The following is a 56,737-nucleotide window of genomic DNA, read 5'->3' on the forward strand; positions in this document are numbered from 1 at the left end:
CGGGGGAGCAATGATGCGGCAAACGATGCCTGGCTCGGTCAGACAGCCGACCCGGCCATGCCCCCGGACCGACCCGCCTTGGAGTTTGTCCGGAGGGGTATGTAATTCCGCTGTGTTTGTACCCACCGCAAAAATGTTGCAAAGGAACCCGAGTGTCATTCCCGCGAAGGCGGGAATCCAGTTTTTAAGTGCGGATTCCCGTCTTCAGGAAGCGGGTTGTTTGCCGTGACGCCTACGTGTCGTAGATATTCTCGAAGCGCGCCTTGTAGGCCTGGAACGTGCCTTCCTCGATGGCCTTTCTGGCACCTGTGACCACAGTCAGGAAAAATGCCAGGTTGTGGATGGTGTTGAGGCGATATGACAAAATCTCCTGGGCCTGATAAAGGTGACGCAGATAGGCCTTGCTGAAGTTCCGGCAGGTGTAGCAGGAGCATTCCGGGTCAAGGGGGCTGTCGTCTTCGGTGTACTGGGCCCGCTTGATGTTGACCTTGCCCTGGGATGTGAACAGGGTTCCGTTGCGGGCGTTGCGGGTGGGCATGACGCAATCGAACATGTCGATGCCGGCGTCGATGCCGCGCACTATGTCCAGCGGAGTGCCCACACCCATGAGGTAGCGGGGCTTGTCTGCCGGCAGGAGCGGGGCGCTGTGGTAGAGGATGTCCATCATCTCGGCCTTGGATTCCCCGACGCTCAGGCCCCCGAGCGCGTAGCCATCGAAGGGGATGTCCAGGAGCTGGCGGATGCTCTCTTCCCGCAGGTCCTTGAAGAATCCGCCCTGGCCGATGCCGAAGAGAAGCTGGTCGCCGCTTCCTTGGGGATAGGCGGCGCGGCAGCGCGCGGCCCAGCGGGTGGTCAGGGCCAATGATTTTTTGGTGTATTCGTGATCCGCGCCGTAGGGCACGCATTCATCGAGCACCATCATGATGTCCGACCCCAGGTTTTTCTGGATGGAGACGACCTTCTCGGGAGTGAAGACGTGCTTGGAACCGTCAATGTGCGAGGAGAAGGTCACCCCGTCCTCGCTCAGCTTGCGCAGCCCCGAGAGGCTGAAGACCTGGAATCCGCCGGAGTCGGTCAGGATGGGGCGGTCCCAGTTCATGAATTTGTGCAGTCCGCCCCGGCGGGCGATCATCTCGTCATTGGGCCGCAGGTACAGATGATAGGTGTTGCCAAGGATGATGCGCGCTCCGAGGTCTTTCAAATCCTGGGGACAGACCGCCTTGACCGTGCCCTGGGTGCCCACGGGCATGAAGATGGGAGTGGGGATGACGCCGTGGGCGGTGTGCAGTTCCCCCGCGCGGGCCTTGCCGTCCGTATTGTGTATGCTGAATTTTCCGATGTGCATGTTCACGCTTTGTGTTTCGTTGTGGGTGAAGCGGAGCTGGAGGTGACTCCGGTCCGCGGGCAAATGTCGTCCAGTTCGCAGGCTTCGCAGTTTGGCTTGTGGGCGGTGCAGACCTCCCGGCCGAACAGGACGAGATAATGGTTTACCGCGCCCCAGCTGTCCTGCGGGAAAAGTTTGAGCAAATCCTGTTCGACCTTGTCCGGGTTGGTTTGTCGGGTCAACCCGAGGCGAAAGCTGATCCGTTTGACATGGGTGTCCACGGCGATGCCCGCGTGCACGCCGAAGGCGTTGGACAGGACGACGTTGGCCGTCTTGCGGGCGACACCGGCCAGGGTCAGCATCTCTTCCATGGTGCGCGGCACCTGGCCGCCGAATTCCGTCACGATGCGCATTGCCGAAGCGTGCAGGTTCTTGGCCTTGTTGCGGAAAAAGCCGGTGGAGCGGATGATGCCCTCGATCTGCGCGGGGTCGGCCTTGGCCATCTGTTCCACGGTTTTCCAAGTGGCGAAGAGACCGGGCGTGACCATGTTGACCCGCGCGTCCGTGCACTGGGCCGACAGGATCGTGGCCACGAGCAGCTCCCATGGGGTGGACCACGAAAGCTCGGTCCGGGGCGCGGGATAACGCTGGGCCAGCCGCTCGCGAACGGCCCTGGCGCGTGCGGTGATGGATGAAACTCTCATGCGATGCTCCCGGATGCGGACGGGTCTGAAGACGCCGAGCCTTGCCTGACAGTTTTTTTTCGCAACCTCAAGTTTTTTGCATGGAGGCAAGAATGGAACAGATCCTGGTTTACATGACCTTCCCGGAGGAGAAGACGGCCACGCGGATAGGCCGCGCCCTGCTCGAACAGCGTCTGGTCGCCTGCGTCAACATCCTGCCGCGTGTGGAATCCATGTACTGGTGGGAAGGCGAAATTCAGCACGAGACCGAGGTGGCTGCGCTGGCCAAAACCACCTCGACCCTGTTCGAACCGCTCAAGGCTTGCGTTCTGGGCCTGCATCCTTATGAAGTACCTTGTATCGTGGCGGTGGCCCTGGACCAAGGACACACGCCCTTTTTGCAATGGATCGACGAGCAGACCCGTGACCGTTCGCAGAAATGACCCCAAAATCAGTTGACTGGGTTAAAAAAACGTTCATAGCAATGCGCAACGCATAATTGAGGAGGCTACCCTTTTTCGTGAGGTTTCACATACTGACTTTCGGTTGCCAGATGAATGTGGCTGATGCCGACTGGTTGACCCAATCCCTGGTCTCCAGAGGCTGGACAGAGGCGTCTGAAGCAGACGCTCAAATTTTCGTGGTCACCACGTGCAGCGTACGGGAAAAGCCCGAGCAGAAAGTATACTCCCTGCTCGGCCGCCTGAAGAGCTACACTGACCGGAACCCGGAGGCTTTCGTGGCCGTTGGCGGCTGCGTGGCCCAGCAGATCGGCGAGGAATTCTGGAATCGCTTTCCATTCGTCCGTCTGGTTTTCGGAACCGACGGAACCGCCATGGTGCCCCAGGCCCTGGAGCGGCTGGTCGCGGACCCGGCGCTGCGCATAAGCCTGCTGGATTTTCTGGACCATTATCCCGAGCGCGAACAGCCCGAAGGCGGCACGGTACAGGCTCAGGCCTTCGTGAACATCATGCAGGGGTGCGACAATTTCTGCACCTACTGCATCGTGCCCTTCACCAGAGGACGGCAGAAATCGCGCGGCTCGGACGCCGTCGTGGCCGAGTGCGAAGCCCTGGTGCGGCGCGGCGCCCGCGAGCTGACCCTGTTGGGGCAGAACGTGAATAGCTACGGCCAGGACAAGCATGGCGATGGAACATCCTTTGCGTCCCTGCTGGAGCGGATTTCCGCCATTCCGGGCCTCATGCGCCTGAAATTCACGACATCGCACCCCAAGGACATCGCCCCCGAGGTCGTAACCGCTTTCGGCAAGCTGCCCAATCTTTGTCCGCAGCTGCATCTGCCCGTGCAATCGGGGTCCGACGCGGTTCTAAAAGCCATGGGACGCAAATACACAAAGGCGCGCTATCTGGATACGATCCGTGAGCTGCGCCGGGTTTGTCCGCAGATTACCCTGACCACCGACATCATTGTCGGCTTCCCGGGGGAGACTCTTCAGGATTTTGAAGATACCCTGGAACTCATGCGTGAAGTGCGGTATGAGTCGAGCTTCTCCTTCAAGTACTCCGACCGGCCCGGGGTGCGGGCCGAGAAGATGGACTTCAAGGTCCCCGAAGAGGAGAAGTCGCGGCGCCTCGCGGTATTGCAGGAAATGCAGGACCGCATCACCGTCGAGGAGTTGGCCGCGCAGGTGGGGGCGGAGGCCGAGGTGCTGGTCGAAGGACCGAGCAAGATGCAGGACGCGGAACATATTTTTTGGAGAGGCCGTGACGGGGGCGGACGGATTGTCAATTTCTCATCGCCCATACCTTGCCTGACAGGCAGAATGGTTCGCGTGCGCATCGTGGACGCGAAGAAACACTCCCTCGTGGGAGAGATTCGAGGTGAACCGTGGTAGACATGATAGTTTTCGGACTGGCATTGGACGAGGATTCGCAGATGCCGATCCTCATTTTAAAGGATACTTCGGAAGATATCATTTTTCCCATCTGGATAGGCGCCATGGAGGCCATGTCCATTTCCATGGCCCTGAACAAGGTCGCCGTGCCGAGGCCCATGACGCATGATCTGATCCTGGGCATACTGGAAAAGATGGAATCGCGGCTTGTCGCGGTGGAGATCATCTCCATCCACGAAGGCACGTATTACGCTGAACTTGTGCTGCAAGGCGAGACCGGCGAGCGTCGCGTCGATTGCCGCCCCTCGGACTCCATCGCCTTGGCTTTACGGGCCCAGGTGCCCATCCGTGTCTCGGAGGAAGTCATCGCTCTCAATAAGACCCTGCAGAAGGGCGCTTTTCAGGAGGTTGTCACGGGCGAGGACAGCGACAAGTGGACGGATATCCTTTCCAAGTACAGCCTGGACGATCTCAAGTACAAGATGTGACGCGCCCGTGATCGATCTGCACACCCATTCGAGCTTCAGCGACGGGGAGCTGATCCCGGCCGAGCTGGCTCGCCGGGCCAAGGTGGCCGGGTATCGGGCCATCGCCATCACCGATCATGCCGACGCCTCCAACATGGACTTCGTGCTGCCGCGTGTGGCCGCCATGGCGAAGGAGTATTCCATCTATATGGATATTGTCGTCGTGGCCGGGGTCGAACTGACGCACGTGCCGCCCGGCCTCATGGAGCAGGAGGTGCGGCGCGCCCGCGCCCTGGGCGCGGGAATTGTCGTGGTGCATGGAGAGACCATCGTCGAGCCGGTGGAGACGGGCACGAATCTCGCGGCCATCGAGGCCGGAGTTGACGTGCTGGCCCATCCCGGACTGATCACGGCGGAAGAGGTCCGGCTGGCGGCGGAAAAGGGCGTGCTGCTCGAAATCACGACCCGGGCCGGACACGGATACACCAACGGACATGTCCTGGCCCTTGCCCGTGCGCATGGCGCCAAAATGGTGGTCAACAACGATGCCCACGCTCCGCGCGATCTGGTCAGCGCGGAGCTGCGCCGCAAGATCGCCCTTGGGTGCGGCATGACCCCCGAAGAGTATCGGCAGGCGGACGTGGACGCCTGGGCTCTTGTGTCCCGGAGTCTTTACCTGTAGTGAACCAAGAATTTGTTGTGCCCTGTTAAATCTCGTAGTGTAAAAGGTGACAGATATGGACGCAGTAGCTCAGACGGGCGTTGTTGAGCAGATGAATGTTACGCAGCCGATTGATTCCATTCAATCCCTGGGAGCCGCCACTCAGCTTGGCGGCATGTCGCAGATGGGTTTCTGGGACATGATTTCCAATGCGACCGTGGTTGTGCAGGGCGTCATGGGGCTGCTGGCCATCATGTCGCTCATCAGTTGGTCGATCATTTTCTTCAAGATAATTCAGATCAATGTCGGGCGGCGCAAGGCTCTGCGTGAGCGTGCGCTGTTCCAGAACGCCACCAACCTGGCCGACGGCGTGCAGACCCTACGTGAGCAGGGCAACTCGGCCCTGTACCCCATCGCCAAGCGGGGCCTGCAGGAATTTCGTCGTCTGGAGCAATCCGTCATTCATCCCAACCTGAAGTTCCGCGTCGCCGGGGACAATCTGCGCCGGGTGCTCGAACAGGGGGTGAGCGAGGGGCTTGGGGAAATGTCCAGGTCCTTGTCGTTTCTGGCGACATGCGCCAATGCGGCCCCGTTCATCGGGCTTTTTGGCACTGTCTGGGGCATCATGAACTCATTTCACGCCATCGGCCAGATGAAGACGGCGGCGCTGGCTGCGGTCGCGCCCGGCATTTCCGAGGCTCTGGTGGCCACCGCCATCGGTCTGGCCGTGGCCATCCCGGCGACCATCGCCTACAACACCTTTCTGGGCATGATCACCACCGTGCATACGGAGATGGAGTGCTTCGCCAGCGAATTTCTGAATCGCGCCCAGCTTGAACTCCCATGGATGAACAAGCGGAGTGAATAAATCATGCAGGTAAATTCGGGAAAAGGCTTTCTGGCGGAGATCAACGTCACGCCCTTTGTGGACGTCATGCTGGTGCTGCTCATCATTTTCATGGTGACGGCGCCCATGCTGACACAGGGCGTCGAAGTCGACCTGCCCGAGACAAAAGCGGTCGAGACCCTGCCCGAGGACAGCGACACCGTGGTGTTGCACGTACTCAAGGACGGGACCATCAAGCTCGACAAGTATGAGGTCAAGGTCGACGAACTCGGTAATTATCTCAAGAGAATGGAATTTGAGAAAGGAAAACTGCTCTATCTGCAGGCCGACAAGGATGTCGCATACGGCGTGGTCGTCAAGGTGATGGCGGAAGTCAGGGCTGCAGGCGTGCAAAAGCTTGGAGTCGTCGCGGAACCTGAGGAAGAGAACCCCTAGGATAAGGCGTTTAAGTGTTTAATTCGCTGCGTCATTTGAGTTGGGTTTTCTCCATTGTGCTGCATTTGATCGTGCTGCTCGGCGGAGCCTATGTGTCCACGGACACCCACATAAAACTTAATCTGAACAAAAGAATGTACGAGGTCGACCTGGTCGGTCCTCCGAACAAAGGCAAGCCCGGCGCCAAGAGCGCGCCCAAAAAGGCTGCCGAGAAGGAAGCGAGTCCTCAAAAGTCCGTTCCCAAGGATGCCAAGCCGGTCAAGGCTCCGGATGAACCGAAGAAACCGGACAAGAAGGCTGCGCCGAGCGAAACGGCCAAGGCGATTCCTTCGGACTCGGTGAACGCCACCAAGGTGGCCGAGGCCAAGCCCGAGGAACCGAAGAAGCCTGAGCCCAAGAAGGAAGCTCCCAAAAAGGAAGAGCCCAAGAAGGAAGAGCCCAAGAAGACCGCCAAGGAAGAGCCGAAAAGCGAACCCAAGGTCGAAAAGAAGCCTACCAAGGAAGAAATTCTGGCACAGGCTTTGGGCGAGGCGACCAAGGTCGCCAAGTCTTCCTCTTCTGGCGGAACGGAAGGCGCGGCCAAGGGCAACAAGAGCGGGTCCAAGGACGCCCTGGCCGACGCCCTGGCTGATCTTGGACGGGAAGTCTCGGGTCGCGGCACGCGCGGGGACGGGACGGCCGAGGATGGGGACGGCGAAGGGGTTTCTTCCGGCAGTCTGGACCAATACTACGCCACGCAGGTCGTGCGGGCCATCCGTCAAAATTGGAGATTCCCCAGGTTGTCGAATGTTGTGCTGGCCACGACGGTGGAGCTCAAAGTGAACAAGGGCGGAGAAATTCTTGGCGCGCGCATGTTGAACGGCTCCGGACGATCCGATTTTGACGCGTCGGTCATGCGCGCCATCGAGGACACCAAGACGCTGCCTCCTTTGCCGGAAACTCTGGATGCGACTCTGGTCATAACTTTTTATAATACGGAAAATTGAGCAGGAGCCTGCCTTGATCAAAAAAATCCTTCTCATTCTGCTTGCGCTGTTCGTCTTCTCCGGGCCCGTTCTGGCCGCCGGAGTGCTGAACATCGACATCTACGGGCCGGGTCAGTCCCGGGTGAATCTTTTCGTGGCCGAGGCCCTGTCCAAGGACGGCTCGGGTCCGGTGGGGGGCATTCCCGAAAACGCTCCGGCGGAATTGCAGCAGCGCATCCATGCCAACTGCGCCTTCCTGCCTTTTTTCAACATGCTTTCCGGCAAGGATATCGTCGGTGGCCCCAATCCGGGTGGCTATGTCGCGCAGAGCATTGACTTCAACAAGTTTCAGCTCTCGCGTACGGACGTGCTGGTCACTGCCGCCTGGGCCCCTCGTCCCGGCGGAGTCGGAGAAGTGGAGCTGCGTGCATACGAGGTCTATACCGGCCGCCTGATTGTGGGCAAAGGCTACGGCGTGGCCAACAAGCAGCAGGTTCCCGAAGTGGCCGCCCGCTTTTGCGCGGACCTCATGGAAGCGCTGACCGGGCAGGGAGATTTTTTCCGCTCGAACATCGCCTTCATCAAGAAAGAAGGGCAGCGCAAACAGGTCTACATGGCCACGGCCCAGGGCCTCAATCTACAAAAAATCACCAACCTCGATGGCATTGCCGTCAGCCCGGCCTGGTCTCACGACGGGCAAAAGCTGGTTTTTGTCTTTCTGGACAAGAAATATCACAATCTGTGCGTCTGGGATCGGCAAACCAGATCCCTGGAAAAAAAGAGGCTTCCCGGAAACACGCTGATAGCGCCGGCCTTCACCAAGGCTGGAAACGTGGCGATCAGTCTTGATATGCGTGGTAACCCGGATATTTACGAGCTCAATTCCGAGTACAAGGTCGTGCGCGCTCTGGAAGAAAACTGGGGCATAGACATCGGGCCGGATTTTGATCGATCCGGCGAAAAAATGGTTTTTGTTTCCAATAGGTTGGGAAATCCGCACGTGTTCTTGAAAAATCTGGTGAATGGTACTAGCAAGCGCATCTCCCTGACCGGAAAATACAACACCGGCCCAAGTATCAGTCCCGATGGCTCCCAGGTTGTTTTTGCCCAGATGGTGAACGGTAAACATAAGTTATTTTTGGTGGATTTGGCTTCCGGGCGCGAGCGCCAGTTGACATTTGGCCCCGGTAGTGATGAAGATCCCACTTGGTCTCCCGATGGTTATTTCATAGCTTTTGCTTCAACCAGATCCGGTCCGAGCAAGATCTATCTGACCACCAAGCATGGAGACGAACCAATCTTGATTCCAACCGGACCAGGGGAAGCCACTTCTCCGGCCTGGGGGAAATTATAATGGCAGAGGCGTGTTTTTTTTTCGTCAATGGAGGAAGTTATGAAGAAGTTAGGCGTTTTTGGATTGATCGTTTTGGTTTTTTGTTTGGCCATGGCTGGCGGTTGCTCCAAAAAAGTGAGCTCCACCCCTACCGGCGCGACCGCTGCTGGTGCTGGAGATGGCTCCGGTGCTCAGGGTGGTTTGACGGCAGAGCAGCTCGAAGCGCAGCGCCTTGCTGAACTGCAGCGTCAGGCTATCGAAAAGATCGGTGCAGACAAGATTTATTTTGCTTTTGATTCCAATGAGTTGACTCAGGAATCCCGCCAGGTTTTGACGGAGAAGGCCGAGCTGTTGAAGGCCAATCCTGCATTGTCCCTGCTGATCGAAGGACATTGCGACGAACGCGGTACCAACGAGTACAACTTGGCTCTTGGCGAACGCAGAGCCCGTACAGCCTATGAGTTTCTCGTTCTGTTGGGAATTGATTCGTCCAAGCTGCAGATTATCAGCTACGGCGAAGAATATCCCGCTGTTCAGGGTTCCAACGAGGAAGCCTGGTCCAAGAACAGACGCGACGAATTCAAGGCCAGCGCCAACTAGTTTAAAAATGATTCCAAAAGGAGGGAGCAATCCCATCCTTTTTTCAAGCCCCGCTCACCCGGGGCTTTTTTTGGTCCTCATGACGACCAGGGCAGGATGGGGCGCAAGCCTGAAGAACTTGCCGGGCGCAGAGTTAGGCGCCATGGCAAAAGAATAGGTCCTATAGGACTTATGGGACCTATAGGACCTATGAAATAGCGTGGTCAGCTTTTCAAACCCCGCTCACCCGGATTTTTTTTTGGTCCTCATGACGACCAGGGCAGGGCAGGGCGCAGGACTGAAGAACTTGCCGGGCGCAGAGTTAGGCGCCATGGCAAAAGAATAGGTCCTATAGGACTTATGGGACCTATAGGACCTATGAAATAATGTGGTCAGCTGAAGAGTTGTGGTTCTGTGTTTTCTTGCCTTCGAATCAATCCAGTCTGACTTTCCAGCGTTTTTCCAGCTCGTCCTGAGGCAGTTCCCAGATGTGTTCGTGGAGCCTTCTCATGCGCTGTGCGTCGTACAGCAGTTCCTTTTTTTCCTTTTTGCAGAGGGCCTGAGGCCCGTTGTTCAGCGCTTTTTCAAGGATGGCGTCTCGGCGCTCTTCTATCTCCGGGGCCAGGGTGCGCGGACCGCGCAGCAAGGTGCGATGCAGTGTGTTGACTCCCGGGATCACGGCAGCTCTCAGGAAGCCTTCATCGGCTGGAATGCCGAAGCCGGATCTGTCTTCGGCGATGCTCTGCATATAGCGGTCAATGTCTTCATACTCGCGCGGGAGACGGACTTCTTCCGGCGTCTTGAAGATACGCATGGCGCGGAAAAACCGCCCCAGCTCGGCGCGGCTGGTGAGCATGGACACCGGGATGGAGAGCAAGAGGGAGATGACCAGGGGTGAACTCCACCAGAAAAAGACCCGGTTGATCTGAAACATCGTCACACCCCAGACGAGGCCCAAGAGCGTGCCGCCGCCGTGGAAGCGCAGCGCGTCCCAGAAGCGCGTCCCTTCGTCGTCGCGCTGCTGCGTGCCCCAGCCTATGCCCATGCCCATGAGGGTCAAAAAGACGTACTTGCTGTGAAAGAGCATGCGCACCGGGGCGAGCAGCGTGGACAGTATGACCTCCGTCAGGATGCTGCCGCACAGGGCAAAGAATCCTCCGAACTGTTTGCGACGTCCCTTGATCAGTGCCAGCAGCAGGGCGCAAACCTTGGGCAGGAAAAGGATGACGCCTGTCGCGGCCAGCAGGGTCAGGGCCGGCATCGGGTCCCAGACAGGCCAGACGGGAAAGAGGGACTTGGCCGGGGTGAAATAGTCGGGCTGGATCAGGGCCTCGGAGATTGCTTCGGCAGTGGCCAGGGCCAGAAACAGGAACCAGAGCAGGGCCGAGCCGTAGGCCATGACCCCGTTCAGGAACAGCGCGCGATGGCCGGGGAAGATGCCGCGGGTGAAGACCAGGCGCAGGTGCTGCAGGTTGCCCTGGCACCAGCGGCGGTCACGTTTGAGCTCGGTCAGCAGGTTGGGAGGGACTTCCTCGTAACTGCCTTCCAGATCGTAGGCCAGCCAGACGGAGTATCCCGCGCGACGCATGAGGGCGGATTCCACGAAGTCATGGGACAGGATGTCGCCGCCCAGCGGCGGCTTGCCCGGCAAGCGCGACAGGGCGCAATGCTTGATGAAGGGCTTGACCCTGATGATGGCGTTGTGGCCCCAGAATTGCGCGTCCCCAAGGAACCAGTGATGCAGTCCTGCCGCGTACATGGGCCCGTAGGCACGGTTGGCGAACTGCTGGGCGCGGGCGATGAGGGTCTCGCGCCCCGTGCACGCCGGAGCGGTTTGCAGGATGCCGACGTTCCGCCTGCGTTCCATGATGCGCACCATGCGGATGAGCGTTTCGCCGGACATGACGGAGTCGGCGTCAAAGACGATCATGTAGGTGTAATGGGCGCCGTGGCGACGGCAAAAATCGGCGACGTTGCCGCTTTTGCGCTTCAGGTTGATGCGGCGGCGGCGGTAGAAAATGTGCCCATGCGCACCAAGGTCTTCGCACAGTCTGTTCCAGGCCGCCTCTTCCTGCACCCAGCGGTCGGGATCGTTGGAGTCGCTCAGGATGTGAATGTCGAACCTGTCCGCCGCGCCGAGTCTGACCAGGGAACGCCACACGGCCTGGATGCCGGCCATGATCCGCTCCGGGTCTTCGTTGCAGACAGGGAAAAGGATGGCGGTTTTGACGTGCGCGCGGATGGGCGCGTCGAGTTCCCCGCGCGAGCGTGTCACGGCGAAGCGGTCGTCTTTCTTGAGCAGGGTCCAGAATCCGGCCAGGGCGGTCCAGAATCCGAGCGAGATCCAGATGAAGAGAACGCAGTAGACGAAAATGATGCTCGCTTCGAGGTAGGTGGTGCCACGATGCGGAAGCAGCGATCCCATGACGCTGGCGGCAACCAGGGCCGGAGTCAGGACCAGAATGAGGAGCAGGAGTCTGCGGCGGCTGGCGATCTTGCGCCAGGGTTCGTTCAAGAATTCTCGTTTCATGAATTTCCTTGATGAGGCGGCCGAACCATGGGGACAAGCATGGTCGGCAATATGAAAGTCCGGGCAATCCGTCAGGCGCGTTTTTTCAAAGGTCCTGTATGCCTGTCCCGGCGTTACGGCAGGCTTGCGTCGAGAACATGGATTCCCGCGATCAGGAGCGCGTACGTCAGCATATCGATCAGACGCGAGTTGAAAAAGTACGCGGTCATGTTCCAAAGAGGCCGGCCAAGGCGCAGGAACACGCGCACCCAGGGCCGTCTGTCCATCTCTTCGGGTTTCATGTGCATGCGTTGCACGGGAGGCCCTGGCACCACGAAAAGAGGGACCGGCTGCTCGGCAAGGAGCTCCCGCAGGATGGTCATGGCTCTGGCTTCAGCCTGCGACGGGTTGTTGCCGGGATCTTCGGCCAGCGTTGTCAGCGTTTTCAGGGCCAGCTCGTGACGGCTTCTCTCCGGCAGTGGCAGGTGCCTCAGATAGGCCGCAACCCGTCTTCCGGCTGCTTCCAGCCGGGCTTCGAGAATCGTGGCCGCCGTCTCCACTGGAGGGCTGTACAGGCCTGGGATGCAGGCATCGTGCGGCAAGGGGGGCTCCGGTTTGTTGTTTTTCATCAGAGCTTTATGGCGTAGGTCCATGTTTCGGTTAGCGGAGTTACGCCGTGTTGCAGGATTGCCCGCATTTCGATGCTTGGCCTCTTGTCCGGCAGGACCATGGAGAGCGCCGAAGCCGAGTCGGGTTCGATTTCAAATACCAGACGCCAGCTGTCGGTGACAGGATTTTTGTAAACGCGTTTTTCCAGGAGCTTGCCGCCCATGCCGACCCAGACGTTGGCGTCAAGGGCCGCGTCATCCGGGAGGTCCTCAAGCTTGCCTCCCTGGAATTCAAGCACGAACAGTCTGGAATTGGGCCTCTTGCCCTTTCCGGTGCGCGTGAAGATGACCTGCCCCTCCGGAGATGCCACGCGTTTGGGCGGCGCCCAGCGCATCCTGTAGTCAAAGGCCAGTGCTTGCCCCGGCTGCGGATTTGTTTCCGGCGTCCAGAAGGTGACGATGTTGTCATGAATCTCTTCTGGAGAAGGAATCTGCACCAGATGCAGCTTCCCGGGGCCCCAGTCGCCCTTGGGTTCGATCCAGGCGCTGGGCCTGGCCTCGTACTTGGCTTCGAGGTCGAGGTAGTTTGCGTACTCCGTGTCGCGCTGCATGAGTCCCATGCCGCGGATGTTGGGCGCGCTGAAGACGTTGACGGACAGGGACTTGGGGTTTTGCAGCGGCCGCCAGATCCATTCTCCGTTTTCAAGGGCAGCCATGAGGCCGTCGGAATCATGCACTTCGGGCCTGAAGTCGTCGCTCACGCGGGGATTGGAGTTTTCTCCGAAGATGAACATGCTGGTCAGGGGCGCGATACCGAGCTTTGTCACGGGCTCACGCAGGAAAAGAATGGACTCGACGTCGAGCACTGTTTCCGCTCCCGTGGTGGTCTCGAAACGATAGGCACCGGTTACGCTGCGTGAATCCAGCAGGGCATAGATGACGAGGGACTTGTCTTTCTTGCCCGGCTTCACGATCCAGAATTCCTTGAAAAACGGAAATTCCTCGCCCGAGGGCTCCGCCGTGTCGATGGCCAGGCCACGGGCGGACAGGCCATAGTTCTGCCCCTTGCCGACGGCCCTGAAATAGCTGGCTCCGAGAAAGACCAGGAATTCATCCAGGTAGTTCTTGGTATTGATGGCGGTGTGGACGCGAAATCCCGCGTAGCCCATTTCCGCCGGAATCTGGGTGGCGAAATCGTTTTTCCCGTAATCGAAGGCTTCGGTGTCGAAGGCCAGACGGGTGGGAACATTCTTTTCCACCACGTTGATGGCCACGGTCCGGTCGTAAAACAGGCCCGGGTGAAAAAATTGCAGTTCAAAGGGCAACTTCTCTTTTCGCCACAGGCTCTTTTCAGGGACAAAGCGGATGTCCCGCCATTGGTCGTACGAAATGGTCCTTAAAACCTGGGGCACCTGGCCTGCGTTGTCTTCATACGGTTTGCCCGCGAGTTCTTGCGCCATGGCCGCGACATCCTGCAGGCCGAAGCCGGGGGCTTGGGGCTGGGTTTGGGCCTGGGCCTGGACGGCGGAAAAGAAGAGGAAGAGTCCGGCCACAAGGCCGCACAATCCGTTATGTCTGAACATGCTTGGTTCTCCTGCTGGGAAATGTTGCCCTCGATTGGATGGGGCAATTTCGGTATTTCCACTTGTGCTTTTCGCCGACGCTCGTCAAGAGCTAAGAAATGTAGCGGCAGCCCTTGGTAACCGGGGCTTGCGCCTTTCGTTTCGCAGGCTCTGGGCCACAATGCGCGGCAATGAACCAGTAGGGAAGAAGGCAGGAGGAGTGGCCCGGCCGGAAATATGTCGGAGGGATTGCTTCCGGCCGGGCCGAGGGGTCTTATGATTGCTGTCTGCGGTGCTCGACTCGCCCCTTGGCGATGAGCTCCTCAAGGTTGAATTTTCGCACCCGGTATCCCATCTGGCGGGGTGTCAGGTTCAGTTCCCGCGCCGCCTTGTACTGAATCCAGGCGTTTCGCTTGAGGGCCGCAAGAACTTCCCTGCGTTCGGTTTCCTTGAGTGGCTGGCAAAGATTGTCTTGCTCCGGGGGAGTGAAAGTTTGGATGGGCTGTCTGGCCGGTCCGGGGCGGTGTGTTTCATGCGTGAGGAAGCTGCGTACCAGTTCGGATTCCACCGGCTTGTCGTCGGTCAGGATGACCAAGCGCTCCACAAGGTTCTCAAGTTCGCGCACGTTCCCGGGCCAGTCGTAGGCCAAAAGCAGGTCCAGGGCACCCGTGGTCAGGGTCAGGCCGCGCCCGTATTCGCGTTCCATTTCCTTTTGGAAGTGATTGAGGAGGCGCGGGATGTCTTCCTTGCGCTCTCGCACCGCCGGCACATGCACCGGAAAGACATTCAATCGGTAGTAGAGGTCTTCCCGGAAGAGGCCCTGGCCGACAAGAAGCTCCAGTTCCCGGTTGGTGGCGCTGATGATGCGCACATCCACCTTGCGCGTCTTGTTGCTGCCGATGCGTTCGAATTCGCGCTCCTGGAGCACGCGCAGCAGTTTCGATTGCAGCGTGAGGGGCAGCTCCCCGATTTCATCCAAGAATATCGTGCCCAGGTGCGCATCTTCGAAACGTCCCGGCTTGGTGCTGTTGGCCCCGGTGAAAGCTCCTCTCTCATAGCCGAAGAGTTCCGCTTCCAGCAGGTTTTCGGGGATGGCGGCGCAGTTGACCTTGATGAATGGGTGTGACTTGCGGTCGGACAGTTCATGGATGATGCGTCCGATGAGGGTCTTGCCCGTCCCCGATTCCCCGAGGAGCAGCACCGTGGCCTTGGTGATGGCGACCTTGGCCACGTATTGCTCCACCTCAAGCATGGCCTGGCTCTTGCCCACGATGTAGGGGCCGTGATTTTCCCTGGCGATCTGGTACTTGAGCGAGGTGTTTTCCTGCTTGAGCGCGGCCTCCCGTTTTTTTACTTTTTCGTTAAGACTCAGAAACTGGGAGATGAGGGTTGCTACCACGGTCAGGAATTCCGTGTCGGCATCAAGTTGCTCCTGGCCCGTGAAAACGCGGTCCACGTTCATGACCCCGATGGGGCTGCCGTGCAGCAGGATGGGCACGCCCACGAACGAGATGCGTTCGCGGCTGATGCGGCGCGTGCCCGTCTTGTCCAGAAAGAGGGGCTCAAGGGATATGTCCGGAACCACGTAGGGCTTTGCCGTGCGAAAAATGATCCCCGTGATCCCTTCGTCCATGCGATATACGCCGCGCTGTTTTTCAAGGGCCGAGAGGCCGTACGACGTGGATATGGCCAGGCGGCCCGAGAGCGGGTCGTACAGGGTGACCGTGGCCCTGCGCATGCTCATGGTGTCGGAGAGAATCTTCAGGATTGATTCCAGAGCGCTCTCCAGGTCCAGGGCCTGATCAATGACCTTGCTGATGGCCAGCAGGACGCGCAATTCGGTGGAACAGGTTGAGGTGCTCATGGCGGGTATGAAGCAACAAGGATGCCGCTTCAATCCAAGATTGCAAGGAAAATGTCCGATTGTGGACAATCGGTATTCCTGAGATATAAAAATTCAATAACTCATTAGGTTAATTTGTTTTTTAAGACAGCAAGAGAGCAGGAATTCTTCAGCGTGGATTTTTCCTGCGAAACATCGGAAGAGATTTATTTACATTAATGTAATAAGTATTTGTAAAGATGTCCGGATATCGACCTTCTTTATGCAAAATTGGTTATTTTACGAAGGATCGGAGGACGAGTTCTTCGCGTACTTTGCAGGCTCTATGTCGCGTAGCAGTGTATCGGCCATGCTGAGATCCTTTCGGGACTGGAACGCGTCCAGGCAGGCGGAAAGGTTGGCCAGGTTCGGGTGCTGTTCGGTGAAGCGCGGATTTTCACCGATGGAATCGATGGCGGTGACGACATTTTGCACGCTGATGTGGGCACTGTCGCGGGCTGGCAGGAGCAGGGCGGTGCCTTGATCTTCATCCTGAACGCGGCTCAAGAGGCGCGCCCGGATCAGCATGTCGACCATTTCCCGTGTTTCACGCGGGGAGATGGCGAGTCTCTGGGCGATCTCATCTTCGGTCATGGCGGGCTCATCACGGTGAAAGCGTTGCACCACGGCGTGGCAGATTCCAAGCGCCAGGAGCCTGGTCTGGAATGCGCTCCTGGGATGCAGACCCGATTTGGGATCGGCCACTTTCGATTGAGGAAAGGCATGGGCGATCTCGGCTCCGAAGAGGACGATGCTCCAGCTCAGCTGCAACCAGATCAAAAAGAGAGGCAGGGCTGCAAAGCTGCCGTAAATGGCGTTGTAGCTGGTCACGTAGATCTGGAACTTCACGTAGCCGACCTGCAGGAACTGGTATGCCGATCCAGCCAGAATGGCGGCCAGGAAGGCGCTGCCGAGATGGACGCGGGTGTTGGGCATGATCATGTAGACCACGCAGAACAGCAGCCAGAGCAGGATGTAGGGTGCCAGACTGAGGCCCAGGGAGATGGCCGGGGTCGCGACTTCTTCAAGACCGACCTGAGAAGAGAGGGCGGACACCTGTGAGACGATGAAGACGGTGACGCTGCCCGACATGATGAGCAGCACCGGCGCGATGATCATGATGGAGAGGTAGTCGGTGAACTTGCGCACGATGGAGCGTGAGGACACGGACCAGATCTGGTTGAAGTTGTCCTCGATCTTGCCCAGGACCTTGATCACGGACCAGAAGAGCACGATGACGCCGATTCCGGCGATGAGCCCTCCCTTGGTGTTGTCGAGCATGTTGCGGGCGAATTCGATGACCTGCTGGATCACTTCCTGCTGGGCCGCGAATTGCTTGAGCAGTTCTTTTTCAAGCAATTGCTCGAACCCGAAGCCCTTGGCCACGCCGAAAGCCATGGCCGCCAGGGGAACCAGGGAGAGGAGGGTGTAGAAGGTCAGCGCCGAGGCATGCGAGGAGCCCTGGCGGCGGTTGAAGTTGAGCACCGCAAGGGCGATGGTTCTGCCGAGGCGAACCAGAAACCAGGTGATGGCGGAATTTTCGCTTCGGGTATGCCGGTGGGGTTGAGTCAAAAACTGGACCAGTCGATCCATGAGTGTACCGCTTTCTTCCATGCTGAAATCCTGATGGTTGAGCTTGTCCGAGATTTTTTCAATTCAGTGGCCATGTTCGGGGCAAGGTGTCAACCGGGTGGCGGAAAAAAATGACGGGTAAAGAGGGGATGCGGACAAAAAAAGGCAAGGCCTCGCGCGATGCGGGGCCTTGCCTGTGAGGAAGGGGTTTAGCCGAGGATGGCTTTCAGGTCTTCGTCCGGAGTGGTCAGCGGCTTGATGTCGAAGTTGTCGACCAGCACGCCAAGGACCGTCGGGGTGATGAAGGCCGGAAGCGTGGGCCCGAGGCGGATGCCCTTGATGCCGAGGGACAGAAGGGTCAGCAGGATGGCCACGGCCTTCTGTTCGTACCAGGACAGAACCATGGACAGAGGCAGGTCGTTCACGCCGCAGCCGAAGGCGTTCGCCAGAGCGGAGGCTATCTGGATGGCCGAGTAGGCGTCGTTGCACTGGCCGATGTCCAAGAGGCGCGGAATGCCGCCGATGTCACCGAGCTTTTTGTCGAAGAAGCGGAACTTGCCGCAGGCCAGGGTCAGCACGATGCAGTCGGTGGGGACCTTTTCCACGAACTCCGTGTAGTAGTTGCGGCCGGGCTTGGCGCCGTCGCAACCGGCGACCAGGAAGAAGTGGCGGATGTCGCCGCTCTTGACCGCCGCGATGACCTTGTCGGCAACGCCGAGGACCGCATTGCGTGCAAAGCCGGTCAGCACGCTGCCCTTGTCCTCGTCGGCCGTGAAGCCGGGCATTTCAAGAGCCTTCTCGATGACCTTGGAGAAATCCTTGCCGACGTGGGTCACGCCGGGCCAGCCCACCAGGCCGGTGGTGAAGATGTTGCCCTTGTAGGACTCGACCGGCTTCTGGATGCAGTTGGTGGTCATCAGGATCGAGCCGGGGAATTCGGAGAACTCCTTCTGCTGGTTCTGCCAGGCCGTGCCGTAGTGACCGTGGAAATGCGGGTGCTTTTTGAGCTCCGGGTATCCGTGGCAGGGCAGCATTTCGCCGTGGGTGTAGATGTTGATGCCCTTGCCTGCGGTCTGTTCCAGCAGCATGCCGAGATCCTTCAGGTCGTGGCCGGAGACCAGAATGGCCTTGCCTTGCCTTGCTCCAAGCGGGACTTCGGTCGGGACCGGGTGGCCGTAGGAGCCGGTGTTGGCGGCGTCGAGAAGTTCCATGGCCTTCAGGTTGATCTGGCCGCATTCCAGGCACAGTCCGACCAGCTCGTCCACGCCCAGGCTTTCCAGGCTCTTGACCAGGGCGCGCTGCACGAATTCGTACACGCTCTCGTCTTCCTGTCCGAGAATGGCGGCATGATCCGCGTAGGCGGCCACGCCCTTGAGGCCGTAGATGAGGATCTGCTTGAGGGAGCGCAGGTCTTCGTGTGCTTCCAGTGCTTCGGAGATGCCATGCTGTTCACCCTGCGCGACCAGGCCTTCCAGGGTCGCGGCCGGGGTGAAGGTGGCGGCGGGGCTGTCCACGGTCACGCCGGTCCTGGCCTTGATGGCTTCACGGTGGGCGACGGCTTCATTTATGAGGACCTGGAAACGGGCCGGATCGAAGTCCACGTTGGTCAGGGTCGAGAAGACGCCTTCGTTGATGAAGCGGTTCACGGCCGCATCGGATACGCCCTTGGCCCTGGCCTGTTCGGTAATCTGGGAGAGTCCCTGAAGAGCGAAAATGAGAAGATCCTGCAAGGCCGCGACTTCGGGCTGCTTGCCGCAAACGCCGACCTTGGTGCATCCGGTTCCTTTGGCGGTCTGTTCACACTGGTTGCAAAACATGAGGGGTAGCCTCCATTGTTGGGTGTTGTTGTCGTTTCCGTTGAGAAGGGGTTTAAAGGGAAGCGGGCGTGCGAGCTTTGATTCAGATCAAAAAAACGAGACTTTTACCGGGCGTGACGACCGCCGCCTTTGTGAACGATTGCTCTATCTTGACAAAGGCGTCACGCCGGAGGAGACGATGCGGATACGGTCATAAACGATAATGGAGTGCCCATGGACCCGATGAATTTCAATTTTCTGTGTTCCGAACCGGCCGCGCCCGTTGGTCGCAGCGTCGGAATCATCGGCGCGGGCCCCTCCGGTCTGGCCGCCACGGGCTACCTGTCCTGCCTGGGCTACCAGGTCGAGGTTTACGACAAACTGCCAAAGCCCGGCGGGCTCATGCTTTTCGGCATCCCCGGCCACCGCATCCCCAAGGAGCGCATTGATCTCGGAGCGCGCAACCTTGAGAGAAAGGCCGGCGTCATCTTCCATACCCACACCAAGATCTGCTGCAGCGGACCTCTGCATGACGAGGAGGGGGATCATTTCTGCCGCGAGATCCTGGGTTTCGGGGACATGGTCAAAAAGCACGACGCCATCATGATCTGCACCGGCTCCTGGCGCTCGCGCAAACTGGGCATCCCCGGCGAGACCTTGCCCGGAGTCTTTTCGGGCCTTGAATTTCTGTTTCCCATCCGCGCCGTCAAATACAGTGCGCCCAATGTGAAGCTGCCGGACGTGGCGGGCAAGACCGTGGCCGTCATCGGTGCCGGGCATTCGGCCGTTGATGTGGCGCACAGTGCGGTTCATCTTGGCGCGGCCAAGGTGTACCACATCTACCGGCGCACGAGTCGTGAAGCGCCGTGCGGAGCTTTCGAGATTGAGCAGCTGCGCAAGATGGGCGTGGAGTGGCTGGACCGCACCACGCCGCTTCGGGTCCTGGGCGGTGGCAAGGTCGAGGGCTTGGAAATTTCCCGGCCCGGAGCGGGCGAGGCGGAGGTCTCGGTCCTGCCCGTGGATCTGGTGGTCGCCGCCATCGGCGAGACGGCCACGCCGCCTTTTGCCAAGGAGCTGGGCCTTGAAAACGTGCGCAAGGGCGAGGTGCGCTGGCTGCACATGACCGCCATCGAGAACGTGTTCGTGGCCGGCGACGCCCTGAGCGGTCCGAGCAAGATCGGCAAGGCGGTTTACAGCGGACTGCGCGCGGCCCGCTCCCTGGCCAACTGGCTGGACCTCAAGGCCCAGGACAGGCTCGACGCCTACGACTACAACGACCTCGTGACCAACGAAGCGGGATTCAGGAGCTGACATGAGCGGGCAGAAGACACTTTATATCGACTACAGCCTGTGCATCGGCTGCGAAACCTGCGAATATGTATGCCGCTTCACCAACGACACCTCGCGCATTCACATGACCCGCACCATCGACGGGGTCATGGTGCCGCTTTACTGCCAGCATTGCGAAAACCCCAAGTGCGCCAATGCCTGTCCGCGCGGGGCGCTGAAGCGGGACAAGGACGGCGCGATCATCCTGCAATCCATGCTTTGCCGGGGCTGTCAGACCAAGAACTGTATCCTGGCCTGTCCGCACAGCGCCATGTTCGAGACCGATCGCGGGGTCATGGTCGCCAAGTGCGACATGTGCGCCCAGCGCCGTCAGGTCGGCATGGGCCCGGCCTGCGTCGAGATGTGCCCGTGCGCGGCCATCCGCTACGTGGATCGCGACGAGATACCGGCCCTGGAGACGGAGAAGTCCAAACTGGCGCACCAGAAGGTCCTTGATCATTTGAAGCTGCCGGGAAAAGAATGAAACAAGCCCCCTGCTCGGCGCGGGGCCTGGAAGAGACAGAGGCTGGAAGAGATTCCGGCCTTTGTCGTTTTTATGAGTGTTCCCGTGATGACATCACGTGGCCGTGTCGTGGGGAGGCGTTGTTTTGAATGAGGCATTCATTTTGCTAAAGCCCGCCGTTGATCAATCTATTCCATGACTTCCAGAACTATTCGGCAATTTTTTGCACAGCCGTTTCTGCACAATTGTCCAAGTGCAATGCACTTGACCATGCGGCCTTTTCGGGATTCAGGACCGGGTCGCAACATTTCATGATTTTTACGAGGTATCCCGTGCGTTTCTCCCTGCCGTCACCCGCGTTGTTCCAACGCCTGATCCAATCGGCATTTCTGATTTTTTGTCTCTACTCAGGCTGGAGATTTCATGGCTTCGTGCTGTGGATGACAGGGCAGAGTGAAATTCAGGTGCCCAGGCCGCCGTCTGTCGAAGCCTTCTTGCCCATCGCGGCGCTGATGGGGCTGCGCCGTTTGATCGAAAGCGGGTTGTGGGACGTGGTCCATCCGGCGGGACTGGCCATTTTTCTTGCGGCCCTGGGCATGGCACTGCTCCTGCGCAAGGGCTTTTGTGGCTACATCTGCCCGGTGGGACTTGTGTCCGGCCTGCTCAACCGTCTGGGCAGGGCGCTGAAATTGTCCAGGGTGCCCGGCCGAGGGATCGACATCCTGCTGTCCGCGCCCAAATATGTGCTGTTGGCTTTCTTTCTGTACACGGTTTTCGTGGGCATGGATTTGCGGGCCGTGGAGCAGTTCGCGTCGAGCCCGTACAACTTTGTGGTCGATGCGCGCATGCTGGGCTTTTTTCTGGAGCCGTCGGCGCTGACCCTCATGATCCTGGCCGGACTGGCCGCGCTTGGAGTATTTCTGCGCAGCGCATGGTGCCGCTATCTCTGCCCCTATGGCGCACTGCTCGGCCTGCTGAGCTGGATCGGTCCCGTGCGCATCCGCCGCGACAAGGACGCCTGTGTCCAGTGCGGCCGGTGCAGCGCCTCATGTCCCGGCGGCATTGCGGTGCATCTGAAGGCGGACGTGCGCAGTCCGGAATGCGTGGGCTGCATGCGTTGCCAATCCGTATGTCCGGTGCCAGGATGCGTGACGCTGCGAGCCGGGGGCAGGGAAGTGCCGTTCTGGAGCATTGGATTTGGATGTGTGCTTCTGCTGCTTGCGGCCTGGCTCCTGGCCGACTCCCAGGACCTTTGGCATCAGAATCTGCCCGAAGACATGCTGCGCATGCTGTATCGCCAGGCGTTCTGAAAAAATGCCGTTTAGCCCTTCATCCCTTTTTTCACCGATTTTACGAGTTTTCCAAAGGACTTGTCTTTCTTTCGCTTGTCCAGCGAAGACATCTCAAAGTATTCCGCTTCCTTTTTGAGCTTGAGGTAATTGGCATAGCGCTCTTCCTGCAAGTCTCCGCGCTGAATGGCAGCGCGGACGGCGCAGCCGGGCTCGTGCCGGTGCGTACAGTCCGCGTACCGGCAGGCAGAGGTCAGGGCAGCCATCTCCCCGAATCCCGCGTCGATGCCGTCTCCGGTCCCGAGGACGCCCAGTTCGCGCATGCCGGGCGTGTCGATCAGCATGGCCCCGCTGTCGAGCAGGATTAGCTGGCGGCGGGTGGTGGTATGGACGCCCTCGCCCGAGTCGCTGACGGTCCGGGTCACGAAGGCGTCCCGGCCCAGGAGGCGGTTGACGATCGTCGTCTTGCCCACGCCGGAGGAGCCGAGCAGGCAGCAGGTTTTTCCCGGCTCCATGGCCGCGCGCAGTTCCTCGTACCCGGCGCCGGTCACGCTGCTGACCTCCATGACCCGGGCTGTGGTCACGTCGGCCACGAGGGCGCGCTTGCGCTGCAGTTCCTCCGGGCCGGGCAGGTCCGTCTTGGTCAGCAGGACGACCGGTTTGACCCCGCCGTCGGCGGCCATGACCAGGTAGCGTTCCAGGCGGTTGGCGTTGAAGTCGAAATGGCAGGCCTGGATGATGAAGGCAGTATCCACGTTGGCCGCGATCATCTGCTCCGCGGCGCCCTCGCCCGCAGCCCTGCGCCGCAGGAAGGTCCTGCGCGGCAGAACTTGGTGGATGATGGCCGCCCGGCCGTGGTCGTAACACTGCACCGCCACCCAGTCCCCGACGCAGGGCAGGTCCACCGCCCGTTCGGTATGGAACGAGAGCTTTCCGCTCAGCTCCGCCGGAATCTCGTCCGACGCGTGGCGGACGCGGCAGGAGCCACGGTCAACGGCGCAGACGCGGGCCAGGGTGAGGCCATCCACGTCGTTGGCCCGGGCCGCGAACCAGGGGTCGAAACCAAGTTGGCTCAGGTTCATGTCCGGTCTCACCAGGCTAACTTTTCGCCGATAAGCCCGTGGGTGGCGAAATACCTGCCGCCCTCCATGTCCATCATGACCACGTCGGTCTTGGCGTGTTCATTGTCGCTCTCAAGCCATTCGTTCCAGGCCTGCTCGTGGCACCGCATGTCGAAGGCGTGCCGGACGGTCAGACCCGTGCATTGCAGCCACAGCTCCCTCCACCATGACAGGGTGCAGAAGTTCATGCCGTCCACCCAGTAGGGGCGCAGGTCGTCCGGGATGCGCTCGAAGGGCCGCCGCAAGCCGGGGATGCCGACCACGAGAAATCCGCCGGGTCTGAGCAGCGGGAGCAGGTGCGCGCTCAGATAGGCCGAGTCCGCAGCGAAGTAGTGCCAGGCGTCGATGCTGACCACGGCGTCGAAGGACTCCGGCTCGAAGGGCAGGGCGCGGGCCTCGCAGTGCACGGCCGTGACGCGGTCCGCCAGACCCGCCTCGGCGAAGCGCCGGGCGTTGTCCTCGGCTGGGATCCACAGGTCGGCGGCGGTCACGGTGCAGCCGTAGCCCTTGGCCAGGGCCATGGAGGTCAGCCCCATGCCGCAGCCCAGGTCGAGCACGCGGGCCCCGGGCGGTAGATCGACGCGGGCGAGCAACTCGTCCAGGATGCGCAGGCAGCTCGGCCCCATCATGGTCTGGAGCTGATATTCGCGGGTAAAGAGTGTGGTCGAGTCAAGGGTCATGTCTGTTTCTCCGTGTTTGTTTCGTGAGCCAGTACACGGATTCGAGGTGTCCGTCCCGCCCCGGGACGGCTGTGAAACGAAAAAGCGCCACGGGACTGGCCCATGGCGCTGTGTTCACCTTCCGGCGGTTGGTGCGCGGAGTATTTTGGCGATGGTCTTGGGCGAGAGGTAGAACTGCTCGGCCAGTTCCCGCACGCCCATGCCCCGGTCGTGCCGGGCGTGGATCTCGCGGTTTCTGGCTCTGATGTTCGCGCGCGTCTGCGTGCGCTCCCCCCAGGCCTGCCTGCGGTCATCCCGGCGCGGGATGTACACGCACTGGCCATCGATATACTTCTGCACTGCCTCCAGAACGGTTCTCGGCAAGACTTCCGTGGCGTTGGTGTAGCCCATGATGCTCCTCCTCGTGATGTATCAATTGAGGACGGGGCAGGGGCCACGGACCCGGTCAGATCACCGGGCGTCGCCCCTGCGGAGCGTGCCGACAAAATCCAGTACTGCGCTGAACATCCAGACTCCGGGGTTGAGGGTTGTTGATGGGGTCTTGTGCTTGAGGCCGGACTTGGCATAGCTCGGGAAGGGAAAGTTGTCACCTCTTGGCGGTGAGGCTCCGTGGTGGGTTGATAAGAGACAAAATAGAGTCTCTTTTTTTCAGAAAATGCCTCGAAAAGACATTATTTTATCTCATGAATGATGTCCTTGTTTTTTAATCGAGACAACCTGTCTCTTGAAAACGTTCGAATTTCGCCATGACTGTATCATGTTCAAGGGGCGCGGCCGAAGATTCGGCCGCGCCCCTTGATGTGGTGTGGAGGACGGGCGGGCGCCAGCTATTTGCCCAGCGTGCCCATGATGCCGCGTACGGCCGCGGGCAGATCGGCAGGGAGGACGACGACCTTGGAGTTGTTGTTCTCGGCCATCTTGCGCATGGCGTCCACGTAGCGTTGGCCAAGCAGGAAGACCAGCGGCAGTTCGCCGCCCTTTGTCGCTTCGGCGACCTTGGCGATGGCTTCCCGGTCGGCTTCGGCCAGCACGACCTTGGCTTCGGCGTCGCGGCGTGATGCTTCCAGGCGGCCGTCGGCCTGCAGAATGGCCGCCGATTTGTCGCCCTCGGCCCTGGTCACGGTGGCGCGTCTGGCGCGCTCGGCGGCGGCCTGTTCTTCCATGGCATGCTGCATGGTGTCCGACGGGTTGATATCCTGAATTTCCACGGTCTTGAGCATGATGCCCCAGTCCGAGATGTCATCGGAGATGGTTTCCTTGAGTCTGGCCTTGATCCTGTCCCGGGAGGACAGGGCGTCGTCCAGGTCCATCTCGCCGACGATGGATCTGAGCGAGGTCTGGACCAGGGTCTGGATGGCCATGCGGTAGTCTTCGACGCCGTACACGGCCTTTTCCGGGGACACGATGTTGATGTAGGCCACGGCGTTGGTGATGATGACCGCGTTGTCGCGGGTGATGACCTCCTGGGAGGGGATGTCCATGACGATATCTTTGGTGGTCACCTTGTAGGCCACTGTGTCCATGTAAGGAATGATGATGTTCAGGCCCGGGGCCAGGGTGCTGTGGTACTTGCCCAGGCGCTGGATCACGAACTTGAAGCCCTGGGGCACGATGCGCACCCCCATGCTGATGGTGATGATGACCAAGAGAAGCAGGAATGCGACGACGATAAGTCCTGGACTGAACATGGGGATCTCCTAGAGGGATTGTTTGTTGGTTTTCGGGGCGACCACAAGCGTGTTGCCCGATACGTCGCGGATCTGGACACGGTCTCCCAGCTGCACGGGTTCGTCACAGATGAAAGACCACTCGTCGTCCCCGAGCAGGGGTTTGGAGAAGCGCACGACACCGCGTCTGTCGCCCTCGGGTGTGCGGATGACCTGGCCGGTTTCGCCCAGGAGCGCCTCCCGGGACATGCCGGCGCGGGTCTTGTCGACCATGCGCGGTTTCATGACCAGAAACCAGAACGCGGTCAGAAGCGCTGAGAATACGGTCCAGAGCAAAAGCTGTAAGGTCAGGCTCAGGGCCGGGACAAGCCAGATCAGACCGCCCACTGCCAGTGCGCCCAGCCCGAACCAGAAAATGGTGAAGCTTGGGATGAACAGTTCCGCGATGATCAGGATCATCCCGAATACAAGCCAGTGCCAATATTGAAGTTCCATGAATGCTCCTGAAAAAAGTGATTCGTTTTGGCGCTGCACATTGCTAGCAGGGTCCTGTTCGTAAAGCCAGCGCCGGGTTCAGGCGGATGGCGGCGCGAGACGGCGGATAGGCGGATTTTTTCGAGGCTCGATTCCTCGCGCGCCTTTCTCGGGGGCAGGTTTGGCTGTTCGCCGGTTGGGGCGGGTCCAGCGCTGACCTGAGAAATCAGTATTTTTCGGTGAGCATTGTCCCTGGAAATACCTATCTTCCGTTAGATCATTATAAACTTCTCAGTGTATTTAATGATCTGATTCCTTCTCATATGCTGAAAGTTCAAATCAGGCTTGAGGAGGAAGTAGTGATGATAGATTTCACGACGCGTATTCTCAATTGCATCCCATCCCGAAATACCGAGTCCGACTGGACCTTTGAAGACGCGGAGGACGCGGCCCTGCTCGATATGGCACCCACGGTTCCAACTGCCAAGGATCTGCGTGAAGACTGGTGGGAAGTGGATGATCAGGGAGAGACGGGTTCTTGCGTGGGATGGGCCACGGCCAATTCGGTGCTGCGCTGGCACTATGTGAAGTCGGGCTTGCTGCCAGCGTTCGAAAGGCTGTCTGCACGGTATGTCTGGATGGCATCCAAGGAGACGGACATGTACACGTCATATCCCACGACCTTCATCGAGAACGCCGGGAGCAGTATCAAGGTGGCTCTTGATATCGCCAGGAAATTCGGCGTTGTGCCTGAGTCCGTGTTGCCGTTCCGGCACGGTAGTCTCTATTCCGGCAGGCCGAATTCCTTTTACGCCCTGGCCGCCCGGTTCAAGATCTCCGGCTATTTTTCCCTGGGAGTGGATCTGGCCCGGTGGCGTGAATGGCTGGCCTTCAACGGTCCCATTCTCACGCGGCTCGACGTCGATGACACGTGGTATGGGGCCTCGGCCAGCTCAGGCGTGCTTGAATCCTACAAAAAGGAGAGCGCCAGAGGGGGGCACGCGGTGGCCGTGGTTGGGTACGACAGTGACGGTTTCATTGTGCGCAACAGCTGGGGAGAGAAGTGGGGTGACGCCGGATTCGCCCATGCCCGTGACGCCTACGCCGTGGCCGCTTTTACCGAAGCCTATGGCGTGGTGATGTGATGCATGTTTTGGCCAGGAGGGGAAAAACATGATCCCGGGTCCCGACGCCGCCTATGATCGCCTGCTGGATGTCCTGGGGGCCCTGTTTCTGCTGGTCGTGTTGGCCATGCTGCTGGAGCGGGCCCTGGCTCTGGTCTTCGAGTATCACTGGTTTCGAAGACTTTCCGCCCGGGTTCCCGGGCTCAAGACTCCCATCGCGCTGCTGGTGTGCTGGTTCACCTGCCAACATATCCGGTTTGACATTCTGGCCCAACTGTTTTCGAACGCGCCGGGAGATTCCCCCGCAACCGAAATCGGGGTGCTGATCACTTCGGCCGTGGTTGCGGGGGGCAGCGCCGCAGCGATTACCCTGTTCCAGGGGGTGCTGCATTTTGGCCGGGATGCACGCCTGGGCCTGATGGAGGCCAACAGGGCCGCCATAGAGGCGAAGACGGCGGAGGCCAGACTGCGTGTGAACAGGGCTGAAGCGGCCAGTTTCAGGGACTCGACGACCGGCTTCCGCGCCCAAGGCGCGGACGATGCCTGAACTCTGATGCCCGCAAGACATCGCGCGATGCCTCGACAAGTATGTTCCCAACATCCTGACGATTCTGCTTCGAGGAACTGCCCTTGAAGAGATTGCCGCGTCCATTTTGCCAGGTTCGATTATTCCGTGACATTCCAGCCGGTTTTGATTTCCCATGGCGCTTGTTTGTGAAATGGCGCTCAAGTAGGTCTTCACCATATTGACAATCGATGGTCTTTTCGCATAGCCGTTTCGCAGCTTCACGAATAGGTTCTCTCAGCGGAACGAGTTGTTCATTATTTCGGTATTCCCAATCGTTCAGCGAATTTTCATCGTCAACCGGAATCATCCATGGCAGGCAAGGACAACAGTTCCGAAACATTGGCCAAAGGCCTCTGGATTCTTGATATTTTCGGCGATGACGACGTCGGTTACACTCTCGCCCAGATTTCCCGCCGCACAGGCATCAACAAGACCTCCATATACAGATACGTGAACACCTTTTGCGACCTCGGCTTCCTGAAGCGCGATGGCCGCACCGGCCTTTACAGGTTGGGGGTGCGCATGCTGGCCCTGGCCCACGCCATGCTCGAAAAAAGCGAGCTGGAGCGTGCCGTCAAGACCCAGGTCGATGCCGCCCATGAGCGCCACGGCGTGCATATTGACGTCGGTCTTTTGTCCGGGGACTCCATCTACTTGATCTATCGCCGCGAATCCCAGGACACCAAGGCCTTCCGGTCGTTCAGCTATGGCTCCGAGCCCTACTATCTGGCCGCCGGCAAGGCGGCCATGGCCTTCATGAGCGATGAAGAGCTTGAAGCCTTTGTATCGCGTCTGGATCTGACTCCCAAAACCGACAAGACGATCACTTCCGCGCCCGAACTGCTGGCGGATCTGCGTCAGTCCGTCGATCGCGGCTACACCCGCAACCGCGAAGAGTTCGTGCCCGGACTCATCGCCATCGGCGCGCCCCTGTATAGCCTGCGCACGGGCAAGGTCGTCGGCGGGGTAAGCTTTGATTCCTCCACGGACCGCTTCTCCATGGAGGAGTTTGAAAGCCGTTTCGCCGGGTATCTGGTGGAGCTGGCCAAGAAAATTTCCGCGGTGGTGTCCTGGTAAATCCGGGAACATCGCTGCCCCGGAGCCCACATGGGCTCCACCCTGGACGAGGATAAAGGGAAGCCGGAAGCGCTGGGTTTCCGGGTTCATGGCAGGCTTCGACGAGTTTTCGCGAAGCCAAACGGCAGCCGGTGATGAGTGGCGCATCGCGTGACGTCATCTATCGGAATTCAACGTTCACCTTGGAGGAGTTTTTGATGAAACGACTAGGAGTCCTGTGCATGGTTTTGGCCATGATTTGCGGCTTCGCCGGCATGTCTGTGGCAGCCGACGACACTGTGAAAATTGGCGTGTTTCTGCCCCTGACCGGCCAGAATGCCTTTGGCGGCCAGCTGGAATTGGAAGGCGTGCAGATGGCCTACAAGGAAATGGGCGAGATTCTCGGCAAGAAGGTCGAGCTGTTCGTGGTTGACAACAAGTCCGATAAGGTCGAGTCCGCCAACGCGGTCAAGCGCCTGATCGAAAAGGAAAAAGTTCAGGCCATCATCGGCACCTACGGTTCTTCCCTGGCCATGGCCGGTGGTGAAGTTTCCGAAAAGGCCGGTATTCCGCAGGTCGGCACCAGCTGCACCAACCCGCTCGTCACCCAGGGCAAGAAGTACATCTTCCGCGTGTGCTTCATCGATCCCTTCCAGGGCGCCGGCGCAGCCACCTATGCCTACCGCGATCTGGGCCTGAAAAAGGCCGCCCTGCTGATCGACGTGGCCAACGACTACTCCGTGGGTCTGGCCAGCTTCTTCAAGAAGTCTTTCTCCAAGCTCGGCGGCGAAGTCGTCGCAACCCTGAACTACCAGTCCGGCGACCAGGATTTCACCGCGCAGTTGCAGGAAATCATGAGCAAGCAGCCTGACGTGCTCTTCATTCCTTCCTACTTTTCCGAAGGCGCCATCATCATGAAGCAGGTCCAGGAACTGGGCGGAACCTTCAGGATCATGGGCGGCGACGCCATGGACAACCCGGAGATCACCGCCATCGGCGGCAGCGCCGTGGAAGGTTTCATGCACACCACCTTCCCTTACGATCCGTCCATGCCCGACATGAACCCCGTGGCCCGCAAGTTCACCGACGAGTGGATCAAGATCAATCCCGACAAGGATCCCAACGTCAACGCCGCCCTGGGCTATGACGCCTACATGATCATCATGGACGCCATCACCCGCGCCGGTTCCGCCGAACCCCAGGCCATCACCGACGCCCTGGCCGCGACCAAGGGCTTTGTCGGCGTGACGGGCACCACGACCATCAACGAGACCCACGACGCTGAAAAGCCCGTTGGCCTGGTCATGATCAAGGACGGCAAGAAGACGTACGTCGGTGCCATCACTCCCGAACTCTAATTCTCTGAATGAGCGCTTTTTTGGCGTGAGCGGCAGGGGGAAACCCCTGCCGCCGTATTCAGACAAGGATCGTCCATGAATCTGGCAACATTCATCCAGCACTTCCTGAACAGCCTGACCCTGGGCAGCCTCTATGCGCTTATCGCCATCGGCTACACCATGGTCTACGGCATTTTGCGTTTGATCAACTTCGCGCACAGCGAAATTTTCATGCTCGGCGCCTACTTCGTTTTCTGGGGCATCACCCTTTTTCACATGCCCTGGGCCGTGGCCATGGTCGCGTCCATCATTTTTGTCGCGGGGATAGGCATCCTGGTCGATCGCATCGCCTACCGCCCCCTGCGCGACGCGCCCCGCATTTCGGCTCTGATCAGCGCCATCGGCGTCTCCTTTTTCCTGCAGAACGTGGCCATCGTCTTTTTTCAGGCCATCCCGCGTCAGGTGTACCGCCCTCTGTGGCTGGAAACGCCCATGCTCTGGGGTGACGTGCGCGTCCTGCCTTTGACCCTTTTCGTGCCGGTGCTGTCGTTCTTACTGATGATGGGCCTAGTCTACATCGTCTACCACACCAAGTCAGGCCTTGGCATGCGGGCCATCAGCAAAGATATCGAGACCAGCTATCTCATGGGCGTGCCCGTGAACAAGGTCATCGCATTGACATTCGGCATCGGGTCGGCCCTGGCCGCAGCCAGCGGCATCATGTGGGCCCTGCGCTATCCCCAGCTCCAGCCCATCATGGGCACGATCCCCGGCTTCAAGGCCTTTATCGCGGCTGTTTTCGGCGGCATCGGTTCTATCCAGGGCGCCGTAATCGGCGGTCTGGCTCTGGGTTTCATTGAAATCATGACCGTGGCATTTTTTCCGGATCTGGCAGGATACCGCGATGCATTCGCTTTCATCCTGTTGATCGGCATCCTGCTGGTCAAACCGACCGGTATCATGGGCGTCAAGACGGAGGACAAGGTCTGATGAACCGCAGTACAACCATTTTTCTCAACTTCGTTCTGGTGGCCTGTCTGGGCCTTTTTCTGTGGTGGGCCGAGGGCAATCTCGACGGCTACAAGATTCAGATCCTGAATCTCATCGCCGTGAACATCATCCTGGCTCTGTCGCTCAACCTCATCTACGGCTTTACCGGCATGTTCAGCCTGGGACACGCGGGCTTCATGGCCATCGGCGCCTATGTCTGCTCCATCCTGATCATGACCCCCGACCAGAAGATCACGCTCTTCATCCTGGAGGAAGCATATCCCTGGGTGCAGAATGCCCATGCGCCATTCTTGGTGGCCGTGATCGCGGGTGGTCTGGTGGCTGCCCTCTTCGGACTCGTCATCGGCACGCCTCTGCTGCGCTTGGGAGACGACTATCTGGGCATCGCCACTCTCGGCTTCGCGGAGATCGTGCGTGTCATCGCCAACAACATCCCCCGCGTGACCAACGGCGCTCTTGGCTTCAAGGGCATCCCGGATCATGCGAACCTGTGGTGGAACTATGGCTGGTGCCTGCTGACCCTGTATTTCGTGATCCGGATTCTCGGCAGCAACACGGGCAATGTCTTCAAGGCCATTCGCGACGACGAGACCGCGGCCAAGGCCATGGGCGTCGATGTCTTTCGCGTCAAGCTCCTGTCCTTTATCTTCGGCGCTTTCTTCGCCGGTGTCGGCGGGGCGCTTCTGGGCAGCCTGCTGACCACCATCGATCCCAAGATGTTTCTTTTCACCCTGACCTTCAACGTGCTCATGATCGTTGTCACCGGCGGACTCGGCTCCATCACCGGTTCCATCATTGCCGGAGTGGGCATCACCGTGGTGCTTGAATGGCTCAGGTTCGTGGAAAATCCCATCACCATTGGCGACTGGAGCATGGCCGGCATTCCGGGCATGCGCATGGTGGTCTTTTCCCTGGTGCTCATCCTGGTCATTCTCTTCAGGCGCGAGGGCATCATGGGCATGCGTGAAATCACCTGGGACGGCGTGGCCAGGTTCATGAAGCGAGGTAAGGCATGAGCATGATTCTTGAGACAAAAAATCTGACCATGCGCTTCGGAGGCCTGGTCGCCGTCTCCGACTTCACCGCGAGCGTGCCCCAGGGCAGCATCACGGGGCTGATCGGTCCCAACGGCGCGGGCAAGACCACCTGCTTCAACATGGTCACGGGTTTTTATCGTCCCTCCGAGGGCCAGGTCTTCTTCGAGGGCAAAGAACTCACCGGCAAGAACCCGCATCAGGTCTGCCGGGCGGGCATTGCCCGCACCTTTCAGAACATCCGTCTTTTCGGCAACGAGACTGCCCTGGAAAACGTCATGATCGGCAGCTTCGTGCGTCAGCGCACAGGCTGGTTCCAATCCGTACTCATGACTCCGGCATCGCTTCGGGAGGAAAAGGAGATCCGCAAGAAATCCATGGAACTTCTCGAAGTCGTCGGGTTGGGGGACATTGCCGCTGAAAAGGCCAACAGCCTGCCCTATGGTGCGCAGCGACGCCTTGAGATCGCCCGCGCCCTGGCCACCGGGCCTCGTTTCCTGCTGCTCGACGAGCCTGCGGCGGGCATGAACCCCCAGGAGTCCATGGAACTCATGGATTTCATCCGCACCATCCGGACCCGCTTCGACCTGACCATCCTGCTCATTGAGCACGACATGAAAGTGGTCATGGGTGTGTGCGAGCACATGTGGGTTCTGGACTACGGTGTGACCATCGCCGAGGGCGGTCCGGAATCCATCCAGTCCAATCCCAAGGTCATTGAAGCCTATCTGGGTGAGGAGTACGTGAAATATGCTTAAGATCAGTGACTTGCATGTATATTACGGGGGTATTCATGCCCTCAAGGGCATCTCTCTCGATGTGCCCACGGGCCAGATCGTGACCCTCATCGGAGCCAATGGCGCGGGCAAGAGCAGTACGCTTCGGGCCATTTCGGGGCTGATCAAGAACAAGAAGGGCACCATCACCTACAACGATCGCGACATCACCACCCTTGATCCGGTGGAGATCGTCAAGGGCGGGATCGTCATGTCTCCGGAAGGGCGGCGTATTTTCCCGCACCTCTCGGTGACCGAGAACCTGTATCTGGGGGCCTACAGCCGCAGCGACAAGGACGGGATCGAGCGGGACAAGGAGTGGGTCTTCGACCTCTTCCCGCGTATGCGTGAGCGCCAGAACCAGAAGGGCGGGACCCTGTCCGGCGGCGAACAGCAGATGCTGGCCGTGGGCAGGGCGCTGATGAGCGCTCCCGACGTGGTCATGCTCGATGAGCCTTCTCTGGGCCTGGCTCCGCTCCTGGTCAAGGATGTCTTCGAGATCATCAAGATCATCAACGCACAGGGCAAGACCGTCGTTCTGGTCGAACAGAACGCTTTCGCGGCCCTCAAGGTGGCCCATTACGCCTATGTGCTCGAAACCGGCGCCATTGTCCTGCAGGGGTCCGGCGAGGAGCTGCTCAATGACGATCGCGTTATCCAGGCCTATCTGGGCGGGTGACATCGATGCCGCGTGCGGCGGCGATGGTCCATAGGGGCGCCCATGAGCGCGCCTTGCCTTCGACGCCAAACCAAACCCTCCCTCTCTTTTGAGTCGGAGGGTTTTCTCATCTTCAGTCGTGTGTCGGTTTGAACCATTCTGGGTCATGTCTATCGAACCAAACCCCGGTGAATCCTGGTTTCCTGCGTGGTCAAATTGGACTTCTCATGACGGGCGCAACCGGGTATGGTGCAACTCTGATGCATTTTCAGGCAAAGGCTTGCCTGCCGGAAGGATGATCCATCCGATGATCGAGGCGACCGCGACACATCCATCGTTCCGGTCCGCATTATCACGAATGTAACGGGAGACAATGGTATGTTTAAAATAGTCAAACGCGAGGAAATGGCCGGGGGCACGGTCATCCTGAATGAGATAGATGCGCCGCGCATTGCCGCCAAGGCTCGACCGGGCCAGTTCCTTATCTTGAAAGCCAACGAGGACGGCGAACGCATTCCGCTGACCATGGCCGAGACCGATCCGGTCAAGGGCACTGTCACGGTCATCTACATGGTGGTCGGCAAGAGCACAGAGCTTTTTTCTCGGCTTCAGGTCGGGGATGCCTTCCAGAACGTCATCGGGCCCCTGGGGCAGCCGACGCACATTGAGGCCGGCAAGAACGTCGTCTGCGTCGGCGGCGGGACAGGGGTGGCGGTGCTGCACCCCATCGCGCGCGGCATGAAGGACGCAGGCTGCAAGGTGACTTCCATCATCGGGGCCCGCAACAAGGATCTATTGATCCTGGAAGACAAGATGCGGCTGGCCTCCCATGACCTGCACGTCTGCACCGACGACGGCAGCCACGGACGCAAGGGCTTCGTGACCGAAGTGTTGCGGGAACTTCTGGAGCAGGGCGGGATCGATCAGGTGGTGGCCATCGGCCCCGTGCCGATGATGAAGTTCGTCTCGCTTCTGACCAAGGAATTCGGGGTCCCGACCATGGTCAGCCTCAACCCGATCATGATCGATGGCACCGGCATGTGCGGCGGGTGCCGGGTTTCCGTCGGTGGGGAGACAAAGTTCGGTTGCGTGGACGGCCCGGAGTTCGATGGCCACAAGGTGGATTTCGATGAGCTGATTTTGCGTCTGCAGGCCTACACGGAACAGGAGAAGCTCAGTCTGCATAAGTGCAAATGCGAAGGAGAGCGGTAGATGGAGGGTACGAACAAGAAATCACGTCTGGCCATGCCGGAGCAGGAGCCCAAGGTTCGGGCCAAAAATTTTGAGGAAGTGCCCCTGGGTTACACCCCGGAAATGGCCATCGCCGAAGCGAGTCGCTGCCTGCAGTGCAAGAACCCGCTCTGCGTTCAGGGATGCCCCGTGGGTGTCGACATTCCCGCTTTCATAAAACACATCGCCGACGGGAAGTTCGATCTGGCCATTGGCAAGATCTGGGAGCGCAACAGCCTCCCGGCAGTCTGCGGCCGGGTCTGCCCGCAGGAGATCCAGTGCGAGGGCAACTGCATCCTGGGCCGCAAGGGTGAGGCCGTGGCCATCGGCAATCTGGAGCGTTTTGCTGCGGACTGGGAGCGTGCGCATCATGTTTGCGAGCTGCCCTCCCGTGAAAAGGCCACAGGCAAGAAGGTGGCCGTGGTCGGCTCCGGCCCCTCGGGCCTGACCGTGGCCGGAGACCTGATCCTCAAGGGACACGAGGTCACCATTTTCGAGGCTTTTCACAAGCCCGGCGGCGTGCTGGTCTACGGCATCCCCGAGTTCCGGCTGCCCAAGGACATCGTCGCCTCCGAGGTGTCATGCCTTCAGGCCCAGGGCGTGAAAATCGAATGCGACGTGGTCGTGGGGCGTACCGAGACGGTGGACGAACTTTTCGAACTGGGCTTTGACGCCGTATATCTGGGTGTGGGCGCGGGCCTGCCCCGGTTCATGAACATTCCCGGAGAAAACCTGGTCGGGGTGCTTTCGGCCAACGAATACCTGACCCGGGCCAACCTGATGAAGGCCTACCTTTTCCCGAAAGTGGACACGCCCATCCCCCAGGGGCGGCACGTAGTGGTGCTGGGCGCCGGCAACGTGGCCATGGACAGCGCCCGCACGGCCATGCGCCTGGGCGCGGAGAAAGTCAGCATCGTCTATCGCCGCTCAAGGGCAGAGATGCCGGCCCGAAGCGCGGAGATTCACCACGCCGAGGAGGAGGGGCTCAATTTTGAGTTACTGTCCAATCCGGTGCGCTATCTGGGGGATGAAAAAGGGCGCCTGACGGGCATCGAATGCGTGCGCATGGAGCTGGGCGAGCCTGATTCGTCGGGGCGCAGGCGTCCGGTGACCGTACCCGGTTCGGAGTTTGTCATCGAGTGCGACCTGGCCATCGTGGCCATCGGCTCCGGGGCAAATCCGCTGCTGACACGCTCGACCCCCGACCTGCCCCTGGGCAAATCCGGGTACATCCTTGCCAATCCGGACACCGGCAAGACCGGCAAGAAGGCCGTCTGGGCCGGAGGCGACATCGTCACCGGAGCGGCAACCGTAATTCTGGCCATGGGCGCGGGCAGAAAGGCTGCGGACTCGATCCACGAATATCTGACCTGGGGCTGGTAGAATCATCCTTTTCAGCTAAGACGCCCTTCACGACCTCGAAAAGCTGCTCCCGGCAGGCGCCACGACGGATGTTTCCGTTTTGTGTCCGTCTGCCTGGAGCAGCTTTGTTTCATCAGTCCGCCATCCCCCTTGGAATATCACATCTGCCGGACTCAGTCAGACAGCCGACGCACCTCAAGACCATGACGCCCTCGGACCTTGAGGTTTTGGTGGGCTGTTTTGTCTCGGTTGGTTGAGGGAAGATTGTTTTGAGCTGGTTTGGGGAGGCGTGGGGAACTGGAGCGTTACGCGGTCTGGGGGGAAGTTGGTGTGTCCATTGAAGTGAAGACAGATCAGTGGATGAAGTGGGCGCCTTGCATCGGTGGTGGCACATGAAGCGCAGTGTGTCTGAATTATTTTCATTTTTACGAGGGAAGTGCAGTGTTTTGGTGATCAATATTCAGTTGAGAGGGGAAAATTTATTTTGAGAGTGGAATTTGTCTGAAAAATCGGACACAATTCTGGGGTAATAAAGGTTGTTTTTTTATGTATTGCTATTTTTTTTGCAAATATTACGTTCTCAAAATTTATCTATAATGGTAATATTATGCTTTTTTTTTAAACATTTTTTGATTTTTGTTCTTGATTAAATTGTAATCAAAATAATTATGCGTTTTGATAAATTTATCACGAATAAAATTGGTTGTGCGAACAGTTTGGAAAGCGATTTTTTTTTGTTCATTTATGAAAAAAAAGGATGAATTATTCATAAATTCTTGCAGTAAAACGTCTCGAAGAGTAATCCCGTCCAAACTAATTTAACTGTTGGAGGGTATCTGGAATGTTGAAACTGAAGACCATTCTTGCGTTTGCGGTGGGTGCGGTTTTTCTTTGTACTGCGTCCGCCATCGCTGCTCCCATCGTCATCAAATTCTCCCACGTTGTTGCCGAAGATACTCCCAAGGGGATCATGGCCAACAAATTTCGCGATCTTGTAACCGAACGCCTTGGCGACAAGGTTGTGGTCGAAGTCTATCCCAACTCCCAACTCTTCGGTGACGGCAAGGAACTCGAAGCCCTTCTTCTGGGTGACGTGCATCTGCTGGCTCCGGCATTGTCCAAATTTCAGAAATACACTCCATTGCTGCAGATCTACGACCTGCCCTTCCTGTTCAAGGACATGGCCGCCATCGACACGTTTCAGCAGGGCCCCCAAGGCCGGGCGCTGCTAACATCCATGAAGGACAAGGGCATCATCGGGCTTGAATACCTGCACAACGGTTTGAAGCAGATTTCCGCCAACGACCCCATTCATGGTCCCGGCGACGCCAAGAACAAGAAATTCAGGATCATGACCTCCGACGTTCTGGCCGCCCAGTTTGAAGCCGTCGGCGCCATGCCGCTCAAGAAGCCCTTCGCCGAAGTCTTCACCCTGCTGCAGACCCGGGCCATCGATGGACAGGAAAATTCCTGGTCGAACATCTATTCCCAGAAATTTTACGAAGTGCAGCCCTACATCACCGAGACCAATCACGGCATCCTGGACTATCTCGTCATCAGTTCCACGGAATTCTGGGATGGCCTGCCGGCCGATGTGCGTCCCGTGCTTGAAGAGTGCCTGAAAGAATCCATCGTTGCCGGTAACGCCGCTGCCGCTCAGAAGGATCTGGACGACAAGCAGAAGATCATCGATTCCAAGCGCAGCGAGATCATTACGCTGACCGAAGAAGAACGCGCCGCCTGGGTCGAAGCCATGAAGCCGGTCTGGAAGAAGTTCGAGGACGCAGTGGGCAAGGAAAACCTCGAAGCAGCCATCGCCTCCAACAATTAGTCTCGTCAGATCATGAATACATTCATCAACAAAGTGGAGGAGGGGATCATTTCCCTCCTCCTTGCTTCCATGACGCTGCTTGTTTTCATGGAAGTGCTCATGCGGTTCGGGTTCAACGTGGGCATCCACTGGGCCCAGGAGTTGACCCTGCTGCTGTCGGGCTGGATGGTCATGTTCGGGGTTTCCTACGGCATCAAGGTCGGGTCGCACATCGGGGTCGACGCCTTGGTCAGGCTGTTTCCGACAAATGTGCGCAGGGTCATCTCCATTGTGGCCATTCTGCTGTGCCTGCTCTATTGCGGGCTTTTTCTCGTAGGCAGCTGGACCTATCTCGGGAAGCTCAAAAGCATAGGGATCCACCTTGAGGACATACCTGTTCCCAAATGGATCGCCAATAGCATCCTCTTTGGCGGTATGATCATGCTGGCCATCCGTCTTCTGGATCTCCTCTGGGCAGTCATTCGGGGACGACAGGAAGGTTTCAAGCTGCTGGATGAGGCCAAGGAGAGCATGTATCTGGCGCAAAAAGAGGGTACTTCCCTGGATGGAGACGACGAATGACAACTGCGGCACTGTTCACCCTGCTCTTCCTCTTTATTGCCACGGGGATGCCCATCGCCATTGCGCTGGGTCTTTCGAGCATCACGACCATCCTGTTCTTTTCCAACGATTCCCTGGCGTCCATCGCCTTGAAACTTTTTGAATCGGTTTCCGAACACTATACCCTGCTGGCCATTCCGTTTTTCATTCTGTCCTCCCAGTTCTTATCCACGGGGGGCGTGGCCAAGCGTCTCATCAATTTCGCCCTCGACTGCATTGGGCACGTCAAGGGCGGCCTGGCCATGGCCTCGGTCCTGGCCTGCATGCTCTTTGCCGCCGTATCCGGGTCTTCACCGGCCACGGTGGCCGCCATCGGCAGCATCGTCATCGGCGGCATGGTCCGTTCGGGCTATCCTGAAACCTTCGCGGCCGGAGTCATCTGCAATGCCGGAACGCTCGGCATTCTCATTCCGCCGTCCATCGTCATGCTCGTATATGCGGCGGCGACCCAGGAGTCGGCGGCACGTCTGTTCATGGCCGGATTCATCCCCGGCCTCTGTCTGGGACTGCTGCTCATGATCGCCATCTACATCGTGGCCCGGATCAAGAATTATCCGGCCCTGGCCTGGCCTGGATTCAGGCAGGTTTTCAGGTCCGGATTCACGGCCATGGGCGGACTGATGCTGGTCGTCATCGTGCTCGGGTCCATCTACGGCGGCATCTGCAGTCCCACGGAAGCGGCGGCCATTTCGGCCGTGTACGCCTACTGGATCGCCGTCTTCGTCTATCGTGACATGGGGCCGCTCAAGGAAGTGCCCTTGCGCAAGGTGGACGAGCCGCTTTCCTCGGCCCTTATTCGCGGATTGTGGCAGACCGCCGTAGCCATTCCTCGGTCCTGGGTCCATCCGGAAGTGCGGCATGTGATCCTGGATGCGGCGAAGGTCAGCATCATGCTGCTCTTCATCATCGGCAACGCCATGCTCTTTGCCCACGTGCTGACCACGGAGCGGATTCCGCATCTCATCGCCGAGACTATCGTCGGTTGGGGCTTGCCGGCCTGGGGCTTCCTGATCGTGGTCAACATCCTGCTGCTTGTCGCTGGTAACTTCATGGAACCTTCGGCCATCACCATGATCATGATCCCGATCCTGTTTCCCATCGCGGTCAAGCTCGGCATCGATCCCATTCATCTGGGCGTCATCTGCGTGGTCAACATGGAGATCGGGCTGATAACGCCGCCGGTCGGGCTCAACCTCTTTGTCACGGCGGGTATCACCAAACGCGATCTGACCTGGGTCGTGCGCGCGGCGCTGCCGTGGCTGATGATCCTGCTTTTCTTCCTCATCCTCATCACCTACATTCCGCAGATATCCTTGTGGCTGCCCGAGTATATCGACAAGCTCAAAGGGTATTGACGCGGGTGTCGGAAAAAAACGGTTGTGCAACCGGGCTTCGCAAGGAGCCCGGTTTTTTCATGCATTCTTTGTCGGGCGGGGGGTGTCAGGCGGGCTTGTCCGCCGGTGTCGCTTCATCCAGCTGGCGCAATTTTTTCTGGCAGGCGGGGCAGATTCCTTCCAGGCGGATGTCGACGTGGCGGATGTCGAGAGAGAGGTCGTCCAAGGCGTGGCGGTCCACCGGCAGCTGCCGGGCATCAAGACACAGGTAGCAGTCGCAGCGGGTGCAGTGGAAGTGCGGGTGCTCGTCCTCGTTGGCGATCCGCAGGCAGAAGCGTTGGGATTTTTCGCCGAGCCCAAGCCGGTTCAGGACGTTGTGTTCCACCAGCAGGTCCAGGATGCGATACACCGTGACCCGGTTGATATCGTTCTTGGCGCTGATTTTTTCCAGAATTTCCTGAGCGCTGGACGGATGCGCTGTGTTGCCGACGGCCATGAGCACTTGCAGGCGGTGTTCGGTGATCTCAAGGCCGGCTTCCTTCAGGCGGTTTGTGGCCGCCTTTGCGGACATGCGCGCTTTCATGTCCGCCGCCAAAGTGTTTTGCATCCCCAGGCGACGACGTATCCGGTCGTGGCCACGGCGATGATGGACGCTCCGGAGGTCAGGTCCAGATGATAGGAGACCGCCAGTCCGCAGAGACAGAAGAACAGGCTGGCCAGGGTCGCGAGGACCATGGTTTTCCAAAGGGAGTTGGTGAAGAGCTCGGCCAGCATGGGCGGGATGGTCAAAAGCGCGATGACCAGAATGAGGCCCGCGACCTGTATGACCATGACCACGGTCACTGCGGTCATGACCTGCATCAGGACGTAGAGCATGCGCACAGGCACGCCCGTGGAACGTGCGAATTCCATGTCGAAGGACAGGGACAAAAAGTCCTTGTACCAGAAAAGGACCACGGCCAGGATGAAGAGATCGAGCAGGAGCATGATCCAGATGTCGCTTGCGGGCACCGCCAGGAGGCTGCCGAAGAGATAGCTCATGAGGTCGACGTTGTAGCCCGGGGTCAGGTCCAGAAGAATGATGCCAAAGGCCATGCCTGCGGCCCACATGATGCCGATGATGCCGTCGCTGCGTTCGCTGCGGCCAAAGGAGGCCAGGGCCATGATCAGGGCGGCCAGCACCGTGAATCCCACGGCGCAGGGCAGCACCGGGAGCCCCAGGAAGAAGGCCAGACCCACGCCTCCGTATGCGGTGTGCGCCACACCTCCGGCCATGAAGACCTGCCTGTTGACGACCACCAGCGAGCCGATGATGCCGCAGGCAAGGCTTGCCAGTACTCCGGCCATAAGGGCGTTTTGCATGAATTCCATGCTCAGCACGGAGTTCATATGGAACCCTTGGGCCCGGTCTGGCCGAAGATGGAGGACATTTCCCTGATGTAGGTGTCCAAGGGGCAGGATGCGTCGTGCGTGCCGTAGATGAGTTCGAGCATGGATGGCGTAAGTTCCCGGCTTTGGTTCTGGATGAGTTTGCGGTTGACCACGGCCACGCTTGAGATGCGCGTGGAGGCGGAGATGAGGTCGTGACTGACCATGACGATGGTGATGGAGGAACTGAGCGCCGAGAGCAGGTCGAAGAGACAGACCTTGCCCTGGGGGTCGATGTTTGAGGTGGGCTCGTCAAAGAGCAGAAGGGCCGGGTCCGAGACCAGGGCCCGGGCCACAAGCACGCGCTGCTTCTGGCCTCCGGAGAGGGCGTCGAAGCGGCGTGTGGCCAGTTCGGCCATGTCCACCATGCGCAGGGTCTCCAGGGCTTTGGCCTTGTCGCTGGCGCGGTATCCGGGCCACCGCCCGGAGGAGAGCAGCCCGCCCGCGCGGCGGAGTCCGAGCAGGACCACCTCGTGGACCGTGACCGGAAAACTCGGCTGGATGAGCGCGTGTTGCGGCACATAGCCCACGGCAGGCCGCACGGAGAGCGGATCGGCGCCGAGCACCCGCACCGTTCCGGCCTTGGGCGCGAGCAGCCCGAGGATAAGCTTGACGAGGGTGGTCTTGCCTCCGCCATTGGGCCCGATGACGGCCATGAAGTCGCCGCTTGAGACCTTCAGGTCAACGCTGGAGAGCACCTCCCGATCGTCGTAGGCGAAGCTCACCCCCTGAAGCTCGATGACCGGAGTTCCGGTGCCCGGCAGGGGCCTGAAGTGCGGCTCGGGGATGATCGGATGGCCGTGTCCGGAGCAGGTGGAGCAGGAATGGTCGTGCGTGTTCATGCGCTTCCCGGTAGCTTTGTTGATGATTGCCGGGCCCTCAAGCGGCCCGGTGTCATGATTCTTTTTTGAAGTCGTTTATTTGAGTGCGTCGGCAAAGGCGCGGGCCGCACTGCGCAGGTTTTCGGCCCAATCCGCAGCCAACGGATCGAGACGAACAACCGTTGCCCCGATCTGCTTGGCGATGACGGCGGCGCTTTTCTGCGAAAACTGCGGCTGCACAAAAATAATCTTGGCCCCTGATTCCTTGCCGGCCGCGATGATCCGCGCCAGATCCCTGGGACTTGGCTCTTTGCCGTCCACTTCGATGGATGCCTGGGTCAGCCCGTAGGCCTTGGCAAAATAGCCCCATGAAGGGTGGAAGACAAGGAAGGTGCGATTTTCCCGGGGCAGCGGCTCCAGGATGGAACGTATTTCCCGGTCGAGTTCATCCAATTCCTTGTCGAAGGCGGCGGCATTGGAGGCGTAGAAGGCCGCGCGCTCGGGATTCACAAGGCTGAGGCCGTCGCGGATGTGGGCTACCTGAATCCTGACCAGCGCGGGATCGAGCCAGATGTGGGGGTCGAGCGTGCCCTGATCATGATTGTGATGGTCGTCGTGCCGAGCATCATGGGCATCATGCTCCTCTGCCTCGTGCTTCTTCCCGGCGTGTTCCCCTTCATGATGATGTTCGTCGCCGTCATGGTGCACTTCAGCGTCGTGGTGCACTTCGCCGTGGTTATGCTCCTCGCTCATGGGGATCTTGTCGATGCCTTTGGCCGTGTGCACGATAGTCATTCCCGGACTGGCGCCCATGATCCGCTCTAGCCAGGTTTGATCGAAGCTGTCGCCGATGGTGAAGTAGATGCTCGCCCTGGCCAGCTCGGCCATCTGTCTGGGTCTTGGCTCGTACGCGTGGGGATTGGCTCCGGGTTCGACCATGATCGAAACGGGAACCTCGCCGCCGCTGACCTTGTCAACAAAGTATTTTTGCGGAGTTATGGTCACGAAGGCGGCTGGAGCGGCCTGTGCCGAGACTGCGAGCAAACTCAGCAACACAGTGAACAGGCAAAGATTCTTTCTCATTTTTCCTCCATGATTTTGGAAGGATATTTATGCAACAGGATTGCACGAAGTCAAGGTGCATGCAACAAAGTTGCGCGTCCTTACCGCACTTGTGCATCCACCGATCACGCCGTAGGAGGGGATTGTTCACAGGTCACGACTTTTGGAGGAAGCATGCTTGATTTCATCATCGACGAAACCCGTTGCGTACAGTGCGGAGAATGCGCGGCCGACTGTCCGGCGTCCATCATAGACATGGATGGCGGCTTGCCGCGCATCCCCGAGCACCGGGAGTCATATTGCATTGGCTGCCAGCACTGCCTGGCCGTCTGTCCCACTGCGGCCCTTTCCATCCTGGGCAAGGATCCCGATAAGAGCGCTCCTGTTCTACCCCCGTCTCCAGATGCGCTGGAAAATCTGATCAAAAGCCGCCGCTCCGTGCGCCGCTTCCTTCCTGACCGGGTTGAAGGGCATATCCTGGACAGGCTCATGGACGTGATTGCCCATGCGCCAACGGGCAAGAATCAGCGCAGGATTCGTTTCACCCTGGTTGACGACCCGCAGGTGATGGAATTGATCCGGGTAGGGACCATGGATGGGATCCGCAAGGCCGTGATCGACGACAGCCTGCCCGACGGCATGGAATTCTTCGCCAAGATGGTCGCCCCTTACGATCAGGGCAGGGACATCATCTACCGTAAGGCGCCGCACATGATCATCGCTTCCGCGCCCAAGGACTCGGCCGCTCCGGATGCGGACCCGTTCATAGCCCTCTCCTATTTCGAGCTGATGGCCCAGAGTCTGGGCCTTGGCACCGTCTGGTGCGGCTTTGCGCGCTGGGCCCTGCAAAGCGTGGTTCCGGAGCTTGGCCGGACCCTTGGCATTCCGGCTGATCATCGGTCCATGTACGCCATGATGTTCGGCTATCCGGCGGTCAGCTACGCCCGTGCCGTTCAGCGCGATGTCGTCGGCGTGCACAGGGTCGGTCCGGCCGATCTGGAGGGTGGACGGTGAAGCAGCACATTCTGACGGCTCTTGGCGAGCGGGTGGTGGTGGCCGACGGGGCCATGGGTTCGCTGCTCTTCGATCGCGGCGTGGACAGTTCGTCCTGCTACGACGTCCTGAACCTGACCGATCCGGCCCTGGTGCAATCCATCCACAAGGCCTATGCGGACGCGGGTGCGGAGATCATCGAGACCAACACCTTCGGAGCCAACAGGGTCAAGCTCGGGCGCTTCGATCTGGCGCACAGGACTCGCGAGATCAACCTGCGCGGCGCGGAACTGGCGCGCGGCCAGGCCGGACCGGGGCGCTGGGTGGCCGGAGCCATGGGCCCGCTTGGCCGTTTGGGCATCGATCCGCTCAGCCAGGAGGAGCTGGAGGATATTTTTGGCGGGCAGGCCCTGGCGCTGGTGGAGGGTGGCGTGGATTTCATCATGCTCGAAACCTTCGCCAGCCTGTCGCTGCTCCTGACCGCCCTGCGCGGGGTCAAGGCCGTGGTGTCCGTGCCCGTGGCCGCACAGATGGTTTTCACCCAGCGCGGCCGCACTCATTCAGGGCGCACGGCCCGTGAATGCTTCGACGCCCTGATCTGGGCCGGAGCTGACGTGGTGGGGCTCAACTGCGGAATCGGTCCCAAGAACGCCCTGGAGGTGGTGCAGGGGCTGGGCCCCGTGCCGGTCCCGCTCTCGGTGCTGCCCAACGCGGGCTTCCCCGAATCCTCGGGCGATCGCCTCATCTACGCGTCCTCGCCGGAGTATTTCGCTCGGCGCACGGCGGCCTGCGCGGCGCATGGGGCACGTCTCTTGGGTGGATGCTGCGGCACCGCCCCGGAGCATATTGCGGCCCTGGTTCGCGCTCTTGACGCGGGTTCGTCCGAGGCGCGGATCGTTTCCGTATCGCCGGACGAGGTCAACACGCAGACGGCCGCGCCGACGCGCCTGTCCCGCCGCCTTGCCGAGGGCAAGGTCATTTTGGTGGAGCTCGACCCGCCCAAGCACCTTGATGTCGAGCCGGTCCTGGCGGCGGCCGAAGCCCTGAGCGCCGCCGGAGTGGACGCCATCACCATCGCCGAGAATCCGCTGGCCGTGCCGCGCCTGTCCAATATCGTGCTGGCCGGCATGGTCCGGGCCCGGACCGGCGTTGATGTCGTGGTGCACATGACGGGCCGTGACCGCAATCTGGTTGGCATGCAGTCGACCATCATGGGCTTGGCCGCGTCGAATCTGCACAACGTGCTGGCCGTGACCGGCGATCCGCCTTCGGCCGGAAGCGCGGAGCGGGTCTCGGGAGTCTACGACCTGCGTTCCCTGGAGCTCATGGCTCTTTTGGCCGGGTTCAACGAGGGGCGCAACCACTACGGGGACTCCATGCGCCTGCCCGTCAATTTCTGCATTGGCGGTGCCTTCAATCCCAACACCCGCAACATGGCCCTGCAGGTCGGGCGCATGGAGAAGAAAATGACGGCCGGGGCACGCTATTTTCTGACCCAACCCGTGTATTCCAGAGAGCGCGTGGACGAAATTCTGGCCGCGACGGCGCACATAACCGCGCCCATCGTGCTTGGCATCATGCCGCTGGCCAGCAGCCGCAACGCCGAGTTTCTGCACAACGAGTTTCCCGGCATCGAGATTCCGTCCGAAACCCGCGAGCGCATGGCCCGCGCCGGAGAGCATGGTCAAGAGGAAGGCGTGAACATCGCCTGGGAACTTCTGGAGTATGCCTGGCCCCATTTCGCCGGGGTGTACATCATCCCGCCCTTCAACCGTCATGTCATGGCCCTTGAGCTGATGCGACGGCTGGGGCGCTGAAATGAAAAAAAACGGCCGGAACGATTTCCCGGCCGTTTTTTTTTTTGCAATCAAGAACGCCCTCAGCCCCGGGCATTGCCCTGGCTGACGAAGCGCTCCATGACCCACCCGCGCATGTCTTCCTCCCCGTCCATTTCCACGTAGAACCACCCGGGCGCGCTGCCGAGCACGCGCAATGTCGTGTAGCGGCCGACCTGGGCGATGACGGCCTCGCTCGTGTCCGGGCCGTAGCGGATGTTCAGGAGGTCGATGACGACCTCCACCCGGTCCGGCCGGTTCGCGCTGTGGCCGCGTATCGGTTCCACGACTTGGTAGCCCGAGGACACACGGCGGTAATGGACATCACCGAAGACATGGTAGGTGATGCCTGCCGAGATGACCATGCGGCTGCCCAGCGGGATGTTCAGCACGACCAGGCCGATCGGCGGGCGCACCAGGATGAAGCCGTTGTTCCAGGGGCGGTAGAACCGACCGGAATAATAATGATATCTGTCCCGGCCGTGCAGGACTACCGCGTGGCGCGAGGGGATCGTATGAACCACGTGTTTGACGGTCACGGGTCGGTGGTTGTTTCCGCCATTGTGCATCCGCGTGGAGTGCCGGTCGCTGTCGCCTCGGGGCCGATGATCCTTGCGCGTGTCGACCCGCGGGCGTCTTACGTCGTGGCGGTCATCATGCCTGATTGTCTCGCGGGAGATGACAAGGCTTTTCTGCACCGGGGGTTGCTGCCTCGGGGTGACGGTACGAGAGTCGCGGCGATTCTTGTCCCGGTGTTGATCGGGAGAATCATGCCTGGACCACTCCGGGCCCGTGTGAAGACGCATCAAGTCGGCCGGAGGCGTCACCGTGCCAAGGCTCACGGATGCCTGTGACTTTGGCGTGTCCCTCAAGGCACGCTGCATTGCCGCAGGATCATTGGACCGGGCCTTGCCCGTGTTGTCAGGGCTGCTTTTGCCGCGCGGCGAGCGCTGTTTTGGGCTTGCTCCCTGATCCTGTCTGTCGTGGCCTTTCCGCGTGGCTTTGAAGTCGGCGCGGTTACGGTTGTCCGTGCGAGAATTCTTTTTTTCGACTTTGTGCTCGGCAGGATTTTGAGGATCCCGGGGCAAGCCTTGCGCCCCCTGGACCGGCACGGCGAAAAAATGAAGGCAGAGCAGGGCCGCAAGAAGCGGCAGGCGTGTGATTTTGAATAAGGTGTTCATGGTTCCTCCCGGGGTTATGGAAGGATTTCAAGGCAAGGGGCGTGCCAAGCCGGGGAGGTGGCGCCTCCCGGGAAAAATGGGGCCCTGCGGGCCCCGGGAAAAGTGACGGGTGGATAAAATTTGTGCGGTCAAGGCCTACTTGAGCACTCTTTTCACATCTAAAAAAACGCGTCTATTCAATCCCGAGGCGTTTGAGTTTGTAGATGAGTCCCCGTCTGGTGATGCCGAGCAGCTGGGCCGCGTGGGTGCGGTTGCCCTTGGTCTGCTTCAGGGCGGCGGTGACGGCCTCGATTTCGTGCTGTTCGAGGGTCCTGGCCTGGACCGGGGCTTCCTGTGACTCGGCGTTGCGTGATGCCGGAGCTGCCTTGCCAGCGGACTTGCGCACGGCGGGCGGAAGATGTTCGGGCAGGATGACATCGGTCTGGCTCAGCAGGCGCACATGGGCCATGGCGTTGGCCAGCTCGCGCACGTTGCCGGGCCAGGGGTGACTTACGAGGGCCTGCATGGCCGCGCGCGAGAGGCGTTGTGCTTCGGTCTTGTCCTTGTTCAGGAAGGCGCGCGCCAAGGGCGGAATGTCTTCCGGGCGCTCCCGAAGGGGCGGAATGTCGATGGTGATGACGTTCAGGCGGTAGTAGAGATCCTGGCGAAAGCGACCCTCGGCCACGTCGGTTTCAAGGTCATGGTTGGTGGCCGCGATGAGCCTGCAATCGATGAGGGTCTCCTTGTCCGAGCCCACGGGAGTGATGCGTCCCGTTTCCGTGGCCCGCAGCAGGGACGGCTGCAATTCCAGGGGCATGTCTCCGATTTCGTCAAGAAAGAGAGTCCCTTCGTGGGCCTCGCGGAAATACCCGTTACGCTTGTTCACTGCCCCGGTGAAGGCGCCCCGTTCATGCCCGAACAGCTCGCTGGCCAAGAGAGCCGGGGCAATGGCCGCGCAGTTGACCGGAACCATCGGCTTGTCGCGACGGGTGCTGTGGCGGTGGATGAACTGCGCCACGACTTCCTTGCCGCTACCGCTCTCGCCGGTCAGAAGGACCGTGGCGTCGCTTGGGGCCACGCGGTAGGCATCGCGCAGCACGGAGCGCATGGCCGGGCTTGCGGCCACGATGCCCTCCAAAGATCCGGCGGGGATCTCCGGGTCCGCGTCCGCTCCTACGCCCAGGGTGTCGCGCACGGCCGCCAGAAGCTCGTCCAGATCCACGGGTTTGGCCAGATAGTCCACGGCTCCGAGCTTGAGGGCGTCCACGGCCTCGCGCACGTCGGCGTAGGCGGTGACCAGAAGAAAGGGCAGCTCCGGTTTCCCTGCCCGCACCCGGCGCAGCAGATCGAGCCCGCTCTCCCCGGGCATGCGCACATCGCTGACGATCATGTCCAAAGTCTCATGTTCCAGTAATTCCAGGGCGTCGGCCGCGCTTCCGGCCTCAAGCACATCAAAACCCGCGTCGCGCAGCACGCGGGCATAGAGTTCACGGTAGCGGATCTCGTCGTCGACGACCAGGATGGATCTGTTCATGTGGTCTCTCTTGTGGGTTTGATGCCGGAAATGGTCATGGTCGTGCCCTGGCCCCGGGTAGAGGCGGCGCTTATTTTCCAACCATGAGCCTCGACCACGCGTTTGACAATGGCCAGTCCCAGTCCGTGGCCCGTGGGTGATCCACTGACGTAGGGCTTGAAGATGTCCGGCAGCAGTTCGGAGGGGATGCCGCGACCCTGGTCCTCCACGGCGAGGAACAGTCTGCGCTCTTGCTTGCCGAGTACGATTCTGACCGTCGTGCCCGCCGGGGAAGCGTGCAGGCTGTTCAGAAGCAGATTGACCAGCACCTGGCGCAGCATGGCTTCGTCGGCGCTGATGGTCGCGGCCTTGACCTGGGTGAGCAGGTCCACGCCGCCCGCGTCGAAGTCGGGCCCAAGGATATGGACCACTTCCCGGCAGAGCCTGTCGATGCGCACGGGTGCGAGGCTAGGCTTGCGCTGGCGGGCGAAGTTCATGAAATTTCCCAGGCGGGACGAAGCCTTGTCCACCTCGTCCATGATGTGCCCGAGCATGGTTCGGCTTTCAGCCGGAATGTCGTGCCGGGCTTCGATCTGTTGCGCCATGCCCATGATGATGCCGAGCGGGTTCTTGGTCTCGTGGGCCAGTCCGGCGGCGGCCAATCCGAGTTCTTCCAGATGGGCGCTGCGGATACGCTCGGCGGCCAGTTCCCCGGCCAGGATGCGGCGGCGTATACCCGTGATCCAGACGGCCGTGACGGCGAGGATGCAGACCAGGGCGGAGGCGAAGATGGGGCCCTGGCGCTGCCAGAACCAGGATGAAGTGAAGCTTTCCGGGCTGCTGCGAAAACCCAGGTACATGACTGGGTTGCTGCGCGGCCACAGGCCGAGGCCAAGGTTGGTCGATTCAAGCGCCTCGGCCCAGTTGGCGGGGATGTGGGCAGGTTGCAGGGGAGACCACATGACATACATGTCGGCAGTGTCGATTTCGCCCCGGGTGCTGTTGGTCATCAGAAATTCCGGCATCGTCCCGGTCTGGACCAGGCGGCCGTGGCGGCCCTGGACCACGACAAAGAGGGTGCGCGAACCGCGAATGACGTTTGAGAGCACTGTCTCGACCTGTTTCCAGTCCGTCAGTTCGCCGTTGCTCATGGACGCGATGATCGCGTTCAGCGTCGCGAAGCTGTCCTGGGCGCGCTGTCGCCGCCACTCCATGGAGCGTTCGGAATATCCCTGCCAGGACGAGAATACCCAGACGCTCAGCGCCATGATCAGCACAAGGGCCGTCAGGAGCGGGATGCGGTACAGGCGAGTGTCGTGTTTCATTTTTCCTCCTTGCCGGCTTTTGGCCTAGCAAAGAGTGTGCTGAAGATTAGCCCAGCAGCATCCGGTCCGAAACTTCCGCGTCCGCCTGGCTCTGGAATTTGTCCAGCAGGACCTCGACGGTAAGCTCCTCTTTCTCCTGTCCGCGCACGTCGAAGATGATGCGACCCCGGTGCATCATGATCAGCCGGTTGCCCAGGGCCAGGGCCTGATGCATGTTGTGGGTGACCATGAGCGTGGTCAGGCCGTGTTCGGTGACGATGTTTCGGGTCAGTTCCAGGATCTGCCCGGCGGTCTTGGGATCGAGGGCCGCAGTGTGCTCGTCCAGGAGCAGCAGTTCCGGCCGGACCAGGGTGGCCATGACCATGGTCAGGGCCTGGCGCTGCCCGCCGGAGAGCAGGCCTGCCCGGTCCTGGAGGCGGTCTTCAAGCCCCAGTCCCAGTACGCGCAGGTGCTGGCGGAAGGCTTCCCTGTCGCCCGTCTTGACGCCCCGGGACAGGCCGCGTCGCTGTCCCCTTTTCTGGGCCAGAGCCATGTTCTGGGCAATGGAACCGCTGGCGCAGGTACCCATGAGCGGGTCCTGAAAGACGCGGCCGATGAAGCGGGCGCGCTTGTGCTCGGGCCAGCGGGTTACGTCCGTTCCGGCCATGGTGATGTTCCCGGAATCGAGAGCATGGGTCCCGGCCAGGCAGGACAGGAAGGTCGACTTGCCCGCGCCGTTGGAGCCGATGATGGTGATGAAGTCACCCTGCTCGATATCGATGGACAGGTCCCGGAGGCTGTGCACTTCGTTCACGCTGCCCCGGTGAAAATACTTGTTGATGGCCTGGACGCGTATCATCGGGTGAACCTCCGCTTGAGCATGGGCGAGGTCAGGGCCGCGATGACCAGAAAGGCGGTGATCAGGTTCAGGTCGCTGGGGGTGAAGGAGAAGCTGCCGAGCCTGGACCCCAGCGCCAGGGCTATGGCGGTGCGGTAGAGGATGGAGCCGACGATGACGGCGATGCAGGCCCGGGCGATGGTCGCCTTGCCGAAGACCGTTTCACCGAGGATGACTGAGGCCAGCCCCGCGACGATGGTGCCCACGCCCATGTTCACGTCCGCCGCGCCCTGGTTCTGGGCGATGAGCGCACCGCTGAAAGCGACCAGGGCGTTGGAGAGGCCCACGCCGAAAATGATGACGTTGTCCGTGTTCACGCCCAGGGAAGTGATCATCTGCCGGTTATCGCCGGTGGCCAGCATGGCTTGCCCGTACTCGGTGTGCAGGAACCAGATCAGCCCGGACGTGATGAGGACCGCGACAACAAAAAAGAACACTGGGGTGAGCTGATAGAGCGGCAGCCCCAGGTTTTCGAGGTCCGTCAGCACCGAGGGCGTACCCAGGAGCGCCACATTGGGGCCGCCCATGATCCTGATATTGATGGAATACAGCGAGATCATGGTCAGGATGGACGCCAGAAGGTGCAGGATTTTGAGCTTGGTGTTCAGGATCGCGGTCACCGCTCCGGCCAGAAATCCGGCCGCCGAGGCCAGCGCAAGGGCCAGGTACGGGCTGTAACCGGCGGTGATGGTCACGGCGCTGACCGAAGCCCCCAGAGGCAGGCTGCCGTCAACGGTCAGGTCCGGAAAGTCGAGTATCCGAAAGGTCAGATACACCCCGAGGGCCATGATGCCGTATAAAAAACCCTGTTCCAGGGCTCCGAGAAAGGCGTAGAGGGTCATGATTCGTGTTGGTGCTGGATGTGGATGGAAAAGGGCGCGTGCGCCCGCTGAGCGGGACATACATGGGGGCGGGTGGAAGGACAAGCCCGCGTGGGAGCCATGCTTTTGGCCCAGGGATGGGCTAGTCGTACCGGTTGCTGATCGCCAGGAATTCGTGCTGTGTTTCTTCGAACGCATCGACCACGTCCGGATCGAAATGGGAGCCGCGTCCGGCCAGAATGATCTGACAGGCGTCAGCATGCGGCATGGCGTTCTTGTAGACGCGCTTTGTGACCAGCGCATCATAGACATCGGCCAGCGCCATGAGTCGGCCCCCAATGGGGATGGCTTCTTCTTTGAGTCCTTGCGGATAGCCTGAGCCGTCCCATTTTTCGTGGTGTGAGAGAGCGATTTCGCGCGCCAGTCCCAGGAAGGAACGGTCGCTTCCTTCCATGCTCCGGCGTTCTGCTTCGGCCAGGGTTTCGGCTCCGAGGATAGTGTGTCGCTGCATCTCCTTGAATTCTTCGGGGGTCAGCGAGCCTGGTTTGAGCAGGATGTTGTCGGCTATGCCGACCTTGCCGATGTCGTGCAGAGGAGCGGATTTGTAGAGCAGTTCGATGGTATCCCGGTCGAGGTATTTTTTGAATTTTGGTTTTCGGGCCAGGACGCGGGCCAGGACGAGGACATACTCGCGGGTGCGCCGGATGTGTCCGCCGGTTTCGGGGTCGCGGGTTTCGGCCAGCGCGGTGAGGCTCATGATGGTGGCGTCCTGGGCTTGCAGCAGTTGCTTGCCCCGGATGCGCAATTCGCGCTCTTCCATGCCATATTTGATGAGGCTTAAAAGCGCCATGTTGCCCATGAGGATTATTTCCGTGGACAAAGGCGAAATCCAGTAGCCGGGGCCGTTCAGGAGCCAGAGGCTGGCGCTCCATACCCCTGTCGCCCCCACGACCAGACCGGCCGCACAAGTCAAGGGGCCGGCGGACATCATCAACAGGCTCGACAGGAGGCCGGCAAGCACGATGGCGCATGCTTCCGCCCCGATGGCCCAGGACGGACGGATGAGGGTGTCTTTCTGGAGCAGGTTGTCGAGCAGGGTGGCATGGATTTCAATACCCGGAAAGACGCGCCCCACGGGGGTGACATGATTGTCACCAAGCCCCGAGGCCGTAGGACCGACAATGGCCACGCGTCCCTGAAAATTCGGCAGGGGGCCGCTGAGGATGTCGGTCGCGGAGTACGTGGTGAAGGTTCCGCTGGGGCCGCGATATCTGAGCAGCACGTTACCCTGTGCGTCGATGTGCGTGCGCTTGCGGCCAAACTGGACGAAATTTCCGTCGGCATCTTGCCCCAGACCAATGGCGGTTTCGCCCCGGGTCATGACCGTGGCCAGGATCAGGCTCGGCAGCACTTCGTCTGCATGCAGCGCTATGAGAGGGGTTCGTCGGATGACTCCGTCGGAGTCGGGCAGGGCGTTGATGAATCCTGAATTTGTCGCGGCCGCGTTCAGAATCGTCAGGGGGCAGACTGCGGTCTCGGCCGTGTACGGCGAAAATCCGGCAGGCATGGATTGTCCGGAGAGGATCGGATGAACGTCGCAGAAGGGGGCTTTGCCGTGATTGGGGGTAAAGAGCAGCTTGTAACCCAGAACGGTCGGCATTTTTGCCAGGGCTTCCGCCAGCAGACGGTCATGATCCAGCCTGTTCCCGGGCAACCCTTCAAGATCAATTGAGAATCCAGTTTCCTGGCGCAACTCTTCCTGCACCAGTAGCGGCGAGGTTCTGTCGCGGGCCGAGAGGATCAGGTCCAGGGCCACGATGTCTGCGCCGGCTTCGTGCAGGCGGGTGATCAGGCTTGCCAGCACATGGCGCGGCCAAGGCCATTGGCCCAGATCGGTCAGGGATTTGTCGTCGATGGCGATGAGCACCGGGACAGGACTCAAAGGTCGCTGACTGGTTTGGGACAGCAGCACGTCATAGACCTTGCGCTCGAAATGGGTGAGCAACTCCGGGCGCATGACATGCAGGATCACGACGCAGAGCGTGATGACGCAACCGGTGCCCAGCAGGCGAAGGATGTCCCTGCGGCGGTATCCGTGTAGTTTCATTTATTGACGCCTGGTCGTGCGGGTGGTCAGCGTACCAGTACCTCCACGCGACGGTTCCTGGGTTCGGGAGTGTCGTCGGCGGTGGGAATGAGGAGGTTGCCCTCACCGTGGGAAAACACCTTCATGATGGACGGATCGATTCCCTGCCCGACCAGGATGTCCCGCGCTCTTTCCGCACGCTCCAAAGACAGGCGAGCGTTGTCCTCACGCTGTCCAATCGTGTCCGAGTGGCCGTTGACGCGCACATCGCGGGAATTGCGTCGGTTGATGGCTTCAATGATCAAGGATGGAACGGGTTTCGATTCGGCGGTCAGTTCTGCTTTGCCGTATTCAAAATAGAGCAGGAAGTTTTCAGGGGGACTGGGCATCGCCTGGAGAACCTGGCCGTACTCCTGCTCGATCTTTTTCTGGTCGAGGGTTCGCAGTGCGCTTGGCGAGGCCGAGGCGTCGCTGACTCTTGTGCTGTGTCCGGCAGCGGAAAGCTGTTGCGTTCCGACCGGAGTGCTGACCTCTATTTGTCCGACCGAACCGTCGGGATCCTCAAGCAGGACGACGGTAGTGCCTTTGGTTGCGCAGCCGGAAAAGGCCAGACAAAGGATGAGCAGGAGAGTCCGCACGATCATTGTTCCACCACCTTGACCAGAAAACGTGTGCCATGAACGGCGATGACCGCATCCGGCGTTTCGATATGAACTTTTTCGGGAGCAAGTCGGGCGATGACTCCGGACATGTAGGCGAAGGATCCCTTGAGCAGCCGTATGGCGAGGGATAGTTTTTCTTCCTGGGGCGCAAAGGCGAAGTCGCTGAGTTCGAGACGGCTGTTTGGCCCCAGAGAGAGCACCGTGTCGTCTTCAAGCATGATTCCGATAGTGCTTTGATCCGAGGTCATGACAATGTCCTCTACATAAAGAATGTCTCCAGTCCTGGCTGGGAGGGCATCGCCTGACCGCACGATTTGTCCGCTGCCCTCGGCGGTCTTGATGAAGCCTGCCACGCCGGGTTCCGCGTAAACCGTGCCTGTGTGCAGAACAATGCCCAGGATGAGGAGCATGAAAAGATGCATGAGGTTCTCCGAGGGATTGAGTTGATCAATAATTTTCAGGCAGTACGTCATTTTTTGATATTATTCAAGCAATGTGTGCAAGACCATGCGTGCCACTGATTTTTTGGTTGTGATGAACACCGCTGATGGACGGTGCCACGATGCCTCGTTTCGCCAGCAACAGCATTTAATTTATGATCATCGGCATGAAGTGCTGATTTGGTTGGATTCCAGGCAAAGGGGAGAGACTCCTTGCATTGATCCCTCGCCGGGTCTAAAAGCCTTGATCATCCAGTGCCTTGTCCAAGGTTCATCCCCAAGATAGTTTCTTGGGGTCCACAGAAGGGGCGCGTGGGCATATGTGGTGGGGTGCGGCGACCATAAAGCGGGGTCAACGCGGATGTCCTGCCGTTTTGGCCTGCGTACTTTGACAGAAGCTCAACGCTTTGAGTAGGGCAGAGCCCAAATCACATTTGACCGAGGTCTTCATGCCCAAGCCCATTGATATTCTGCGTACGGTTTTCGGTTACGACGGGTTCGTCGGACCGCAGGAATCCATAATTGAAACCCTGCTGGCCGGGCGCGATGCCGTCGTGCTCATGCCCACCGGCGGCGGAAAATCCCTGTGTTATCAGATTCCCGCCCTGATCCGGCCCGGCACCGCCGTTGTCGTCTCTCCGCTCATCGCGCTCATGCGCGATCAGGTGCAGAGCCTGACTCAAAATGGCGTGCGCGCGGCCTATCTGAACTCCTCGCTTTCGGCGGCCGAGGCCCGTGGGGTCGAGGCCGAACTGCTGGCCGGACGGCTGGACCTGATCTATGTCGCCCCGGAACGCCTGTTCCTGGCCGGTTTTCTGGAGCAGCTCGGGCGTATTCCGCTGGCGCTTTTCGCCATTGATGAAGCGCACTGCGTGTCCCAGTGGGGCCACGACTTTCGGCCCGAATACACTCGCCTCGGGATGATCGCCGAGCGTTTCCCCGAGGTGCCGCGTCTGGCCCTGACCGCCACGGCCGATGATCTGACCCGGGCGGACATCATCCGCCAGCTTGGCCTGGAGTCGGCGCGGGTCTTTGCCTCGGGTTTTGATCGGCCGGGTATCCGTTATCTTGTCGCGCTCAAGGACCAACCCGAGCGGCAGCTTGCCGACTTTCTGCGCGCGCAGCCTGCAGGCGATGCGGGCATCGTCTATCGCATGTCCCGCAAGAAGGTCGAGGCCACGGCCGCGAGCCTTGGCAAACAGGGCTTTACGGCCCTGCCCTACCACGCGGGCCTGGATCCGGCCACGCGTGAACGCAACCAAGAGCGGTTCATGCGCGAGGACGGGGTGATCATGGTCGCCACCGTCGCTTTCGGCATGGGCGTGGACAAGCCGAACGTGCGTTTCGTGGTTCACCTCGATCCGCCCACGAGCCTTGAGGCCTACCATCAGGAAACGGGGCGCGCGGGCCGAGACGGCTTGCCCGCCGTGGCCCTCATGACCTACGGACTGGGCGACATAGCCATGCTGCGCCGGCTGGTGGCCATGGACGCGGGATCGACCCGCCTTCCCGCCGACACGCAGGAAGGAAGGGGGGAAAGCCGGGTGCGGCATGAACGTCTCAAACAGCAGAAACTGACCTCCCTGCTCGGATTCTGCGAGACCACCAACTGTCGGCGGCAGGTGCTGTTGCGCTATTTCGGACAGGATCTGCCCGAGCCTTGCGGAAATTGCGACATCTGCCTTGACCCTG

Annotated in this window: 53 protein-coding genes (1 of these 53 only partly in view); 28 read left to right on the forward strand and 25 right to left on the reverse strand. The window is 59.9% G+C overall.

Annotated elements, in window-relative coordinates:
- Positions 1-232: 232 nt before the first annotated feature.
- Together tgt and nth are read right to left on the reverse strand one after the other, a co-directional pair.
- Positions 233-1,345 carry a tRNA guanosine(34) transglycosylase Tgt gene (tgt, locus tag BMZ40_RS03555; protein WP_092372869.1) on the reverse strand — a complete coding sequence of 371 codons (1,113 nt, stop codon included), beginning with the start codon at positions 1,343-1,345 and terminating at the stop codon, positions 233-235.
- A 2-nt stretch (positions 1,346-1,347) separates the two neighbouring features.
- On the reverse strand, positions 1,348-2,028 hold the full coding sequence (gene nth, locus BMZ40_RS03560; RefSeq protein WP_092372749.1) for an endonuclease III: 681 nt from the start codon (positions 2,026-2,028) through the stop codon (positions 1,348-1,350).
- A gap of 92 nt (positions 2,029-2,120) precedes the next feature.
- Here nth and cutA point away from each other — a divergent pair, with 92 nt between their 5' ends.
- From cutA to pal, 9 genes are all read left to right on the forward strand, one after another.
- Complete coding sequence (gene cutA, locus BMZ40_RS03565) at positions 2,121-2,450, forward strand: divalent-cation tolerance protein CutA (protein WP_092372750.1); 330 nt, start codon at positions 2,121-2,123, stop codon at positions 2,448-2,450.
- A gap of 77 nt (positions 2,451-2,527) precedes the next feature.
- On the forward strand, positions 2,528-3,862 hold the full coding sequence (miaB, locus tag BMZ40_RS03570; protein ID WP_092372751.1) for a tRNA (N6-isopentenyl adenosine(37)-C2)-methylthiotransferase MiaB: 1,335 nt from the start codon (positions 2,528-2,530) through the stop codon (positions 3,860-3,862).
- Positions 3,856-4,350, forward strand: coding sequence for a bifunctional nuclease family protein (locus BMZ40_RS03575; RefSeq protein WP_092372752.1), 495 nt, complete (start codon positions 3,856-3,858; stop codon positions 4,348-4,350). Before miaB ends, BMZ40_RS03575 begins: the two co-directional genes overlap by 7 nt.
- Positions 4,351-4,357: 7 nt before the next feature.
- Positions 4,358-5,011, forward strand: a complete 654-nt coding sequence (locus BMZ40_RS03580) for a histidinol phosphate phosphatase domain-containing protein (RefSeq protein WP_092372753.1) — start codon at positions 4,358-4,360, stop codon at positions 5,009-5,011.
- A 55-nt stretch (positions 5,012-5,066) separates the two neighbouring features.
- Positions 5,067-5,858, forward strand: coding sequence for a MotA/TolQ/ExbB proton channel family protein (locus BMZ40_RS03585; RefSeq protein WP_092188330.1), 792 nt, complete (start codon positions 5,067-5,069; stop codon positions 5,856-5,858).
- Between the two features lie 3 nt (positions 5,859-5,861).
- Positions 5,862-6,272, forward strand: a complete 411-nt coding sequence (locus tag BMZ40_RS03590) for an ExbD/TolR family protein (protein ID WP_015772810.1) — start codon at positions 5,862-5,864, stop codon at positions 6,270-6,272.
- A gap of 14 nt (positions 6,273-6,286) precedes the next feature.
- Entirely contained in the window at positions 6,287-7,258 is a 972-nt protein-coding gene (gene tolA / locus BMZ40_RS03595) for a cell envelope integrity protein TolA (protein WP_143075524.1), read from the forward strand.
- Positions 7,259-7,271: 13 nt separating this feature from the next.
- Positions 7,272-8,591 carry a PD40 domain-containing protein gene (locus BMZ40_RS03600; protein ID WP_092372755.1) on the forward strand — a complete coding sequence of 440 codons (1,320 nt, stop codon included), beginning with the start codon at positions 7,272-7,274 and terminating at the stop codon, positions 8,589-8,591.
- A 39-nt stretch (positions 8,592-8,630) separates the two neighbouring features.
- The gene (pal, locus tag BMZ40_RS03605) at positions 8,631-9,170 is read left to right on the forward strand and encodes a peptidoglycan-associated lipoprotein Pal (RefSeq protein ID WP_092372756.1); all 540 of its coding nucleotides are present in this window, start codon (positions 8,631-8,633) and stop codon (positions 9,168-9,170) included.
- Positions 9,171-9,582: 412 nt separating this feature from the next.
- Here pal and mdoH read toward each other — a convergent pair whose 3' ends face one another.
- From mdoH to hcp, 6 genes are all read right to left on the reverse strand, one after another.
- Positions 9,583-11,679, reverse strand: a complete 2,097-nt coding sequence (gene mdoH / locus BMZ40_RS03610) for a glucans biosynthesis glucosyltransferase MdoH (RefSeq protein ID WP_092372757.1) — start codon at positions 11,677-11,679, stop codon at positions 9,583-9,585.
- Positions 11,680-11,792: 113 nt separating this feature from the next.
- On the reverse strand, positions 11,793-12,260 hold the full coding sequence (locus tag BMZ40_RS03615) for a hypothetical protein (RefSeq protein ID WP_177193001.1): 468 nt from the start codon (positions 12,258-12,260) through the stop codon (positions 11,793-11,795).
- 26 nt (positions 12,261-12,286) lie between these two features.
- The gene (locus tag BMZ40_RS03620; RefSeq protein WP_092372759.1) at positions 12,287-13,849 is read right to left on the reverse strand and encodes an OpgD/OpgG family glucan biosynthesis protein; all 1,563 of its coding nucleotides are present in this window, start codon (positions 13,847-13,849) and stop codon (positions 12,287-12,289) included.
- A gap of 253 nt (positions 13,850-14,102) precedes the next feature.
- Positions 14,103-15,692, reverse strand: coding sequence for a sigma 54-interacting transcriptional regulator (locus BMZ40_RS03625; RefSeq protein WP_092372760.1), 1,590 nt, complete (start codon positions 15,690-15,692; stop codon positions 14,103-14,105).
- Between the two features lie 258 nt (positions 15,693-15,950).
- Positions 15,951-17,324 (reverse strand): YihY/virulence factor BrkB family protein, encoded by a 1,374-nt coding sequence (locus BMZ40_RS03630; RefSeq protein WP_092372761.1) that lies wholly within the window; start codon positions 17,322-17,324, stop codon positions 15,951-15,953.
- 167 nt (positions 17,325-17,491) lie between these two features.
- Positions 17,492-19,099, reverse strand: a complete 1,608-nt coding sequence (hcp, locus tag BMZ40_RS03635) for a hydroxylamine reductase (RefSeq protein WP_092372762.1) — start codon at positions 19,097-19,099, stop codon at positions 17,492-17,494.
- Between the two features lie 213 nt (positions 19,100-19,312).
- Between hcp and BMZ40_RS03640 the strand changes: the two genes are divergently transcribed.
- The 3 genes from BMZ40_RS03640 (at position 19,313) to BMZ40_RS03650 (ending at position 22,180) form a co-directional block, all read left to right on the forward strand.
- Positions 19,313-20,389 carry an FAD-dependent oxidoreductase gene (locus BMZ40_RS03640; RefSeq protein WP_092372763.1) on the forward strand — a complete coding sequence of 359 codons (1,077 nt, stop codon included), beginning with the start codon at positions 19,313-19,315 and terminating at the stop codon, positions 20,387-20,389.
- A 1-nt stretch (position 20,390) separates the two neighbouring features.
- Complete coding sequence (locus BMZ40_RS03645; protein ID WP_015772822.1) at positions 20,391-20,891, forward strand: 4Fe-4S dicluster domain-containing protein; 501 nt, start codon at positions 20,391-20,393, stop codon at positions 20,889-20,891.
- Between the two features lie 419 nt (positions 20,892-21,310).
- Complete coding sequence (locus tag BMZ40_RS03650; RefSeq protein ID WP_245751025.1) at positions 21,311-22,180, forward strand: 4Fe-4S binding protein; 870 nt, start codon at positions 21,311-21,313, stop codon at positions 22,178-22,180.
- 11 nt (positions 22,181-22,191) lie between these two features.
- On the opposite strand, the gene rsgA is transcribed toward BMZ40_RS03650, so the two are convergent.
- The 5 genes from rsgA to BMZ40_RS03675 form a co-directional block, all read right to left on the reverse strand.
- Positions 22,192-23,241, reverse strand: coding sequence for a ribosome small subunit-dependent GTPase A (gene rsgA / locus BMZ40_RS03655; protein WP_092372765.1), 1,050 nt, complete (start codon positions 23,239-23,241; stop codon positions 22,192-22,194).
- A gap of 8 nt (positions 23,242-23,249) precedes the next feature.
- Positions 23,250-23,960, reverse strand: coding sequence for an SAM-dependent methyltransferase (locus BMZ40_RS03660; protein ID WP_092372766.1), 711 nt, complete (start codon positions 23,958-23,960; stop codon positions 23,250-23,252).
- A 114-nt stretch (positions 23,961-24,074) separates the two neighbouring features.
- Positions 24,075-24,350: a CD3324 family protein gene (locus BMZ40_RS03665; RefSeq protein ID WP_092372767.1), complete on the reverse strand. Its 276-nt coding sequence runs from the start codon at positions 24,348-24,350 to the stop codon at positions 24,075-24,077.
- Between the two features lie 437 nt (positions 24,351-24,787).
- Positions 24,788-25,648, reverse strand: coding sequence for an SPFH domain-containing protein (locus tag BMZ40_RS03670; protein WP_092188299.1), 861 nt, complete (start codon positions 25,646-25,648; stop codon positions 24,788-24,790).
- 9 nt (positions 25,649-25,657) lie between these two features.
- Positions 25,658-26,122, reverse strand: a complete 465-nt coding sequence (locus BMZ40_RS03675; protein ID WP_092372768.1) for an NfeD family protein — start codon at positions 26,120-26,122, stop codon at positions 25,658-25,660.
- Between the two features lie 341 nt (positions 26,123-26,463).
- Between BMZ40_RS03675 and BMZ40_RS03680 the strand changes: the two genes are divergently transcribed.
- The 13 genes from BMZ40_RS03680 (at position 26,464) to BMZ40_RS03740 (ending at position 40,043) form a co-directional block, all read left to right on the forward strand.
- Positions 26,464-27,246 (forward strand): C1 family peptidase, encoded by a 783-nt coding sequence (locus tag BMZ40_RS03680; RefSeq protein WP_092372769.1) that lies wholly within the window; start codon positions 26,464-26,466, stop codon positions 27,244-27,246.
- 28 nt (positions 27,247-27,274) lie between these two features.
- Positions 27,275-27,772, forward strand: a complete 498-nt coding sequence (locus tag BMZ40_RS03685) for a hypothetical protein (RefSeq protein ID WP_092372770.1) — start codon at positions 27,275-27,277, stop codon at positions 27,770-27,772.
- A gap of 330 nt (positions 27,773-28,102) precedes the next feature.
- Positions 28,103-28,870: an IclR family transcriptional regulator gene (locus BMZ40_RS03690; protein WP_092372771.1), complete on the forward strand. Its 768-nt coding sequence runs from the start codon at positions 28,103-28,105 to the stop codon at positions 28,868-28,870.
- A 197-nt stretch (positions 28,871-29,067) separates the two neighbouring features.
- Entirely contained in the window at positions 29,068-30,207 is a 1,140-nt protein-coding gene (locus tag BMZ40_RS03695; RefSeq protein WP_092372772.1) for an ABC transporter substrate-binding protein, read from the forward strand.
- A 75-nt stretch (positions 30,208-30,282) separates the two neighbouring features.
- On the forward strand, positions 30,283-31,176 hold the full coding sequence (locus BMZ40_RS03700; RefSeq protein WP_092372773.1) for a branched-chain amino acid ABC transporter permease: 894 nt from the start codon (positions 30,283-30,285) through the stop codon (positions 31,174-31,176).
- Complete coding sequence (locus BMZ40_RS03705) at positions 31,176-32,213, forward strand: branched-chain amino acid ABC transporter permease (protein WP_092372774.1); 1,038 nt, start codon at positions 31,176-31,178, stop codon at positions 32,211-32,213. Before BMZ40_RS03700 ends, BMZ40_RS03705 begins: the two co-directional genes overlap by 1 nt.
- Positions 32,210-32,989, forward strand: a complete 780-nt coding sequence (locus BMZ40_RS03710) for an ABC transporter ATP-binding protein (RefSeq protein ID WP_092372775.1) — start codon at positions 32,210-32,212, stop codon at positions 32,987-32,989. Before BMZ40_RS03705 ends, BMZ40_RS03710 begins: the two co-directional genes overlap by 4 nt.
- Positions 32,982-33,686: an ABC transporter ATP-binding protein gene (locus BMZ40_RS03715; protein ID WP_092372776.1), complete on the forward strand. Its 705-nt coding sequence runs from the start codon at positions 32,982-32,984 to the stop codon at positions 33,684-33,686. The genes BMZ40_RS03710 and BMZ40_RS03715 overlap by 8 nt, the downstream gene beginning before the upstream one ends.
- Positions 33,687-34,043: 357 nt before the next feature.
- Positions 34,044-34,877 (forward strand): sulfide/dihydroorotate dehydrogenase-like FAD/NAD-binding protein, encoded by an 834-nt coding sequence (locus BMZ40_RS03720; protein ID WP_092372777.1) that lies wholly within the window; start codon positions 34,044-34,046, stop codon positions 34,875-34,877.
- A complete protein-coding gene (gene gltA / locus BMZ40_RS03725; RefSeq protein ID WP_092372778.1) occupies positions 34,878-36,278 on the forward strand; it encodes an NADPH-dependent glutamate synthase in 1,401 nt (466 codons plus the stop codon). It abuts the gene before it with no gap.
- 820 nt (positions 36,279-37,098) lie between these two features.
- Positions 37,099-38,088: a TRAP transporter substrate-binding protein gene (locus tag BMZ40_RS03730; RefSeq protein ID WP_092372779.1), complete on the forward strand. Its 990-nt coding sequence runs from the start codon at positions 37,099-37,101 to the stop codon at positions 38,086-38,088.
- Between the two features lie 12 nt (positions 38,089-38,100).
- Positions 38,101-38,649: a TRAP transporter small permease gene (locus BMZ40_RS03735; protein WP_092372780.1), complete on the forward strand. Its 549-nt coding sequence runs from the start codon at positions 38,101-38,103 to the stop codon at positions 38,647-38,649.
- A complete protein-coding gene (locus BMZ40_RS03740; protein ID WP_092372781.1) occupies positions 38,646-40,043 on the forward strand; it encodes a TRAP transporter large permease in 1,398 nt (465 codons plus the stop codon). The genes BMZ40_RS03735 and BMZ40_RS03740 overlap by 4 nt, the downstream gene beginning before the upstream one ends.
- Before the next feature lie 85 nt (positions 40,044-40,128).
- Here BMZ40_RS03740 and BMZ40_RS03745 read toward each other — a convergent pair whose 3' ends face one another.
- From BMZ40_RS03745 to BMZ40_RS03760, 4 genes are all read right to left on the reverse strand, one after another.
- Positions 40,129-40,605: a Fur family transcriptional regulator gene (locus BMZ40_RS03745; RefSeq protein ID WP_177193002.1), complete on the reverse strand. Its 477-nt coding sequence runs from the start codon at positions 40,603-40,605 to the stop codon at positions 40,129-40,131.
- Positions 40,602-41,411 (reverse strand): metal ABC transporter permease, encoded by an 810-nt coding sequence (locus tag BMZ40_RS03750; RefSeq protein WP_092372783.1) that lies wholly within the window; start codon positions 41,409-41,411, stop codon positions 40,602-40,604. Before BMZ40_RS03750 ends, BMZ40_RS03745 begins: the two co-directional genes overlap by 4 nt.
- On the reverse strand, positions 41,408-42,292 hold the full coding sequence (locus BMZ40_RS03755) for a metal ABC transporter ATP-binding protein (RefSeq protein WP_092372784.1): 885 nt from the start codon (positions 42,290-42,292) through the stop codon (positions 41,408-41,410). The genes BMZ40_RS03750 and BMZ40_RS03755 overlap by 4 nt, the downstream gene beginning before the upstream one ends.
- Before the next feature lie 75 nt (positions 42,293-42,367).
- Positions 42,368-43,354 carry a metal ABC transporter solute-binding protein, Zn/Mn family gene (locus BMZ40_RS03760; protein ID WP_092372785.1) on the reverse strand — a complete coding sequence of 329 codons (987 nt, stop codon included), beginning with the start codon at positions 43,352-43,354 and terminating at the stop codon, positions 42,368-42,370.
- Positions 43,355-43,507: 153 nt separating this feature from the next.
- Here BMZ40_RS03760 and BMZ40_RS03765 point away from each other — a divergent pair, with 153 nt between their 5' ends.
- On the forward strand, positions 43,508-44,347 hold the full coding sequence (locus BMZ40_RS03765) for a nitroreductase family protein (protein ID WP_092372786.1): 840 nt from the start codon (positions 43,508-43,510) through the stop codon (positions 44,345-44,347).
- Positions 44,344-46,143, forward strand: a complete 1,800-nt coding sequence (locus BMZ40_RS03770; protein ID WP_092372787.1) for a bifunctional homocysteine S-methyltransferase/methylenetetrahydrofolate reductase — start codon at positions 44,344-44,346, stop codon at positions 46,141-46,143. Before BMZ40_RS03765 ends, BMZ40_RS03770 begins: the two co-directional genes overlap by 4 nt.
- A gap of 62 nt (positions 46,144-46,205) precedes the next feature.
- Here the strand turns inward: BMZ40_RS03770 and BMZ40_RS03775 are convergent, their stop codons facing one another.
- The 8 genes from BMZ40_RS03775 to BMZ40_RS03810 form a co-directional block, all read right to left on the reverse strand.
- Positions 46,206-47,342: a DUF6515 family protein gene (locus BMZ40_RS03775; RefSeq protein WP_092372788.1), complete on the reverse strand. Its 1,137-nt coding sequence runs from the start codon at positions 47,340-47,342 to the stop codon at positions 46,206-46,208.
- Between the two features lie 172 nt (positions 47,343-47,514).
- Positions 47,515-48,855 carry a sigma-54-dependent transcriptional regulator gene (locus BMZ40_RS03780; RefSeq protein WP_092372789.1) on the reverse strand — a complete coding sequence of 447 codons (1,341 nt, stop codon included), beginning with the start codon at positions 48,853-48,855 and terminating at the stop codon, positions 47,515-47,517.
- A complete protein-coding gene (locus tag BMZ40_RS03785; protein ID WP_092372790.1) occupies positions 48,852-50,159 on the reverse strand; it encodes a sensor histidine kinase in 1,308 nt (435 codons plus the stop codon). The genes BMZ40_RS03780 and BMZ40_RS03785 overlap by 4 nt, the downstream gene beginning before the upstream one ends.
- Before the next feature lie 46 nt (positions 50,160-50,205).
- Complete coding sequence (locus BMZ40_RS03790) at positions 50,206-50,997, reverse strand: ABC transporter ATP-binding protein (protein WP_092372791.1); 792 nt, start codon at positions 50,995-50,997, stop codon at positions 50,206-50,208.
- Positions 50,994-51,878, reverse strand: a complete 885-nt coding sequence (locus tag BMZ40_RS03795) for an ABC transporter permease (protein WP_092188249.1) — start codon at positions 51,876-51,878, stop codon at positions 50,994-50,996. The genes BMZ40_RS03790 and BMZ40_RS03795 overlap by 4 nt, the downstream gene beginning before the upstream one ends.
- 121 nt (positions 51,879-51,999) lie before the next feature.
- Positions 52,000-53,964, reverse strand: coding sequence for a CHASE2 domain-containing protein (locus tag BMZ40_RS03800; protein ID WP_092372792.1), 1,965 nt, complete (start codon positions 53,962-53,964; stop codon positions 52,000-52,002).
- A gap of 26 nt (positions 53,965-53,990) precedes the next feature.
- The gene (locus BMZ40_RS03805) at positions 53,991-54,587 is read right to left on the reverse strand and encodes an OmpA family protein (RefSeq protein ID WP_092372793.1); all 597 of its coding nucleotides are present in this window, start codon (positions 54,585-54,587) and stop codon (positions 53,991-53,993) included.
- Positions 54,584-55,027: a FecR family protein gene (locus tag BMZ40_RS03810; RefSeq protein WP_177193003.1), complete on the reverse strand. Its 444-nt coding sequence runs from the start codon at positions 55,025-55,027 to the stop codon at positions 54,584-54,586. Before BMZ40_RS03810 ends, BMZ40_RS03805 begins: the two co-directional genes overlap by 4 nt.
- A 467-nt stretch (positions 55,028-55,494) precedes the next feature.
- Here BMZ40_RS03810 and recQ point away from each other — a divergent pair, with 467 nt between their 5' ends.
- On the forward strand, positions 55,495-56,737 hold the 5' portion of the coding sequence (recQ, locus tag BMZ40_RS03815) for a DNA helicase RecQ (RefSeq protein ID WP_092372795.1). The gene runs 1,004 nt beyond the window's last position; the window shows 1,243 of its 2,247 coding nt (coding positions 1-1,243); it begins with the start codon at positions 55,495-55,497; its stop codon lies beyond the right edge, outside the window.

It is taken from the genome of Desulfomicrobium apsheronum, assembly GCF_900114115.1.
Taxonomy (GTDB): Bacteria; Desulfobacterota; Desulfovibrionia; order Desulfovibrionales; family Desulfomicrobiaceae; genus Desulfomicrobium; species Desulfomicrobium apsheronum.

Bases quoted from the DNA above. Each gene is read 5' to 3' on its own strand.
- BMZ40_RS03640 (WP_092372763.1), top strand. From the start codon at position 19,313: ATGGACCCGATGAATTTCAATTTTCTGTGTTCCGAACCGGCCGCGCCC.
- BMZ40_RS03765 (WP_092372786.1), top strand. From the start codon at position 43,508: ATGCTTGATTTCATCATCGACGAAACCCGTTGCGTACAGTGCGGAGAA.
- BMZ40_RS03675 (WP_092372768.1), bottom strand. From the start codon at position 26,122: ATGGAACTTCAATATTGGCACTGGCTTGTATTCGGGATGATCCTGATC.
- BMZ40_RS03710 (WP_092372775.1), top strand. From the start codon at position 32,210: ATGAGCATGATTCTTGAGACAAAAAATCTGACCATGCGCTTCGGAGGC.
- nth (WP_092372749.1), bottom strand. From the start codon at position 2,028: ATGAGAGTTTCATCCATCACCGCACGCGCCAGGGCCGTTCGCGAGCGG.
- BMZ40_RS03740 (WP_092372781.1), top strand. From the start codon at position 38,646: ATGACAACTGCGGCACTGTTCACCCTGCTCTTCCTCTTTATTGCCACG.
- BMZ40_RS03785 (WP_092372790.1), bottom strand. From the start codon at position 50,159: ATGAAACACGACACTCGCCTGTACCGCATCCCGCTCCTGACGGCCCTT.
- BMZ40_RS03620 (WP_092372759.1), bottom strand. From the start codon at position 13,849: ATGTTCAGACATAACGGATTGTGCGGCCTTGTGGCCGGACTCTTCCTC.
- tgt (WP_092372869.1), bottom strand. From the start codon at position 1,345: ATGCACATCGGAAAATTCAGCATACACAATACGGACGGCAAGGCCCGC.
- BMZ40_RS03650 (WP_245751025.1), top strand. From the start codon at position 21,311: ATGACAGGGCAGAGTGAAATTCAGGTGCCCAGGCCGCCGTCTGTCGAA.
- hcp (WP_092372762.1), bottom strand. From the start codon at position 19,099: ATGTTTTGCAACCAGTGTGAACAGACCGCCAAAGGAACCGGATGCACC.
- BMZ40_RS03795 (WP_092188249.1), bottom strand. From the start codon at position 51,878: ATGACCCTCTACGCCTTTCTCGGAGCCCTGGAACAGGGTTTTTTATAC.
- BMZ40_RS03590 (WP_015772810.1), top strand. From the start codon at position 5,862: ATGCAGGTAAATTCGGGAAAAGGCTTTCTGGCGGAGATCAACGTCACG.
- BMZ40_RS03630 (WP_092372761.1), bottom strand. From the start codon at position 17,324: ATGGAAGAAAGCGGTACACTCATGGATCGACTGGTCCAGTTTTTGACT.
- BMZ40_RS03685 (WP_092372770.1), top strand. From the start codon at position 27,275: ATGATCCCGGGTCCCGACGCCGCCTATGATCGCCTGCTGGATGTCCTG.
- BMZ40_RS03660 (WP_092372766.1), bottom strand. From the start codon at position 23,960: ATGACCCTTGACTCGACCACACTCTTTACCCGCGAATATCAGCTCCAG.
- rsgA (WP_092372765.1), bottom strand. From the start codon at position 23,241: ATGAACCTGAGCCAACTTGGTTTCGACCCCTGGTTCGCGGCCCGGGCC.
- BMZ40_RS03780 (WP_092372789.1), bottom strand. From the start codon at position 48,855: ATGAACAGATCCATCCTGGTCGTCGACGACGAGATCCGCTACCGTGAA.
- BMZ40_RS03705 (WP_092372774.1), top strand. From the start codon at position 31,176: ATGAACCGCAGTACAACCATTTTTCTCAACTTCGTTCTGGTGGCCTGT.
- BMZ40_RS03625 (WP_092372760.1), bottom strand. From the start codon at position 15,692: ATGAGCACCTCAACCTGTTCCACCGAATTGCGCGTCCTGCTGGCCATC.
- BMZ40_RS03720 (WP_092372777.1), top strand. From the start codon at position 34,044: ATGTTTAAAATAGTCAAACGCGAGGAAATGGCCGGGGGCACGGTCATC.
- BMZ40_RS03800 (WP_092372792.1), bottom strand. From the start codon at position 53,964: ATGAAACTACACGGATACCGCCGCAGGGACATCCTTCGCCTGCTGGGC.
- BMZ40_RS03755 (WP_092372784.1), bottom strand. From the start codon at position 42,292: ATGAACACGCACGACCATTCCTGCTCCACCTGCTCCGGACACGGCCAT.
- BMZ40_RS03715 (WP_092372776.1), top strand. From the start codon at position 32,982: ATGCTTAAGATCAGTGACTTGCATGTATATTACGGGGGTATTCATGCC.
- BMZ40_RS03690 (WP_092372771.1), top strand. From the start codon at position 28,103: ATGGCAGGCAAGGACAACAGTTCCGAAACATTGGCCAAAGGCCTCTGG.
- BMZ40_RS03700 (WP_092372773.1), top strand. From the start codon at position 30,283: ATGAATCTGGCAACATTCATCCAGCACTTCCTGAACAGCCTGACCCTG.
- mdoH (WP_092372757.1), bottom strand. From the start codon at position 11,679: ATGAAACGAGAATTCTTGAACGAACCCTGGCGCAAGATCGCCAGCCGC.
- BMZ40_RS03670 (WP_092188299.1), bottom strand. From the start codon at position 25,648: ATGTTCAGTCCAGGACTTATCGTCGTCGCATTCCTGCTTCTCTTGGTC.
- BMZ40_RS03805 (WP_092372793.1), bottom strand. From the start codon at position 54,587: ATGATCGTGCGGACTCTCCTGCTCATCCTTTGTCTGGCCTTTTCCGGC.
- BMZ40_RS03695 (WP_092372772.1), top strand. From the start codon at position 29,068: ATGAAACGACTAGGAGTCCTGTGCATGGTTTTGGCCATGATTTGCGGC.
- BMZ40_RS03750 (WP_092372783.1), bottom strand. From the start codon at position 41,411: ATGAACTCCGTGCTGAGCATGGAATTCATGCAAAACGCCCTTATGGCC.
- cutA (WP_092372750.1), top strand. From the start codon at position 2,121: ATGGAACAGATCCTGGTTTACATGACCTTCCCGGAGGAGAAGACGGCC.
- BMZ40_RS03760 (WP_092372785.1), bottom strand. From the start codon at position 43,354: ATGAGAAAGAATCTTTGCCTGTTCACTGTGTTGCTGAGTTTGCTCGCA.
- pal (WP_092372756.1), top strand. From the start codon at position 8,631: ATGAAGAAGTTAGGCGTTTTTGGATTGATCGTTTTGGTTTTTTGTTTG.
- BMZ40_RS03680 (WP_092372769.1), top strand. From the start codon at position 26,464: ATGATAGATTTCACGACGCGTATTCTCAATTGCATCCCATCCCGAAAT.
- BMZ40_RS03665 (WP_092372767.1), bottom strand. From the start codon at position 24,350: ATGGGCTACACCAACGCCACGGAAGTCTTGCCGAGAACCGTTCTGGAG.
- BMZ40_RS03735 (WP_092372780.1), top strand. From the start codon at position 38,101: ATGAATACATTCATCAACAAAGTGGAGGAGGGGATCATTTCCCTCCTC.
- BMZ40_RS03745 (WP_177193002.1), bottom strand. From the start codon at position 40,605: ATGAAAGCGCGCATGTCCGCAAAGGCGGCCACAAACCGCCTGAAGGAA.
- BMZ40_RS03730 (WP_092372779.1), top strand. From the start codon at position 37,099: ATGTTGAAACTGAAGACCATTCTTGCGTTTGCGGTGGGTGCGGTTTTT.
- BMZ40_RS03790 (WP_092372791.1), bottom strand. From the start codon at position 50,997: ATGATACGCGTCCAGGCCATCAACAAGTATTTTCACCGGGGCAGCGTG.
- BMZ40_RS03810 (WP_177193003.1), bottom strand. From the start codon at position 55,027: ATGCATCTTTTCATGCTCCTCATCCTGGGCATTGTTCTGCACACAGGC.
- gltA (WP_092372778.1), top strand. From the start codon at position 34,878: ATGGAGGGTACGAACAAGAAATCACGTCTGGCCATGCCGGAGCAGGAG.
- BMZ40_RS03775 (WP_092372788.1), bottom strand. From the start codon at position 47,342: ATGAACACCTTATTCAAAATCACACGCCTGCCGCTTCTTGCGGCCCTG.
- BMZ40_RS03585 (WP_092188330.1), top strand. From the start codon at position 5,067: ATGGACGCAGTAGCTCAGACGGGCGTTGTTGAGCAGATGAATGTTACG.
- BMZ40_RS03645 (WP_015772822.1), top strand. From the start codon at position 20,391: ATGAGCGGGCAGAAGACACTTTATATCGACTACAGCCTGTGCATCGGC.